General features: G+C 68.9%; 59 protein-coding genes and 1 tRNA gene (2 of these 60 only partly in view). 23 read left to right on the plus strand and 37 right to left on the minus strand.

Annotated features, from left to right (window positions below; translation table 11 throughout):
• A protein-coding gene (locus ACFOWZ_RS35890) for a TetR/AcrR family transcriptional regulator (protein ID WP_382378393.1) crosses the window boundary here: on the plus strand, positions 1-201 show its 3' portion. It extends 438 nt beyond the left edge of the window; 201 of the gene's 639 nt are visible here — the last part of the coding sequence; its start codon lies off the left edge, out of view; the stop codon is at positions 199-201.
• Here ACFOWZ_RS35890 and ACFOWZ_RS35895 read toward each other — a convergent pair.
• Both ACFOWZ_RS35895 and ACFOWZ_RS35900 read right to left on the minus strand, forming a co-directional pair.
• Positions 170-1777: a serine/threonine-protein kinase gene (locus ACFOWZ_RS35895; protein ID WP_382378394.1), complete on the minus strand. Its 1608-nt coding sequence runs from the start codon at positions 1775-1777 to the stop codon at positions 170-172. The genes ACFOWZ_RS35890 and ACFOWZ_RS35895 overlap by 32 nt on opposite strands.
• A complete protein-coding gene (locus ACFOWZ_RS35900) occupies positions 1774-2487 on the minus strand; it encodes a hypothetical protein (protein ID WP_382378395.1) in 714 nt (237 codons plus the stop codon). Before ACFOWZ_RS35900 ends, ACFOWZ_RS35895 begins: the two co-directional genes overlap by 4 nt.
• Before the next feature lie 127 nt (positions 2488-2614).
• Here ACFOWZ_RS35900 and ACFOWZ_RS35905 point away from each other — a divergent pair, with 127 nt between their 5' ends.
• The gene (locus ACFOWZ_RS35905; RefSeq protein WP_382378396.1) at positions 2615-3463 is read left to right on the plus strand and encodes a hypothetical protein; all 849 of its coding nucleotides are present in this window, start codon (positions 2615-2617) and stop codon (positions 3461-3463) included.
• Between the two features lie 202 nt (positions 3464-3665).
• Here the strand turns inward: ACFOWZ_RS35905 and ACFOWZ_RS35910 are convergent, their stop codons facing one another.
• The 10 genes from ACFOWZ_RS35910 to ACFOWZ_RS35955 all read right to left on the minus strand — a co-directional run bounded on the left by ACFOWZ_RS35910 (position 3666) and on the right by ACFOWZ_RS35955 (position 13663).
• On the minus strand, positions 3666-4010 hold the full coding sequence (locus ACFOWZ_RS35910; RefSeq protein WP_030470277.1) for an RNA polymerase-binding protein RbpA: 345 nt from the start codon (positions 4008-4010) through the stop codon (positions 3666-3668).
• A gap of 66 nt (positions 4011-4076) precedes the next feature.
• Positions 4077-4322: a preprotein translocase subunit SecG gene (secG, locus tag ACFOWZ_RS35915; protein ID WP_030470276.1), complete on the minus strand. Its 246-nt coding sequence runs from the start codon at positions 4320-4322 to the stop codon at positions 4077-4079.
• 95 nt (positions 4323-4417) lie between these two features.
• The gene (gene tpiA, locus ACFOWZ_RS35920) at positions 4418-5206 is read right to left on the minus strand and encodes a triose-phosphate isomerase (RefSeq protein WP_382378397.1); all 789 of its coding nucleotides are present in this window, start codon (positions 5204-5206) and stop codon (positions 4418-4420) included.
• A 1-nt stretch (position 5207) separates the two neighbouring features.
• On the minus strand, positions 5208-6401 hold the full coding sequence (locus ACFOWZ_RS35925) for a phosphoglycerate kinase (protein WP_382378398.1): 1194 nt from the start codon (positions 6399-6401) through the stop codon (positions 5208-5210).
• Positions 6402-6421: 20 nt separating this feature from the next.
• Positions 6422-7426 carry a type I glyceraldehyde-3-phosphate dehydrogenase gene (gap, locus tag ACFOWZ_RS35930; protein WP_030470273.1) on the minus strand — a complete coding sequence of 335 codons (1005 nt, stop codon included), beginning with the start codon at positions 7424-7426 and terminating at the stop codon, positions 6422-6424.
• 191 nt (positions 7427-7617) lie between these two features.
• Complete coding sequence (gene whiA / locus ACFOWZ_RS35935; protein WP_030470272.1) at positions 7618-8604, minus strand: DNA-binding protein WhiA; 987 nt, start codon at positions 8602-8604, stop codon at positions 7618-7620.
• The gene (locus ACFOWZ_RS35940; RefSeq protein ID WP_382378534.1) at positions 8595-9563 is read right to left on the minus strand and encodes a gluconeogenesis factor YvcK family protein; all 969 of its coding nucleotides are present in this window, start codon (positions 9561-9563) and stop codon (positions 8595-8597) included. Before ACFOWZ_RS35940 ends, whiA begins: the two co-directional genes overlap by 10 nt.
• Before the next feature lie 5 nt (positions 9564-9568).
• Complete coding sequence (rapZ, locus tag ACFOWZ_RS35945; RefSeq protein WP_051784155.1) at positions 9569-10426, minus strand: RNase adapter RapZ; 858 nt, start codon at positions 10424-10426, stop codon at positions 9569-9571.
• Positions 10427-11254: 828 nt separating this feature from the next.
• Positions 11255-13156, minus strand: coding sequence for an excinuclease ABC subunit UvrC (uvrC, locus tag ACFOWZ_RS35950; RefSeq protein WP_382378399.1), 1902 nt, complete (start codon positions 13154-13156; stop codon positions 11255-11257).
• Positions 13157-13198: 42 nt separating this feature from the next.
• Complete coding sequence (locus ACFOWZ_RS35955; RefSeq protein WP_382378400.1) at positions 13199-13663, minus strand: Rieske (2Fe-2S) protein; 465 nt, start codon at positions 13661-13663, stop codon at positions 13199-13201.
• Between the two features lie 116 nt (positions 13664-13779).
• On the opposite strand from ACFOWZ_RS35955, the gene ACFOWZ_RS35960 reads away from it, so the two are divergent.
• Entirely contained in the window at positions 13780-13917 is a 138-nt protein-coding gene (locus tag ACFOWZ_RS35960; RefSeq protein WP_382378401.1) for a hypothetical protein, read from the plus strand.
• Positions 13918-13942: 25 nt separating this feature from the next.
• On the opposite strand, the gene ACFOWZ_RS35965 is transcribed toward ACFOWZ_RS35960, so the two are convergent.
• Positions 13943-14230 (minus strand): Rieske (2Fe-2S) protein, encoded by a 288-nt coding sequence (locus ACFOWZ_RS35965; protein WP_382378402.1) that lies wholly within the window; start codon positions 14228-14230, stop codon positions 13943-13945.
• A 123-nt stretch (positions 14231-14353) separates the two neighbouring features.
• A complete protein-coding gene (locus ACFOWZ_RS35970; protein WP_030470265.1) occupies positions 14354-14848 on the minus strand; it encodes a hypothetical protein in 495 nt (164 codons plus the stop codon).
• Between the two features lie 457 nt (positions 14849-15305).
• On the opposite strand from ACFOWZ_RS35970, the gene ACFOWZ_RS35975 reads away from it, so the two are divergent.
• The 4 genes from ACFOWZ_RS35975 (at position 15306) to ACFOWZ_RS35990 (ending at position 18561) form a co-directional block, all read left to right on the plus strand.
• Positions 15306-16664, plus strand: coding sequence for a helix-turn-helix domain-containing protein (locus ACFOWZ_RS35975; protein WP_236704024.1), 1359 nt, complete (start codon positions 15306-15308; stop codon positions 16662-16664).
• A complete protein-coding gene (locus ACFOWZ_RS35980) occupies positions 16664-17140 on the plus strand; it encodes a hypothetical protein (RefSeq protein ID WP_382378403.1) in 477 nt (158 codons plus the stop codon). Before ACFOWZ_RS35975 ends, ACFOWZ_RS35980 begins: the two co-directional genes overlap by 1 nt.
• A gap of 102 nt (positions 17141-17242) precedes the next feature.
• A complete protein-coding gene (locus ACFOWZ_RS35985) occupies positions 17243-17704 on the plus strand; it encodes a hypothetical protein (RefSeq protein ID WP_382378404.1) in 462 nt (153 codons plus the stop codon).
• Positions 17701-18561 (plus strand): hypothetical protein, encoded by an 861-nt coding sequence (locus tag ACFOWZ_RS35990; protein ID WP_382378405.1) that lies wholly within the window; start codon positions 17701-17703, stop codon positions 18559-18561. The genes ACFOWZ_RS35985 and ACFOWZ_RS35990 overlap by 4 nt, the downstream gene beginning before the upstream one ends.
• Before the next feature lie 53 nt (positions 18562-18614).
• Here ACFOWZ_RS35990 and ACFOWZ_RS35995 read toward each other — a convergent pair whose 3' ends face one another.
• On the minus strand, positions 18615-18806 hold the full coding sequence (locus ACFOWZ_RS35995) for a S1 RNA-binding domain-containing protein (RefSeq protein WP_382378406.1): 192 nt from the start codon (positions 18804-18806) through the stop codon (positions 18615-18617).
• A 184-nt stretch (positions 18807-18990) separates the two neighbouring features.
• Between ACFOWZ_RS35995 and ACFOWZ_RS36000 the strand changes: the two genes are divergently transcribed.
• Positions 18991-19953: a helix-turn-helix transcriptional regulator gene (locus tag ACFOWZ_RS36000; protein ID WP_382378407.1), complete on the plus strand. Its 963-nt coding sequence runs from the start codon at positions 18991-18993 to the stop codon at positions 19951-19953.
• Positions 19950-20870 carry a sigma-70 family RNA polymerase sigma factor gene (locus tag ACFOWZ_RS36005; RefSeq protein WP_382378408.1) on the plus strand — a complete coding sequence of 307 codons (921 nt, stop codon included), beginning with the start codon at positions 19950-19952 and terminating at the stop codon, positions 20868-20870. The genes ACFOWZ_RS36000 and ACFOWZ_RS36005 overlap by 4 nt, the downstream gene beginning before the upstream one ends.
• On the opposite strand, the gene ACFOWZ_RS36010 is transcribed toward ACFOWZ_RS36005, so the two are convergent.
• A complete protein-coding gene (locus tag ACFOWZ_RS36010) occupies positions 20830-22596 on the minus strand; it encodes a LamG-like jellyroll fold domain-containing protein (protein WP_382378409.1) in 1767 nt (588 codons plus the stop codon). The two genes, ACFOWZ_RS36005 and ACFOWZ_RS36010, sit on opposite strands and share 41 nt — an antisense overlap.
• A gap of 217 nt (positions 22597-22813) precedes the next feature.
• Between ACFOWZ_RS36010 and ACFOWZ_RS36015 the strand changes: the two genes are divergently transcribed.
• Positions 22814-23533, plus strand: coding sequence for a sulfite exporter TauE/SafE family protein (locus ACFOWZ_RS36015; RefSeq protein ID WP_382378410.1), 720 nt, complete (start codon positions 22814-22816; stop codon positions 23531-23533).
• 21 nt (positions 23534-23554) lie between these two features.
• On the opposite strand, the gene ACFOWZ_RS36020 is transcribed toward ACFOWZ_RS36015, so the two are convergent.
• The gene (locus ACFOWZ_RS36020) at positions 23555-25153 is read right to left on the minus strand and encodes an alpha/beta hydrolase (protein WP_382378411.1); all 1599 of its coding nucleotides are present in this window, start codon (positions 25151-25153) and stop codon (positions 23555-23557) included.
• Between the two features lie 128 nt (positions 25154-25281).
• Between ACFOWZ_RS36020 and ACFOWZ_RS36025 the strand changes: the two genes are divergently transcribed.
• Positions 25282-25851 (plus strand): class I SAM-dependent methyltransferase, encoded by a 570-nt coding sequence (locus ACFOWZ_RS36025; RefSeq protein WP_382378535.1) that lies wholly within the window; start codon positions 25282-25284, stop codon positions 25849-25851.
• A gap of 84 nt (positions 25852-25935) precedes the next feature.
• On the opposite strand, the gene ACFOWZ_RS36030 is transcribed toward ACFOWZ_RS36025, so the two are convergent.
• The 3 genes from ACFOWZ_RS36030 to ACFOWZ_RS36040 form a co-directional block, all read right to left on the minus strand.
• A complete protein-coding gene (locus ACFOWZ_RS36030) occupies positions 25936-26613 on the minus strand; it encodes a hypothetical protein (RefSeq protein ID WP_382378412.1) in 678 nt (225 codons plus the stop codon).
• Between the two features lie 68 nt (positions 26614-26681).
• The gene (locus ACFOWZ_RS36035; protein ID WP_382378413.1) at positions 26682-28322 is read right to left on the minus strand and encodes an NPCBM/NEW2 domain-containing protein; all 1641 of its coding nucleotides are present in this window, start codon (positions 28320-28322) and stop codon (positions 26682-26684) included.
• A gap of 20 nt (positions 28323-28342) precedes the next feature.
• Positions 28343-30613, minus strand: coding sequence for a glycosyl hydrolase family 95 catalytic domain-containing protein (locus tag ACFOWZ_RS36040; protein ID WP_382378414.1), 2271 nt, complete (start codon positions 30611-30613; stop codon positions 28343-28345).
• A gap of 239 nt (positions 30614-30852) precedes the next feature.
• On the opposite strand from ACFOWZ_RS36040, the gene ACFOWZ_RS36045 reads away from it, so the two are divergent.
• Entirely contained in the window at positions 30853-31467 is a 615-nt protein-coding gene (locus tag ACFOWZ_RS36045; RefSeq protein WP_236703953.1) for a TetR/AcrR family transcriptional regulator, read from the plus strand.
• Here the strand turns inward: ACFOWZ_RS36045 and ACFOWZ_RS36050 are convergent.
• Positions 31464-31685: a DUF3618 domain-containing protein gene (locus ACFOWZ_RS36050; RefSeq protein WP_030469566.1), complete on the minus strand. Its 222-nt coding sequence runs from the start codon at positions 31683-31685 to the stop codon at positions 31464-31466. The genes ACFOWZ_RS36045 and ACFOWZ_RS36050 overlap by 4 nt on opposite strands.
• 120 nt (positions 31686-31805) lie before the next feature.
• On the opposite strand from ACFOWZ_RS36050, the gene ACFOWZ_RS36055 reads away from it, so the two are divergent.
• A tRNA-Leu gene (locus ACFOWZ_RS36055) sits at positions 31806-31879 on the plus strand.
• 228 nt (positions 31880-32107) lie between these two features.
• On the opposite strand, the gene ACFOWZ_RS36060 is transcribed toward ACFOWZ_RS36055, so the two are convergent.
• Positions 32108-33133 (minus strand): ATP-binding protein, encoded by a 1026-nt coding sequence (locus ACFOWZ_RS36060; protein ID WP_382378415.1) that lies wholly within the window; start codon positions 33131-33133, stop codon positions 32108-32110.
• Between the two features lie 241 nt (positions 33134-33374).
• On the opposite strand from ACFOWZ_RS36060, the gene ACFOWZ_RS36065 reads away from it, so the two are divergent.
• Together ACFOWZ_RS36065 and ACFOWZ_RS36070 are read left to right on the plus strand one after the other, a co-directional pair.
• Positions 33375-35870 (plus strand): glycoside hydrolase family 97 catalytic domain-containing protein, encoded by a 2496-nt coding sequence (locus ACFOWZ_RS36065; protein ID WP_382378416.1) that lies wholly within the window; start codon positions 33375-33377, stop codon positions 35868-35870.
• A 95-nt stretch (positions 35871-35965) separates the two neighbouring features.
• On the plus strand, positions 35966-36589 hold the full coding sequence (locus tag ACFOWZ_RS36070) for a DedA family protein (protein ID WP_382378417.1): 624 nt from the start codon (positions 35966-35968) through the stop codon (positions 36587-36589).
• 25 nt (positions 36590-36614) lie between these two features.
• Here the strand turns inward: ACFOWZ_RS36070 and ACFOWZ_RS36075 are convergent, their stop codons facing one another.
• Together ACFOWZ_RS36075 and ACFOWZ_RS36080 are read right to left on the minus strand one after the other, a co-directional pair.
• Positions 36615-38897, minus strand: a complete 2283-nt coding sequence (locus ACFOWZ_RS36075) for an ATP-binding cassette domain-containing protein (RefSeq protein ID WP_382378418.1) — start codon at positions 38895-38897, stop codon at positions 36615-36617.
• A 30-nt stretch (positions 38898-38927) separates the two neighbouring features.
• Positions 38928-39974 (minus strand): NAD(P)-binding domain-containing protein, encoded by a 1047-nt coding sequence (locus ACFOWZ_RS36080; protein ID WP_382378419.1) that lies wholly within the window; start codon positions 39972-39974, stop codon positions 38928-38930.
• A gap of 95 nt (positions 39975-40069) precedes the next feature.
• Between ACFOWZ_RS36080 and ACFOWZ_RS36085 the strand changes: the two genes are divergently transcribed.
• The 5 genes from ACFOWZ_RS36085 (at position 40070) to ACFOWZ_RS36105 (ending at position 45941) form a co-directional block, all read left to right on the plus strand.
• A complete protein-coding gene (locus ACFOWZ_RS36085; RefSeq protein WP_382378420.1) occupies positions 40070-41098 on the plus strand; it encodes an LLM class flavin-dependent oxidoreductase in 1029 nt (342 codons plus the stop codon).
• A gap of 337 nt (positions 41099-41435) precedes the next feature.
• Positions 41436-41963 carry a hypothetical protein gene (locus ACFOWZ_RS36090; protein WP_382378421.1) on the plus strand — a complete coding sequence of 176 codons (528 nt, stop codon included), beginning with the start codon at positions 41436-41438 and terminating at the stop codon, positions 41961-41963.
• A 10-nt stretch (positions 41964-41973) separates the two neighbouring features.
• Positions 41974-42441, plus strand: a complete 468-nt coding sequence (bcp, locus tag ACFOWZ_RS36095; RefSeq protein ID WP_112228528.1) for a thioredoxin-dependent thiol peroxidase — start codon at positions 41974-41976, stop codon at positions 42439-42441.
• A 274-nt stretch (positions 42442-42715) separates the two neighbouring features.
• Positions 42716-43057 carry a DMT family transporter gene (locus ACFOWZ_RS36100; RefSeq protein ID WP_030469575.1) on the plus strand — a complete coding sequence of 114 codons (342 nt, stop codon included), beginning with the start codon at positions 42716-42718 and terminating at the stop codon, positions 43055-43057.
• Positions 43058-43067: 10 nt separating this feature from the next.
• Positions 43068-45941 (plus strand): NACHT domain-containing protein, encoded by a 2874-nt coding sequence (locus tag ACFOWZ_RS36105; protein WP_382378422.1) that lies wholly within the window; start codon positions 43068-43070, stop codon positions 45939-45941.
• Here ACFOWZ_RS36105 and rdgB read toward each other — a convergent pair.
• Together rdgB and rph are read right to left on the minus strand one after the other, a co-directional pair.
• Positions 45938-46537, minus strand: coding sequence for an RdgB/HAM1 family non-canonical purine NTP pyrophosphatase (gene rdgB, locus ACFOWZ_RS36110; protein WP_382378423.1), 600 nt, complete (start codon positions 46535-46537; stop codon positions 45938-45940). The genes ACFOWZ_RS36105 and rdgB overlap by 4 nt on opposite strands.
• Positions 46534-47298, minus strand: coding sequence for a ribonuclease PH (gene rph / locus ACFOWZ_RS36115; protein WP_382378424.1), 765 nt, complete (start codon positions 47296-47298; stop codon positions 46534-46536). The genes rdgB and rph overlap by 4 nt, the downstream gene beginning before the upstream one ends.
• A 49-nt stretch (positions 47299-47347) precedes the next feature.
• Between rph and ACFOWZ_RS36120 the strand changes: the two genes are divergently transcribed.
• A complete protein-coding gene (locus ACFOWZ_RS36120) occupies positions 47348-47842 on the plus strand; it encodes a DUF2231 domain-containing protein (RefSeq protein WP_382378425.1) in 495 nt (164 codons plus the stop codon).
• On the opposite strand, the gene ACFOWZ_RS36125 is transcribed toward ACFOWZ_RS36120, so the two are convergent.
• Genes ACFOWZ_RS36125 through ACFOWZ_RS36140 form a run of 4 tightly spaced genes read right to left on the minus strand, consistent with a single transcriptional unit; the run spans position 47800 to position 50354 of the window.
• Positions 47800-48216, minus strand: a complete 417-nt coding sequence (locus tag ACFOWZ_RS36125; RefSeq protein ID WP_382378426.1) for an OsmC family protein — start codon at positions 48214-48216, stop codon at positions 47800-47802. The two genes, ACFOWZ_RS36120 and ACFOWZ_RS36125, sit on opposite strands and share 43 nt — an antisense overlap.
• The gene (locus tag ACFOWZ_RS36130) at positions 48213-48980 is read right to left on the minus strand and encodes an MBL fold metallo-hydrolase (protein ID WP_382378427.1); all 768 of its coding nucleotides are present in this window, start codon (positions 48978-48980) and stop codon (positions 48213-48215) included. Before ACFOWZ_RS36130 ends, ACFOWZ_RS36125 begins: the two co-directional genes overlap by 4 nt.
• 1 nt (position 48981) lies before the next feature.
• Positions 48982-49731 (minus strand): glutamate racemase, encoded by a 750-nt coding sequence (murI, locus tag ACFOWZ_RS36135; RefSeq protein WP_382378536.1) that lies wholly within the window; start codon positions 49729-49731, stop codon positions 48982-48984.
• 11 nt (positions 49732-49742) lie between these two features.
• Entirely contained in the window at positions 49743-50354 is a 612-nt protein-coding gene (locus tag ACFOWZ_RS36140) for a rhomboid family intramembrane serine protease (RefSeq protein WP_382378428.1), read from the minus strand.
• A gap of 32 nt (positions 50355-50386) precedes the next feature.
• Here ACFOWZ_RS36140 and ACFOWZ_RS36145 point away from each other — a divergent pair, with 32 nt between their 5' ends.
• Positions 50387-51247: an SMP-30/gluconolactonase/LRE family protein gene (locus ACFOWZ_RS36145; RefSeq protein ID WP_382378429.1), complete on the plus strand. Its 861-nt coding sequence runs from the start codon at positions 50387-50389 to the stop codon at positions 51245-51247.
• A 170-nt stretch (positions 51248-51417) separates the two neighbouring features.
• On the opposite strand, the gene ACFOWZ_RS36150 is transcribed toward ACFOWZ_RS36145, so the two are convergent.
• From ACFOWZ_RS36150 to clpS, 7 genes are all read right to left on the minus strand, one after another.
• Positions 51418-52368: a PLP-dependent cysteine synthase family protein gene (locus ACFOWZ_RS36150; RefSeq protein WP_030469585.1), complete on the minus strand. Its 951-nt coding sequence runs from the start codon at positions 52366-52368 to the stop codon at positions 51418-51420.
• Between the two features lie 7 nt (positions 52369-52375).
• Positions 52376-52648 (minus strand): MoaD/ThiS family protein, encoded by a 273-nt coding sequence (locus ACFOWZ_RS36155; protein WP_030469586.1) that lies wholly within the window; start codon positions 52646-52648, stop codon positions 52376-52378.
• Between the two features lie 27 nt (positions 52649-52675).
• Complete coding sequence (locus ACFOWZ_RS36160; RefSeq protein WP_382378430.1) at positions 52676-53086, minus strand: Mov34/MPN/PAD-1 family protein; 411 nt, start codon at positions 53084-53086, stop codon at positions 52676-52678.
• Positions 53087-53161: 75 nt separating this feature from the next.
• On the minus strand, positions 53162-53413 hold the full coding sequence (locus ACFOWZ_RS36165) for a hypothetical protein (RefSeq protein ID WP_382378431.1): 252 nt from the start codon (positions 53411-53413) through the stop codon (positions 53162-53164).
• Between the two features lie 19 nt (positions 53414-53432).
• Complete coding sequence (locus ACFOWZ_RS36170; protein WP_382378432.1) at positions 53433-54344, minus strand: P1 family peptidase; 912 nt, start codon at positions 54342-54344, stop codon at positions 53433-53435.
• A complete protein-coding gene (locus ACFOWZ_RS36175; protein WP_030469590.1) occupies positions 54341-54898 on the minus strand; it encodes a DUF2017 domain-containing protein in 558 nt (185 codons plus the stop codon). The genes ACFOWZ_RS36170 and ACFOWZ_RS36175 overlap by 4 nt, the downstream gene beginning before the upstream one ends.
• Positions 54895-55194 carry an ATP-dependent Clp protease adapter ClpS gene (gene clpS / locus ACFOWZ_RS36180; protein ID WP_030469591.1) on the minus strand — a complete coding sequence of 100 codons (300 nt, stop codon included), beginning with the start codon at positions 55192-55194 and terminating at the stop codon, positions 54895-54897. Before clpS ends, ACFOWZ_RS36175 begins: the two co-directional genes overlap by 4 nt.
• 79 nt (positions 55195-55273) lie before the next feature.
• Here clpS and ACFOWZ_RS36185 point away from each other — a divergent pair, with 79 nt between their 5' ends.
• Positions 55274-55520, plus strand: partial view of a nicotinate phosphoribosyltransferase gene (locus ACFOWZ_RS36185; protein ID WP_382378433.1) — the start only. 1043 nt of this gene lie beyond the right edge of the window; 247 of the gene's 1290 nt are visible here — the first part of the coding sequence; it begins with the start codon at positions 55274-55276; its stop codon lies off the right edge, out of view.

Consider the following 55520-nt stretch of genomic DNA (forward strand, 5'->3'; position numbering starts at 1 on the left):
ATGTTCCGCGAGGGCCAGGAGTCCGGTGAGCTGCGGGAGTTCGCGCCGCGCGTGATGGCGGTGTCGGTGATGGCCGCGATGGAGGCGGCGCCGGCCGAGCTGATGGCCCGGCCGGACACCGACGTCTCCCGGTACGCGAAGGAGCTCGCGGACCTGTTCGAGCTGGCGGTCAGGGACGCTTCGAGGCCAGGGACGCGCTGAGGGCCGCCGCCGCGCCGAGCACACCGCACGTCAACGCGATCGACATCGTCGGCTCGTGCTTCAGCACCACGGACACGAGCAGCCACACGGCCACGCCCAGCCCGAGCCCGAGCGGCACGGACGCGATCACCGCGGCCATCCCGGTCTGCCGCCGCCGCAACGCCCGCAGGTTGGATTCCAGGTACGCCAGCGTGAAGAGGAGCAGTAGCGCCGAGCCCGTGCCCATGAGGCTCAGCCACGGTGTCTGGCTGGACTCCAGCAGGAACGGCGGCTGGTCGTCGACCTTCGCCGTCACGACCCCGCCGATGATCCACCGCGCCGCACCCGGCAGCACGAACCCGTCCGGTCCGCGCTGCGGCACGTCCGCGAGCGGAATCCCGGCGAGCGTCACGACGAGGTGACTGCCCTCGGCCTTCACGGGGTCGGCCAGGTCCTGCGTGACGGTGACGTCCGGTGGGTTCCCGGTGGCCACGAACGGCACGATCGCCAGTGCCACCAACGAGATCGCCGCCACCAGCCACAGCAACCACGGCGACGACGGCGGTTTGATCACGTCGGAGGCCGGTACCAGCGTGCTGCTGCCGCTGAGCCGCGCGGCGGGCACCGGGTCCACGAGCGTGGCGCGGATCGGCTGCTGCGTGAGCGAGACCGTGGTGCGGTCGACCGGCCGCAGCGACGGGCGCGTGGACGACGCCGACACCTGGGGTGCGAGGTGCACGGGCATTCCCAGGCGCATCAGCCAGTCGGACCCGAACAGGTGACCCGCCGCCCCGGCCAGGTCGATCGCGAACGTCTCGGCGTTGCGGTAGCGCGCGTTCGGGTCCCGCGCGATGCTGCGCATCACCACGCCCGCAAGGGGTTCCGGCACGTTCGGCAACGGCCGCGGGTCCTGGTAGACCCGCTTCTGGATCATCGCCAGCGGTCCGCCACCGCGTTCGAACGGCAGGTCGCCGCACAACAGCTCGTACAGCATCGTGCCGGTCGCGTAGACGTCCGCCGCGGGCGACAACGGGTTGCCCATCGCCTGTTCCGGCGCGATGTACGCGGGCGTGCCGAGCACCGCGCCGGCGTGCGTCACGAGCGTCGCACCCTCCGACACGACCTGGGAGATGCCGAAGTCCGCCACCTTCACCACGCCGTTCGAGGTGAAGAGCAGGTTCTTGGGCTTCACGTCGAGGTGCAGCACGCCCGCTTCGTGCGCCGCGTGCAGGCCCGACAACGCGGCCAGCACGATCCCGCACGACTGCTGCGCGGTCAGCCCGTCGCCGGAGAACCGCGACCAGACCGTGCCGCCGTCGAGGCGTTCCATCACCAGCAGGTGCTCGCCCTGCTGCCGGACGTAGTCGTACACCGGCACGATGTGCGGGTGGTCGAGCCGCGCCAGCAACCGCGCCTCGTGCTCGAAGCGCTCGCTCATCCGCGGGTCCTCGGCCACCGCGTGCGGCAACCGTTTGATCGCAACAGGCCTGCCGAGCTGACGGTGCACGCCGCCGTAGACGACGCCCATCCCGCCTTCGCCGATCTGCTCACCGACCGCATAGCCCGGCAGAGCGGCGACCACACTGGACACAGTCACCGTTGAATCCTCACGGTATCCACTTCGGACGGTTGCTGCCCACCCGGATGCGGTGTCACATAGCCAAGAATGAACGCGGCGGCCGCGGCCCCGACGATGAACGGGATCTCGGCCGTGGGCGACGGCGCCACCAGGCGCAGCACCGACAACGAGATCACCGCGATCAGCCCGGTCCCGAACCCGGCGGGCAGGAACCGCATCGCCCGCTGCCACCGGTTCGCGGGCAGCCGACGCCGAGCCAGAGCGATGAGCGCCCCCGCCCACGACAGCCCCGTCAGCACGAGCACGCCCAAGCCGAACGCCCCGTACACGGACCACAACGACCCGCGCACGTCCCCGGTCGTCTCGACCTCGGCGATCGTTTGCCGTTGCACGTCTATGACCTCGACCGTGACCGGAAGGAGACCAATGGCCTGCGAACCGAGGTCCGTGGGCTCGAGCGGGAACGACCGCGTCTCGGAGGACTTCGGCGCGACGTCGAACGGAACCGTTGTGTCGTAGGCGAAGAAGGTCAACGCCAGCGCCGTCCCGCTGATCCGCACGGTCTTCACGCGCTGCACGGTGTCCGTGTTGTTGCGGACCGTGACCGAAACCTTGGTGGTGGCCGACGGGTCGAGCACCAGGTTCCCTACTCCAACCGGTCTACCGTCCACATCGGCCTCGAGCAGAACCGACCCGTCCTGCGCGAGGGCCGTTGACGGGAGCAGCATAATTCCGCACCACAGCAGTAAACCTGCACCGGCCAAGCGACGTCTCACTAGCGCACCTTAGGTTCTGATCCGGGGAGAGGGAATGCGGTCTTTAGGCTTACTCGTGGCTTGCACAGCCGGTGTTACGGTGCTGGTCGCCACACCGGCGGCCGCGCAGACGACCACGCCTGCGCCCCCTCCCGTGCTGACGGCGGCGCCGCAGCCTGCCACAGCGGGCGGCAACATCACCATCTCCTGGAGCGGTTTCGTGACGTGTCGCGCCGTCACGATCAGCTTCGCCCTCGACGGCACCCAGATCGCCACCGCAACGTCCTCCGCAAGCGGCTCGGTAGGCGCCACCGTCCCAGCAGCCACCACAGCGGGTAGCCACAAGCTCACCGCAACGTCGTCGAACACGAAGTGCGGCACCGCAGGCACCGCCCTGCGCGTGGTAGTCCCGCCCCCACCCACCACGACGACCACCAAGCCGCCCGTGACGGTCCCGCCGGTGACCAACCCGCCAGTGACGCGTCCCCCGGTCGTCACGACGACGACCACCACCACTCCCCCGACCACCACCACGACGACGACCACGGACACGACCTCGTCGACAACTTCGTCCTCGAGCCAGCCGTCCGACCCCGGCACGGGCGTCCTGATCCTGGACAAGGAGAACATCCAGCCAGGCGAGGACCTGACCGCAACCGGCACGGGCTGCCCCAAGGGTGCCCCCGTGACCCTGAAGTCGCTGGGCCAAGACGTGGGCCAGACCGTCGCCGACGAAAACGGCCAGTTCAAGTCGCCAGTGAAGTTCGCAAGCATCGAACCGGGCCGCCACAAGGTCCGCGCGGAGTGCGGCATCGTCCTGGTGGGCAACGTGGACGTGACCTTGTCGAGCTCGTCGGGCGGCACCACCAGCACGTTGGTGGTCCTGCTGTTCTTCCTGCTGGTAGGAGCAGCAATGCTCCGCCGCCAGTTCTCGGGCTTGCGCGGCTAGCCGCACGCGGGGCCCTCTCGTACTCCAGGAGAGTACGAAAGCTCCCCGCGTACTCCGCCGCTGACGACACGCGGGGCCCTCTCGTGCGCTCCAAGCGAACGAAAGTCCCCGCGTGCACTAAAACCGCCGCCCGCAACCATCCAGAAGTACGCGAAAGGCCCCCGGATCCCGGGGGCCTTTCGCGTAATTCTGCGAGCCTGGCTTACGGCTCTTCGCGCTGACGGCGCAGCTTGGCGAGAGCCTCTTCGAGGATCGCCTCGCCGTCCGCGTCGGAGCGCCGCTCCTTCACGTACGCAAGGTGCGTCTTGTACGGCTCGTTGCGCGGAGGCGCGGGTGGCGTCTGCTCGTCCCGCCCTGCCGGCAGGCCGCAACGCGGGCAGTCCCAGTTTTCCGGCACCTCAGCGTCGACCGCAAAGGACGGCCGGGACTCGTGACCGTTCGCGCACCAGTACGACACCCGACGACGAGGCGCGGACTCGCCGCGCTCCGACTCTCCCATCGGGCCTGCGCCGACGCGGGTACCGCGAATCGCGTTACCACCGGACATCGACCGTTACACCCCCACCAAGTGGTTACCCCAAGCCCCTGAGGGCTTCTGCCGCTGAACGGTTGATCAGCTGCCCGCGCCGGGCAGCTTGATCAGCAGTCCGATGCCCACGATCGCGATGATCCAGACCGCGCCGACGAACAGCGTCAGGCGGTCGAGGTTCTTCTCGACAACGGAGGAACCGGACAGACTCGACTGCATACCGCCGCCGAACAGCGAGGACAGGCCGCCACCTCGGCCGCGGTGCAGCAGCACGAGCAGCACCAGCAGCACGCTGGAGACGATCAACAGGATCTGCAGGAACAGGATCATTTCTTCCTCGCTGTCAGGCAGCCGACGCCACAGAGTACCTGTTCGACTGCCGAACGTGTGCAACCAGTTGGGGTTAGTGGTTTATCCAGATCAACTTAGGGTAGAGGGCCGCCGGCGGCCAGAGCGCACAGCTTGGTGAATTCGTCCGCCTGAAGGCTCGCACCGCCGACGAGTGCACCGTCGATGTCCTTCTGCTGAATGAGCTCACCGATGTTCGACGACTTCACGGAACCGCCGTAAAGCACGCGAACCACGGCCGCGGTCTCCTCGCCGTACTTCTCCGCCACGAACGAGCGGACCAGCGAGCACACCTCCTGCGCGTCGGCCGAGGACGCCGTGCGGCCGGTGCCGATCGCCCAGACCGGCTCGTAGGCGAACACGATCTTGGCGACCTGCTCGGCCGTGAAGCCCTTGAGCCCGTCCTCCAGCTGCTGGCGGACCAGCTCCAGGTGACCGGAGGCCTCGCGGGTCTCGAGCTTCTCGCCGAAGCAGAAGATCGGGGTGACCTCGACCTTCAGCGCCGCCTTGATCTTGGCGTTGACCAGCGCGTCCGTCTCGCCGTGGTACTCGCGGCGTTCGGAGTGGCCCACGACCACGTAGTGGCAGCCCAGCTTCGCGAGCATCGGGCCCGACACCTCACCGGTGTAGGCGCCGGAGTCGTGCTGCGAGATGTCCTGCGCGCCGTACTTGATCAGCAGCTTGTCGCCGTCGACCAGCGTCTGGATGCTGCGGATGTCGACGAACGGCGGGAGAACGGCCACCTCGACCTTGGCGAAGTACTTCTCCGGCAGGGAGAAGGCGATCTTCTGCACGAGGCCGATCGCTTCGAGGTGGTTGAGGTTCATCTTCCAGTTGCCCGCGATGAGCGGGGTACGCGCTGCCATCTCAGGCCTCCAGAACGCTGATGCCGGGGAGTTCCTTGCCCTCGAGGAACTCCAGGGACGCACCACCGCCGGTGGAGATGTGCGAGAAGCCGTCCTCGGGCAGACCCAGGGCACGCACGGCGGCCGCGGAGTCACCACCGCCGACGACGGTGAACGCCTCGGACTTGACCAGGGCCTCCGCGACGGCACGGGTGCCGCCGGCGTAGGTCTCGATCTCGAAGACGCCCATCGGACCGTTCCAGAACACGGTGCGGGCGTCGGCGAGCTTCGACGCGAACAGCTCGCGCGACTGCGGGCCGATGTCGAGGCCCATCTTGTCGGCGGGGATCGAGTCGGTCGCGACGACCTCGTGCTCGACGTTGCCGAACTCGGCCGTGACCAGCACGTCGACCGGCAGCACGAGCTCGACGCCGCGCTTCTCGGCCTCCGCGAGGAAGCCCTTGACCTGGTCGAGCTGGTCTTCCTGCAGCAGCGACGTGCCGACCTCGTGGCCCTGGGCCTTGAGGAACGTGTACGCCATGCCGCCGCCGATCAGCAGCCGGTCGACCTTGGTCAGCAGGTTCGCGATGACGCCGAGCTTGTCGGACACCTTCGCGCCGCCGAGCACCACGACGTACGGGCGCTCCAGGTCGTCGGTGAGCTTGCGCAGCACGCCCAGCTCGGTCTCGACGAGGCCGCCGACGTACGCGGGCAGCTTCTTCGCGACGTCGTAGACGGAGGCCTGCTTGCGGTGCACGACACCGAAACCGTCGGACACGAACGCGTCCGCGAACGCCGCGAGCTCGTCGGCGAGTGCCGCGCGCTCCGCGTCGTCCTTCGAGGTCTCGCGGGCGTCGAAGCGGACGTTCTCCAGCATCACGACGCCACCGTCGGTCAGCGCACCGACCACGGACGTGGCGGACGGGCCGACGAGGTCGTTCGCGAGCGCGACCTCGGCACCGAGCAGCTCACCGAGACGAGCGGCGGCCGGGGCGAGGGAGAACTTGGGGTCCGGCTCGCCCTTGGGGCGGCCGAGGTGAGCGGTGACGATCACGCGGGCACCCGCGTCGGCGAGCGCCTTGATCGTCGGCACCGACGCGCGCACGCGGCCGTCGTCGGTGATCTTGTCTCCGTCGAGGGGGACGTTCAGGTCGGCGCGCACCAGGACGCGCCGACCTGCGACACCCTCGGCGAGCAGGTCGCTGAGAGTCTTCACTGACTGTCCGTTCCCGCTGCTCAGATCTTGGACGCGACGAGCTTGACCAGGTCCGCGAGGCGGTTGGAGTAGCCCCACTCGTTGTCGTACCAGCCGACGACCTTGACCTGGTTGCCGATGACCTTGGTCAGCGGCGCGTCGTAGATGCACGAGTGCGGGTCGGTGACGATGTCGGCCGACACGATCGGGTCCGTCGAGTACTTGAGGATGCCGGCCAGCGGGCCCTCGGCGGCGGCCTTGTACGCGGCGTTGACCTCGTCCACGGTGACCTCGCGCTTGAGCGTGACGGTCAGGTCGGTGGCCGAGCCGGTGGGGATCGGCACGCGCAGCGCGTAGCCGTCGAGCTTGCCCTGCAGCTCCGGCAGCACCAGGCCGATGGCCTTCGCGGCACCCGTGGAGGTCGGGACGATGTTCAGCGCGGCGGCGCGGGCACGGCGGAGGTCGCTGTGCGGCGCGTCCTGCAGGTTCTGGTCCTGCGTGTACGCGTGGATCGTGGTCATGAGGCCCTGCTCGATGCCGAAGCTGTCGTGCAGCACCTTGGCCAGCGGCGCGAGGCAGTTCGTGGTGCAGGACGCGTTCGAGATGATCGTCTGCGAACCGTCGAACTTCTCCTCGTTCGCGCCGATGACGACGGTGAGGTCCTCGTTCTTGGCCGGCGCGGAGATGATGACCTTCTTGGCGCCGCCCTCGTCCACGTGCGCGCGGGCCTTGGTGGCGTCGGTGAAGAAGCCGGTCGACTCGACCACGACATCGACGCCGAGGTCCTTCCAGGGCAGAGCGCCCGGGTTGCGCTCGGCGAGGGCCTTGATGACCTTGCCGTCGACGGAGATGCCCTCGTCGGTGACCTGCACGTCGGCGTCCAGACGACCGAGAATGCTGTCGTACTTCAGCAGGTGGGCCATCGTGGCGACGTCACCGAGGTCGTTGAACGCGACGATCTCGATGTCGTGGCCGGCGGCCCTCACGGCGCGGAAGAAGTTGCGCCCGATCCGGCCGAAACCGTTGACACCTACACGAACCGTCACGACTGACTCCTTGCGTTCAGCTTGGTAGGAACAAGCCCACCCTATCTGCCGAACTGCGCCGCTGGTCACACGGATAGTGCGTATCTCTTGATCGAACCAGAAAAAGGTGCCCTGACTAGGCCGTTCGGCGGTGCGGGGTGCGGAGCGTTCGGGCGCACGCGCTCAGCTGCACCGCAGCCCCCGCAACACCTCTAGACCTCTGCTTCGAGCATCTCCGCGGTGACCGCGGACTCCGTGTCCGGCAGCCCGAGGTCCTTCGCCCGCTTGTCGGCCATCGCCAGCAGCCGCCTTATGCGGCCCGCGACGGCGTCCTTGGTCATCTGCGGGTCCGACAGCTGCCCCAGCTCCTCCAGGGACGCCTGCCGGTGCGCCAGCCGCAGCTGCCCCGCCGCGGCGAGGTGGTCCGGCGCCTCCGGCCCGAGGATCTCCAACGCGCGCGCGACCCTCGCCGCCGCCGCGACGGCCGCCCGCGCGGACCGGCGCAGGTTCGCGTCGTCGAAGTTCGCGAGCCTGTTGGCGGTGGCGCGGACCTCGCGCCGCATCCGGCGCTCCTCCCAGGCCATCACGCTGTCGTGCGCGCCGAGCTTGGTGAGCATGGCGCCGATCGCGTCGCCGTCCCTTATGACCACGCGCTCGGCCCCGCGCACCTCGCGGGACTTCGACGCGATGCCCATCCGGCGTGCCGCGCCGACCAGTGCCAGCGCCGCCTCCGGACCGGGGCAGGTGATCTCCAGCGACGAGCTGCGACCGGGTTCGGTCAGCGAGCCGTGCGCCAGGAAAGCACCGCGCCACGCGGCTTCCGCGTCGCACACGCCACCCGACACGACCGGAGCGGGCAGGCCGCGCACCGGACGTCCGCGCGGGTCGAGCAGACCGGTCTGGCGGGCGAGCCCCTCGCCGTCCTTGACCACGCGCACCACGTAGCGGGTGCCCTTGCGCAGGCCGTTCGACTGGATCGTGAACACCTCGGCGTGGTGGCCGTAGAGGGCCTGGATCTCCTTGAGCAGCCTGCGGGCCGCCGACCCGAGGTCGAGCTCGGCCTCGACGACGACCCGGCCGGACACGATGTGCAGTCCACCGGCGAACCTGAGCAGGGAGGACACCTCCGCGCGGCGGCAACAGGTCTTGGATACCGCGAGCCTGCTCAGCTCGTCCTTGACCGCCGACGTCATCGCCACGGGCCAGTCCCTCCCACTCCGGTCTGTCCGACCACTTGCCTCAGGCAACCGGCAAGCGCCTCCGGATCATGCCGTTCAGCGGCGTCCGGTGCGGCGATCTTCGCCAGATGCGTTCGCGCCCCCAGCGCCGAGGCGGCTCGCGTCAGCCGGTCCGGGGTGGGGACCGAGTCGACGTCGGCGATCACCGCGTCCACCTTCAGCTCGGGTGCGTGTTCGCAGACTACGTCCAAATGGCGCTCCGGAGAGAAACCGGCGGTTTCCCCCGGTTGGGGGACAAGATTGAGCACGAGCACCTTCTTGGCACGCGTGCGCACGAGCGCGTCGTGCAGCTCGGGCACCAGCAGATGCGGCAACACGCTGGTGAACCACGATCCGGGCCCGAGTAGCACGAGATCGGCGTCAAGTACAGCTTGTACCGCTTCCGGACAGCCGACAGGTCGCCCGTTCGGGGCAGTCAACCGGATGCGTTGCACGAGCCCCGGCGTGGTCGCGATGGCGACCTGCCCCCGGATGCGCCGCACGACCTTCTCGTCCTCGTCCAGCCCCACGACGTCGGCCTCGATGTCGAGCGGCTCGTTGGACATGGGCAGCACCCGCCCCTGCACACCGAGCAGCCTGCACGCCGTCTCGAGGACCTTGACGGGATCCCCGAGCTGCTCGAGTAGCCCGGCGATCACGAGGTTGCCGACCGCGTGGCCCGCGAGCGCCCCCGTGCCACCGAACCGGTGCTTGAACAGCGACGTCCAGAGCCGGCTCGACTCGTCGTCCCCCGCCAGCGCCGCCATGGCCTTGCGCAGGTCACCGGGCGGCAACAGGTCGGACAGCTCCCTCCGGAGACGCCCCGACGACCCGCCGTCGTCCGCGACGGTCACCACGGCCGTCACGTCGCCGGTGACCTTCTTGAGCGCGCTCAGCGTCGCGTGCAGCCCGTGCCCACCACCAAGAGCAACAGCTTTCAACGTCGTCACTCGCGTCCCAGATCCCTGTGCACGACCTTGACCGCCATGCCGTCCTCGCTGGCGAGCCGAGCCGCCAGCTCCTCGCTGAGGGCCACACTCCGGTGCTTGCCCCCGGTGCACCCGATCGCGAGCGTCAGGTACCGCTTGCCCTCCCGGCGATAACCGGCGCCGATGAGCCTGAGGAGCTCGTGGTACCGATCGAGGAACTCGTCGGCCCCCTCCTGGCTCAGCACGTAGTTGCGCACCTCGCCGTCGAGCCCCGTCTGCTCCCGCAGCTCCGGGATCCAGAAGGGGTTGGGCAGGAACCGCACGTCCATGACGAGGTCGGCGTCCATCGGCAGCCCGTACTTGTACCCGAAGCTCAGCACGGTGACCCGCGTCCGCGTGGCGGCCTCGGTGCCGAAGGTGTCCTCGATCTTGGCCCGCAGCTGGTGCACCGACAGCGCTGACGTGTCGAGCACCAGGTCGGCTTCCTGCTTGAGCGGCGTGAGCAGAATCCGCTCGGCCTCGATGCCGTCCTGCAACCGCCCGTCCCCCTGCATGGGGTGACCGCGCCGCACGGCCTCGAACCGGCGGATGAGCACCGCGTCCGTGGCCTCGAGGAAGAGCACGCGAGGCTTGTACCCGCGAGCGTCGAGGTCCTTGATGATGGCGGCCAGGTCCTCGGTGAACGCACGACTGCGCACGTCCATGACGACAGCGACCCTGGTGATAGCCCCACGCGCCTGAGCGCCGAGCTCGACCATGGTGGCGATGAGTTCCGGGGGCAGGTTGTCCACGACGAACCAGCCGAGGTCCTCCAGGCACTTGGCCGCGGTGCTGCGGCCCGCACCGGACAGCCCGGTCACCACGGCGACTTCGATGCCGGACTTCTCCGCGTTCACGACTACGACTCCGTTACCTGTTGAGTGGCGCTGTTGATGGCGCTGTTGTTTGGCTGATGCTGTTGGTTGGGCGAGCTCGTTTGGGGCCCGGTGTTGGGCCTTGGCCCCAGGGTTGGGGCCTGGGCCGGTGTTGGCCGAGCTTGGTGTTGCGGTCTGGCTTGGTGTTGCGGTCTGGCTTGGTGTTGCGGTCTGGCTTGGTGTTGCGGGCTAGCTTGGTGTTGCGGGCTAGCTTGGTGTTGCGGGCTAGCTTGGTGTTGCGGGCTAGCTTGGTGTTGCGGGCTAGCTTGGTGTTGCTGTCAGGTTCAGGTGTTGCGGCCGAGCCCAGGTGTTCACCGAGCCCGGCATTGCTGCCAAACCTGGGTGTTGCGGCCGAGCCCGGTGTTGGCGGCCACGCCACGCCCCGGCGCGCCCCACCTGAGTCTCCACTGGAACGGCTCTCGCGCGCGGCAGGTTCGACAGTTGAGACGCTACGTGCCTGGGCGATCCTCGCCACTCGGACGAGTGAACCTGGTCCCGATCCACGCCTGGGGCCGTCTGTTAGACGTCCGGAAATCATGGTCATCTTCGCCGCGACAGAAGGAAGGAGCGGGCCGGCGGAGTAATCATCGGGACGTGCTCCGGGGCACGATCAGGGGCGCCGCCGCCTCACTGCTGTGGCTGGACGACTCGGGTGCGGGAACCGGTTCGCGCCCGGCGGCGGAAGGCACCGCTGCGGCGATCGGCGCCCCAGCCGCCGTCACGCCTTGCCCCGGAACGACATCAGGGCCGGCACGCTCGCGGCCCACGAGCCGGACGGCGCGGGCGACGTCACGCCTTGTCTCCGGAGGACGCCAGGGTTGCCACCACCGCCTCTGCCGTGCGGCGGCCCACTCCTGGCACGACGCTGATCTCGTCCACTGTGGCCTGTCGGAGTTTGCGGACCGAGCCGAAGTGCTTGAGCAGGGCGGCTTTGCGGGTTTCGCCGAGGCCTGGGACGTCGTCGAGTTCGGAAGCGATCATGCGCTTCGAGCGTTTTTGGCGGTGGTAGGCGATGGCGAAGCGGTGGGCCTCGTCGCGCACTCGTTGAAGGAGGTACAGGGCGTCGCTGGTGCGCGGGAGGATCAGCGGGTCTTGCTCGCCTGGGACCCAGACCTCTTCCAGGCGCTTGGCGAGGCCTACCACTGCCACGTCGGTGATGCCCAGTTCGGCGAGGACGTCGGCTGCGGCTGCGGCTTGGGGGGCGGCGCCGTCGACCACCAGGAGGTTGGGTGGGTAGGCGAACTTGCGGGGTTTGCCGGTGTCCGGGTCTATGCCCGGGTTGGGGCCGCCGGATGCGGTTTCGCGGAGCATGGCTTGGAAGCGGCGGCGGACCACTTCGGCGATGGAGGCCACGTCGCCTTCGGTGGCTGCTTCGCGGAGGGCGAAGCGGCGGTACTCGGACTTGCGGGCCAGGCCGTCTTCGAAGACGACCAGGGAGGCCACCACGTCGGTGCCCTGGACGTGGCTGATGTCGATGCACTCGATGCGCAGCGGAGCCGTGTCCAGCATCAGGGCGTCCTGCAGTTCGCCCAACGCCGCCGAGCGGGCTGTCAGGTCGCCGGCGCGGCGGAGTTTGTGCTGGGCGAACGCTTCCGCGGCGTTGCGGGCCACGGTTTCCATCAGCGCTCGCTTGTCGCCGCGCTGTGGGACGCGCAGCACCACGCGGGAGCCGCGTTGTTCGGAGAGCAGGTCTTCCAGAGCCACAGCGTCGTCCGGCAGCACGGGGACGAGGACCTCGCGCGGGGTGCTCTCGGTGTTGTCGCCGTAGAACTGCATGATGAACTGGTCGACCAACGCCGCGTCGTCGACGGCCTCGACCTTGTCCAGCACCCAGCCCCGCTGGCCGCGCACCCGGCCGCCGCGCACGTGGAAGACCTGGACCGAGACCTCGAGCTCGTCCTGCGCGAACGCCATCACGTCCGCGTCCGTGCCGTCGCCCAGCACGACGGCCTGCTTCTCCATCGCACGGCGCAACGCGCCCAGGTCGTCTCGCAGGCGGGCCGCGCGCTCGAACTCGAGAGCGTCCGAAGCGGCCGACATCTCGCGTTCCAGGCGGCGGATCATGTGGTCCGTCTTGCCCGCCAGGAAGTCGCAGAAGTCCTCGACGATCTCGCGGTGTTCGGAAGCGGAAACCTTGCCCACACAAGGAGCAGAGCACTTGTCGATGTAGCCGAGCAGGCACGGGCGCCCGATCTGCCCGTGGCGCTTGAAAACGCCGGCGGAACAGGTGCGCGCCGGGAACACGCGCAGCAACAGGTCGAGCGTCTCGCGGATGGCCCACGCGTGCGCGAACGGGCCGAAGTAGCGCACGCCCTTCTTGCGCGGGCCGCGGTACACGTGCAGCCGCGGATAGTCCTCGTGCAGCGTCACCGCCAGCACCGGATACGACTTGTCGTCGCGGTAGCGGACGTTGAAGCGCGGGTCGAACTCCTTGATCCAGTTGTACTCGAGCTGCAGCGCCTCGACCTCGGTGGTGACCACCGTCCACTCGACGGAGGCCGCCGTCGTCACCATCTGGCGCGTGCGCGGGTGCAGCCCGGCCAGGTCCGCGAAGTACGAGTTCAGCCTGCTGCGCAAGCTCTTCGCCTTGCCGACGTACACGACCCGGCCACCGGCGTCGCGGAACTTGTAGACGCCGGGAGCCTCAGGAATCGTGCCCACCGCGGGGCGGTACGTCGAGGGATCTGCCACGCCGTCAAGACTATCGACGTGGTCTGACAAAAACAGAAAGGGTCAGGCCAGGACCACTTGGTCGCCCTGAACGCGCACCGCGACCGCACGCAGACCGGTCGTCGCCGGCCCCTTCTTCACCGAGCCGTCGGCGGGCGAGAACTGACTGCCGTGCGACTGGCACGTGATGGTGCCACCGGACGGCTCCGCGACCGTCGAACCCTGGTGCGTGCACGTCGCGTCGTAGGCCTTCACCTCGGTCGCGGAGATCCGCGCCACGACGATCTTCTTGCCGCCAGGGCCGTCGACCACGGCGCCGCCGCCTTCAGGCACGTCGGCCAGCGCGACGAGCGCGCCACCGGAGGACGCCGACGTCGGCGTGGAGCCGTTCTGCTTGGGGGTCGAACCTGAGCCGGTGCCCGAAGGAGCCGGCGAGCCGCACGCGGTCACGAGTCCACTCGGCACCGCGAGGGCGACCACGATTCCGCACAGCGCCGCCCGCCTGCTGACCGGGCTTTCGGTGTTCACGACCGTTCCTCCGTGGTGGTGGGTGTCCGGGTTCACACCACAGCATTACGCGAGGAGATCGCGCAGCGTTCAGCCAGAAGCCCGATGCACAGCAAATGCACAGGTAGATTTCGACCGTGCGCAAGGATCTTCTGGCCATCGCCGACGCGCTCCTCCCAGGCACACGGCTGGATGACGCCTATGCAGCGCCCGACGGCAACATCCGCGAGGTGCTCCTGATCCCCGGCAAGGCCGCAGCCCGGACGGCTTCGTGAAAGCGATCGTCTCCTGGCTGGAAGCTCAGGAGAGCAGCAGGTCCTGACCCGAAACCGAGATGGCGACCTGGGTCAGCCCCGACGTGGCGGGCCCCTTGCGCACAGCACCGGAGGACGGGTCGAAAGCGCTCCCGTGCAACGGGCAGGTGATGACACCACCGGCGGGAGGGTTGACCAACGAGCCCACGTGCGGGCAGGCCGGGTTGAACGCGCGGAATTCACCCGATTGAGGCTGCACGACCAGGAGCTGGGCGTTGCCGGGCATGTCCACCAGCACGCCACTGCCCACCGGCACCGAAGCAGCGGAGGTCACGCGGTCACCCGGCCGGGCGGTCCCCACGCCGCCCGTCTTGCGAGGAGCGGGCTCGCCACAGGCGCCCAAGGCGGCAGCGAGCCCACACAACAACAGCACTGAACGACGATCCACGAGCACCGATTATCGGCGCTGGTCCTCCGCGGCGGCCGTCCGGGCCAGTGCCAGCACGGCGGTGAACGGCGGGAACCAGTGCCGGGAGTGCGACGGCGGGTTCGCCCAGCGCAGCGATCCGTACCTGGTCATCGTGGGTGGGAGGGCGATCCGGTGCGGTGAGCGCACGAACTGGACCTCTGGCGGCGCCTTCAGGTGCGTCGGGAGCAACGCGACCAGTTCGGCGAGGAAGATCCAGTGTTCGCGGGGGCCGGGGATGACGGTGACCGGGCCGGCGAGCATGCGCGACTTGAGGTCGGCCAGCACGCGCGACCCGATTCGCGCGGGCATGGCCAGTGCTGTGGTGGCGGGGCCGAGGGGCAGGAACACGCCTTGCTCGGTGACCGTCACCTGCCAGCCGAGCAGCCGGTAACCGGCGACGGCCTCGCCGATCATCCGGTCGTGTCCCCTGTTCTGTGGGATCCCGGCACTACCGTGGCCGGTCTCCGCGGTCGTGAGACTCATCGGCGGTTGTCCTCCCCGTAGGTGGGTCAGGCACTGGTCGAACCACGGGGATCGACCCGCGACCCGACGATGTGCAGGGTGCGTCGCACTTCCCGCCAACACCACTCGCCCGGTGCATGAGCGTCATGCACCGGGCGTATGAAGCTCATCCGCCGCACGGAGGTACGAGCACTGCGACACGCGAATCCATTACGTCTTATGCATGAGATGGATGGACTGACGATCACGGCTCCGTACACTTGGTGAACGCTCAGTGACGGGGGCGAGGCCGATGGATACCGCGAGACCCAAATCCAGGCGCGCTTGCCCGTGTGGAGCGTTCATCGCCGCCGACAACACCGATCGCCTTTGTCACCGGTGCCGGCGCAACGCCCGTTCGGACGTCCACGGCCCCCCTGCCGTCCCGGACGACTTCTGGGACAACCCCGCGATCACGGCCGCCTTCGCGGACCGCGACATGGGTGCACTGATCTCCGCTTACCGGCACCACCCGCAGCACCTGAGCCGGGTCAGCCAGGACCGCATGGCGGGCTGGCTCGGCATCAGCCAGGCGCAGCTCTCGCGGTACGAGTCGGGCGAGAACCAGATCGACCGCCTCGACCGGCTGCGCCACTTCGCGCTCGTGCTCGGTGTACCGGGCGAACGACTGTGGTTCGACCGAGTCGTCATCCCAGCTCAGGCAGGCTCACTCGACACGAGCCCGCCAGACGTGCTCGCCGCCCCCTGGGAGGCGACGAGCATTGCCCGTTCGGTCGAGGAGACGGCGAGGAGCGACTTGGCGATCAGCAGACGAGCGGCGCTCACCGGAGCGGCCGCGGTGACGGTGGGATCCGCACTGGTCGAGCCGCTGCAGCGGTGGTTGCACCCGCTGCAGAACCTGTCGAAGTGGTCGTCGCACTCGGCGATCAGTGAGGAGGAGCTCGCAGCCCTGCAGCGCGTGGCCGACGGCCTGCGCGGCTGGGGCGGCAGGGGCGGCTACGGACTGGCGCGCAAGGCGGTGCTGGGGCAGCTCGACGAGCTGGCCGAACGCCTCCAGCGCGCGCCGGCGGGCCCGACGACAGAACGCGCGTTCTTCATCGGCGCGGAACTGTCCAAGGTGGCAGCGAGCATGTCGTTCGACGCCGGCCTGCACAACGCGGCCCAGCGCTACTACGTGCTGGCGGTCCGCATGGCCAAGGCAGGCCACAACGACGGCTTCGCGGCCCTCTGCCTGGCCGCCATGGCACGGCAGATGTTCGACCTGGGCCGCCCGGAGGACGGCCTGGAACTCGTCCAGCTCGGCCAGTACGGCACCCGCCGGACCGGCACGCCGACCCTGAAGGCCCTGCTGCTGACCCGCGAGGCCTGGGCCTACGCCCAGATGGGCAAGACCCGCGAGTTCCACCAGGCCGTGGGCATGGCGCAGGACAGCTTCGCCCAGCGCGAGGCGGACAGCGAACCGCGCTACCTGCACAGCTTCGACGAGGCGGAGCTCGAAGGCGTGATCGGGGCACGGTGCCGCGACCTCGCCAAACACGACCCGGCTCAGGCCGTGTTCGCCGAACAGCACATCCGGCGGGCCCTGGAACTGCGAGACCCGTCGAAGGTGCGCAACCGCGCTTTCGACGTGATCGGACTGGCGCGCACCAAGATGGTCGCGGGAGACCCGGAGGCAGCGTGCGGGTTGATCAACGAGGTTCTGCCGACAGCGGCGAAGCTCTCCTCGGGACGGGTGCTCCGCAAACTGGAGGACTTCGCCAAGGAAGCGGCTACGCACCGCCACATCCGCGCCGTTCAGGAGACACGCGACGCGATCAGAGCGATCCGGACGGCTTGATGCGGGTAGGCATCACCGGCCACAGCAACCTGGTCCCCGAGTGCGTTCCGGCCGTGCAGGCAGCCCTGACCGAGGTCCTCCAGGACCTCGATCGTCCCCTGGTCGGCGTCACGTGCCTGGCACCGGGCGCCGACCAGGTCTTCGCCAGAGCCGTCCTGGCTCTCGGCGGGCAGGTCGAGGTGGTCCTCCCGGCGCTGGACTACCGGGACCGCCTGAAACCGCACCAGGTGGCCGACTACGACGAACTGCGCGCCGCCGCCACGGTGGTCAGCGTCCTGCCGCACATGTCGAGCGGGCGCCAGGCCTACGTGGCGGCGAACGAACGCATGCTCGCCTCGGTGGAGATGCTGATCGCCGTGTGGGACGGCGTGCCGGCGCAGGGCAAGGGCGGCACGGCGGACGTGGTGGAGCAGGCGCGGGCGTCCGGCGTCCCGATCGAGGTGGTGTGGCCACCGGAGGCGCGCAGGAAGTCCTGACGCCGGGACCACTACTCCACCAGAGGGAAGTTCGTCGGCAACCGGACCAACTCGGCCCGCCGGTCTACCCCCGGCCCTCGACGTTGATCACGATTTCAGGGCATGGCAGCCGATCCGTTCGCTCGCCTGGCCGACCGCCAGCACGCACTGCGAACAGCCCTGCGAGCCCTCCAGGCCGCAGGCCCGGGCAGCCCTGACTTCCCCTCCTTGGTCGCGGAGACCGACAAGGAGGTCACCGCGGTGATGGAAGCGCGCAGGGACGTGGAAGCGGCCAGGCTGGCCACCCCGAACCGCGCCATCGCCGCCGCGACGACCACGGCGGCGCTGATCGTCGCCGTGGGCTGGTTCGACGCCTGGTCCCTGCTCTCCCTCCTCCTCGCCACCGCCACCGCGGCAGCGGTCCTCGTGGACCCCACGGGCCGCCACCTCTGGGAGCCGAGGGCCAGGACCACGGCCATCACGGCCGCCCTGACCGCCACCATCGCCACCCCGCTGGCACACGGCTGGGCAACAGCAATCACCGCCGCAGGCATCGCGTGGTGGGCCTGGAGGACGCTCAAATGATCAACATCGATCCGGTCAAGGCCCTGGACGACAAGGTCGAGCGCCTCAAGAAGGACCTCAAGTCCCTGACCGCCCGCATCGACAACACCCAGACCGACGCGGCCCAGCAACAGCTCAGCACCACCAACCAGCTGCGCGACACCAACCGCAAGCTCACCAAGACCAACGACCGCATCACCGAGCTCGCCGAGAGCGTGCACCGCCTCGAACGCCTCCTGGTGGCCCTCAACCGCAAGGTGCGGGCAGGCGAGACCCAGAAGGCGGACTTCGACGACTGGCCGGAGATCACCAAGGCCGAGATCGCCAAGATCCTCGCGGGCCAGGAAGCCTACGCCCGCAAGACGTTCACGCAGCAGGAAGCCAAGAACACCCGCAAGGCCATCGCCGAGTACGACAGGGCGGCCCACATCGCGATCGACGCCGCCGAAGCGCTCACCACCCTCCCGCCGAACGCGGAGTCGTTGTGGCGCAAGAAGTACGACCAGTGGCGAACGATCACGCAGCGAACCCGCCCCGAAGCACCGGACGACAACACGCACGCCAGTGACACCGTCGCCAAGTCAGCGGGCAACGAAGCGATAGCGCAGGCACGCCAAAAGATCCGCGCTCGCATCGAGGACGCGGTCACACGGGACCTGCTGTTCCCCGCGTGGTTCGAGAACATGCTCGGCCCGGCCGCGCCACCCGGCAAGGCGGACGATTGGCTTTACACCGCAACGGATGTCGTGTTGTACCGGCTGCTGCACGACGTGACGAGCCCAGCGGACGCACTGGGTTCACCACCTCAGGAACAAGGGCATCGCAGAACGCTCCACGACCGCTTGGTCGTGGAGTGCGCGGACTACCGCAGGCCGTAGGAACTCGAGCAGGTACACCGGACAGGGCGCCTCTGTCCGGTGTACTCAGGTGTCTACGCCAGCTCCAGGCTGAAACGCTGCTGCTCGGCGTCCACCGCGAGCACCTTCACCTGCACCGAGGACCCCACCTCGGCCTGGTGGCCGTGCAGAAGCCCGTGTGCACCAGCGGGGTGCTCGACGAACGAACCGAAGGGAACGGTCGAGACGACCTTCCCCGAAAAGACATCACCAACGTTGGGAAGCATTGCGCATCACCTCCTCTCCCGTGCGCACATCCCGAAGAACGGATGAACGCGGGGGCTGGAGGGGCCCTGATCAAGTCAGGGCCGGGCAACCGTTCCGCTCACGGCACAAGGCCGACCCGGCAGTCATACCCGCAACCCTAGCCAGCACAAGCCGGTGTCCGCAATGGAATCTAGAATCCGTCACATGCTGGAGACGTCCGCACGGCTGCTGAAACTGCTGTCCCTGTTGCAGGTGCGGCGCGACTGGACGGGCCCCGAGCTCGCGGACAGGCTCAGCGTCGACGTGCGCACGATTCGCCGCGACGTCGACAAGCTCCGCAGCCTCGGCTACCCCGTCACCTCGCTGCCCGGCGCGACCGGCGGCTACCAGCTCGGCGCCGGCGCGGAACTGCCGCCGTTGCTGCTCGACGACGACGAGGCCGTCGCCGTCGCGGTCGGGCTCAGGACCGCCGCCAACGGCACGATCGCGGGCATCGAGGAGACCTCGGTCCGCGCGCTCACGAAGCTCGAGCAGATCCTGCCGACGAGGCTGCGCAGGCGGGTGCAGGCGCTCCAGATGCACACGACTCCCCTCACGGCGGCGGGACCGACCGTCGACGCGGAGACGCTCACGATCATCGCGGCGGCCTGTCGCGACCACCAGCAGCTGCGGTTCACCTACGCCCCGACGCAGGGCGAGCCCTCCAAGCGCCTGGTCGAACCCCAGGGTCTCGTGCACACCGGGAGACGGTGGTACCTGGTGGCGTGGGACGTGTCCAAAGAGGACTGGCGGACGTTCAGGGTCGACCGCATCACCACCGAACCCACCCTCGCCGCCCGCTTCACGCCGCGCGAACCACCCGCGGAGAGCCTGGGCGACTTCGTGTCCCGGCAGGTCGCCTCCAACGTCTACACCTACCAGGCCGTGCTCACGATCCACGCCCCGCTCGAAGCCGTCGCGGAACGCACGTCGCCGGTGTCCGTCTCACTCGAACGGATCGACGACAACTCGTGTCTCATGCGCACGGGAGCCGACTCGCTCGACCGGATCGTGTTCCACCTGCTGTTCCTCGGCTTCGAGTTCGAGGTGCACGAACCGGCGCAGCTCGCCGAGCACGTCGCGACCCTCATCACCCGTCTGCAAAAAGCGATTACAGTGCAAGGGTGACAGTGGACTTCGCGACCGCCGCGGACCCGTTCAGACGGGAACTGCTCGCGCACTGCTACCGGATGCTCGGCTCGCTGCACGACGCCGAGGACCTGGTGCAGGAGACGTACCTGCGCGCGTGGAAGGCGTACGGGCAGTTCGAGGGCCGCTCGTCGGTGCGCACCTGGCTGTACCGGATCGCCACGAACGTCTGCCTCACCGCGCTCGAGGGCCGCACCAGGCGACCGCTGCCGTTCGGGCTCGGGACGCAGAGCGCGACCGAGCAGGACCCGCTGACCCAGGACCACGAGATCCCGTGGCTGGAGCCGTTCCCGACCGATCCCGCCGCCATCGTCACCGAACGCGAGTCCACCCGCCTGGCGTTCGTCGCGGCGCTCCAGCACCTGCCGCCGAGGCAACGCGCGGTGCTGATCCTGCGCGACGTCCTCAGGATGAGCGCCGCCGAGACCGCCGACGAGCTGGAGATGACGGTCGCGGCCGTCAACAGCGCCCTGCAACGGGCCCACGCGCAGCTCAAGGACCTCTCCGAGGACGAGGTCACCGAACCCGCGGACGCCAAGCCGTTGCTCGACCGGTGGGTGAAAGCCTTCGAGGCCAAGGACATCCCGGCGATCATCGGAATGTTCGCCGAGGACGTCGTCTGGGAGATGCCGCCGTTCCCGCAGTGGTACCGCGGTCCGGACGCGGTCGCGTGGCACCTCGCGAACCAGTGCCCGGCCGTGCCGCACGGCGCCAGGATGATCGCCACCGAGGCGAACGGCCAGCCCGCGTACGGCCTGTACCTGCGCGAGGAGGACGGCGTGTTCCGGCCGTTCAACCTCCAGGTGCTGGACCTGAAGGACGACCGGATCACGCACGTCCTGTCGTTCTTCGACCTCAGTCTGTTCCCGAAGTTCGGGCTGCCCGGGACCGCATGAACTCGGAGCGGTCGAGCGGCCGGTTCACGACCCGCACGTCGCCGATCCAGCCGTACAACGACTTCTCGACGACCTTGTTGTACGCGTAGGCACCGACGAGCCACGGACCGCTGGCCGCCGAGATGCCGCGCGCGGGCGTGGACGGGTTGCGCAGCAAGGGAGATCCGTCGACGTACAGCGTCGTGTGCACGCCGTCGTTGACCACCGCGACGTGCCACCACGTCTCGTAGGGCATCTCGTGCCCCCAGTTGGTCGAGATTCCCGCCTGGTTGCGCGGGAACACGGCCCACTGCAACCCGCCGCCGCCCGCGAGGTTCAGCGTGGCGATCGGCTCGCTCGGGTCGTCACCGGTCCTGCCGGCCGCGGAGCCGGGCGCGAGCTTGGTGAACAGGCCGCACCACGGGTGGTCGAAGTCCTTGGGCAGCTTGTGGAACAGCTCGATGGTGTACCCGCGCTCGAACGTCTCCCGGTTGATCGGCGCACCTTCCACAGTGGACAGGTAGCCGTTCTTGCCGAAGTACAGCGAACGGTGTGACGGCGCGAACCGGTGGTGGTCATCCGAAGCCGTCAGCGTGCCGGTTTGGGTGAGATCGTTGCCGTTGCCCGACAGGTCCTTCAGGCCCTCGCCGAGCCGCCAGTACGCGACCGTGCCGCGCACCAGCACGTCCCGCACGGGCTGAGCTGCGGGCAGCACCGGCGGGTCGAACCGGGCGAACCGCTGCTCGAAGTCGATCGGCACGCTGAACCGGTCGGCAGGTCCGGTCAGCTCGATCTCCTTGCGCTCCAACGGGTTGAGCGTCTTCTTTCCGAGCAGCCACGGCGAGAGCGTGCGCACGTCGATGGTCTTGCGGTCCAGGTCGAAGTGGTACAGCCGGATCATCGCGCCGCCGCCGTAGTAGCGGTCCTGGTAGTTCGTGATGTGCACGTGCACGTCGTTGCCGGACGCGTTCCGGAACGTCGCCCGCGCCGGCGGCCAGAAGTGTCCGTTGAGCGACAGGAAGATCTGGTCGTTGTCCTTGATCAGCTCGTCCCACAGCTTGCGGCCGTAGTCGGACATCACCGCGACGCCGTCACCCCCGTCCTGGACCACCTCGTGCGTGGTGAGGACGACCGGCAGCTTCGGGTGCTGCTTCAGCACGTTCCGCGCCCACTCGAAACCCTTGGCGGACATGCGCCAGTCCAGCGCGAGGACCAGCCATTCCTTCCCGGCCGCGCGGAACACGTGACAGCTGTTGTAGCCGTCCGCGCTCGCACCGCGGAACGTCGGCGAGTGCCGGAACCGCTGCGGCCCGAACGCGTCCAGGTACGGCGTGCGGCCGCGCTGGTCGTCGGTGCGCGAGTCCGGCAGGTCGTGGTTGCCCGCGAGCACGCTGTACCCGACGCGACGCCGGTCGAGCACCTCGAACCGCGCGCTGATGTCGTCGATCTCGCTCTTGCGGCCGTTCTCGACGAGGTCGCCGAGGTGGCTGACGAAGACGATGTTCTCGGACTTCTGGTGGTCGACCAGGTACTGCAAGGTCGCCTTCATCGGCGCCGAGTCACCGCGGTCGAGGTCGAACATGTACTGCGTGTCCGGGATCACCGCGAGCGTGAACCGCCGCGACTCGGGGTCGGGCCGGCCGCCGCCGACAACGATGTCAGCGGCTGCGGAACCGGGCGTGACCAGGGCGGCAGCGGCGGCGGTCGCACCGGTGCCGAGCAGGAAGGAGCGGCGGGACGCGGTCATGGCGCGGAGCGTAGGTGCGCTGGGCCAACGCCAGGCGAACGCAAGGCGAAGCCTCTGCCGCAAGTGCACGCGGGGAGCTTTCGTTCGCTACGACGACACGCAAGGGCCCCGCGTGCGGCCCAGCAAGGAGGCGTGCGTGCTTTTGAGGAACGCGGGGGCCCTGCGTTTCCTCCAGGGAAACGCGGGGCCCCCGCGTGACTCGATAGCATGGCTAACTATGTCCTGGGGGTTGCTGGCGGTGGCGGGTGTGGTGGTTGCGGCGGGAGGGCTGCTGCAGGGGTTGATCGGGTTCGGACTGGCGCTGGTGGCGGTGCCGCTGCTCGCGTTGCTCGACCCGGCGCTCGTGCCGGTTCCGGTGCTGGTCATCGCCAGCGCGCACGCGATGATGTCGCTGGCCAGGGAGTTCACCCACGTCGACTGGCGCGGCGTGGGCTGGGCGATGCTGGGGCGCCTGCCGGGCACGATCGTCGGCATCTGGATCGTCGACTCGCTCGACCCGAAGAGTTTCGGCGTCGTGGTCGGCGCCGCGGTCCTCGTGTGCGTGCTGCTCTCGCTGATCTCGTGGCGGCCGCAACCGACGCCGGGGTCGCTGGTCACCGCGGGCGTGGCGAGCGGGTCGTTCGGCACGGCCACGTCGATCGGCGGGCCGATGGTCGCGCTGCTCTACCAGAACCAGGCGGGGCCGCAGGTCAGGGCGACGCTGGCGGCGTTCTTCACGCTCGGCTCCGTCACCTCGATCATCGGGCTGACGAGCACGGGGAACGTCACCGTGCACCAGTTGTGGAGCGGGGTGCTGCTGATCCCGTTCCTGGTGGCCGGGTTCCTGCTGTCCGGGCCGCTGCGCAAGCGGTTCGACGCCAAGGGGATCCGCACGCCGACGTTGATCGTCTCGGGGGTGAGCGCCGTGGTGCTGATCGTGCGGAGCGCACTCCTGTAGAGAGCGCGCTCCGCGACCAGATCAGGCGAACGGCTGCACGTTCGGCTGGAACACCTGGCCCTCAGCCGGAGCGACCAGATCCACCAGGTACTTCGCCACGACGGCGTCCGCGCCGGCCGAGCGGCCCAGGATGCAGTGGCCGAACGAGTCGACGCTGATCAGGCGCGCGTTGCCGAGCTGCTTGGCCATGCGCTGCGAGAACAGGTACTGCGTCGCGGGGTCGTAGTAGTTGCCCACCACGACGACCGGGTTCGCGGTCTTGCGGTTCCACGGCCCGATCCAGCGGTCCGGGTTGCGGGTCGGCCACGTCGGGCACGCCAGCAGGTCCGAGGCGGCCTGGTAGCGGCCGAACGTCGGCGACTCCTTCTCCCACTTGGTCGCCGTCTGCTCCCAGAAGCGGTTGGTGCGGGCGAACGGCTTGTCCGTGCAGTTGACCGCGAAGTACGAGTCGTCAGCGGTGTACGGGGTGTCGGCCAGCGGGTCGACGTCCATGCGGCCACCGCCGTTGTTCAACGGCGCCGGAAGGTCCACAACGGACTGAACGCTGAAGGCGGCAGCGGTCGGGTTCAGCGCGGCGTGCACGCTCTGCAGCCACGGCACCAGGGTGTTGATGCGCGCCACCGTGTACAGGTCACCGGCCACGCGGCCGATCACGTCGGCCAGCGTCACCTTGGTGCCGTTCGGCAACGTGACCGGGCCCTTGGCCAGGGCCTTCTTCATGTCCTCGAACTTCTGGCGGGCGTTGCCGGCGAACGCGCACTTCGCCGGACCCGCGCTGTCGCAGCGCTTCAGCATCGCGTCCAGCGCGATCTCGAAGCCCTGGGTGCGCTGACGGTCGTACTCCGCACCGTTGGTCAGGCGCAGCCGCGGGTCGACGTTGCCGTCGATCACGATCGCGCGCGACTTCTGCGGGAAGATGTTCACGTACGTCGAGCCGATCAGCGTGCCGTACGAGAAGCCGACGAAGTTCAGCTGCTTGTCGCCGACGGCCTCACGCATCATGTCGAGATCGCGCACGACGGCCTCTGTCGACATGAAGTTCAGCAGCGGACCGGCGTTGATCTTGCAGTAGTCCGTGTAGGCCTTGGCCGAACGGATGGTGTTGCCGATCTCCTCCTTGGTGATGGGCAGGCTGGACCAGCCCGCGTTCACCGCGTCGGACTCCTCCTGCGTGCGGAAGCAGCGCAGCGGCGCGCTGCGGGCCACACCGCGCGGGTCGAAGCCGATGACGTCGAACCGGTCGAGCACCGACGCCCCGAAGTAGTTCTTCGACACGGCGCCGCGCAGCAGGCCGGAACCACCGGGACCACCGGGGTTGAGGAAGATCGAGCCGATCTTGCGCGACGGGTCGTTCGCCGGGCGCTTCATCATCGCGATGCCGGTCTTCTCACCGCGCGGCCGCGAGTGGTCGATCGGCACTTCCTGGACGGCACACGTGAGCCGCGCACGCTCCTCGGGCGTGACGCTGGCGGGAAGACCGGCGAGAACGTCTGCCGCGCACTGCCCCCAGGCAGCGGGCTTGACGGAGGAGGACTCCGTCTGGGCTGATGCCGTGCCCAGGCCGGAAACAACGGTGCCGAGCACGAGCGCACTCACGAGCGCCGCGCGCTTGACACGCACAGATGCAGAAGATGACTTCACGGATGCACCCCACCACCGACGGTGCATCGTTTGTACCCGCCTATCGTCGGGTTGTTGGCCGTGGGTGGCGGCACTTGGCGTCTGCAAGTACCACCAACAGCGAGTTGGTGGTACTTGCAGACGCCATCAGCCCAAGGCGGATCCTGGAGATCGGCCCGGGCACCGGCCAGGCCACGCTGCCGCTGACTCACCTCGGCGACATGACGGCGGTGGAGCTCAGCCCGGAACTGGCCGCCGTCGCCCGTTCGCACGCACCCGCGGCGCAGGTGGTCGTCGCAGACTTCGACGAGTGGCCGCTGCCCGCCGAACGGTTCGACCTCGTGGTGTCCGCGACGGCGTTCCACTGGCTCGACCCTGCCACCCGGATGGCCCGGTGCGCCGCGGCACTGCGGCCCGGTGGCGCGCTGGCCGTGATCTCCACCCACCACGTCGCCGGTGGCACCGAACAGTTCTTCGTGGACGTTCAGGAGATCTACGAGCGCTGGGACCCGGCCACTCCGCCCGGCCTGAGGCTCTCCCCCACTGCCGAGATCCCGCGCGAGTTCGACGAGAGCGACCTCTTCGGCGAACCGGACTTCACCGGTACGAGTGGGAGCAGGCCTACGACACCGAGGCGTACGCGGACCTGCTCCTCACGTACTCGAACCACATCGCGCTGCCGGCCCGCGACCAGCTGATCGCGGACATCCGACAGCTCGTCGACACGCGATACGGCGGCCGGGTCACCAAGGGGTACATGACCCAGCTCGCCGTCGCTCGCGTCAGGACTTCCGGGTCCGCCGCGCCATGAGAACGGTCGCGCCGCCCGCACCGAGCAGGGCGAGACCACCGAGGCCGAGCGGCAGCACGTCGAAGCCGGTGAACGCCAGCTCGTCAGCGGAGGCCGCCTGCGCCTCAGGCGCCTGAGGTGCGCCTCCACCAGGTGGCGGCGGAACCTCGGTCCTGGTCGACGGAGGGTTCTTCGGCGGGGTGCTGGGCGGGGTCGACGGCGGCGTGGTCGGCGGCGTCGTCTCACCGGGCTTGCACCCCGTGTGCGCCGGGTTCGAGCGGCCGATGCCGTGGTTGGCGTCGCACTCGTAGCCCTTGTTCGCGTCCGAGCCGCCCGGCATCTGGCCCTGCGGGTTCTTGTTGTCCGCCTTGCCCACGCAGCCCGCGCACGGCTTGCCGACGGCCTCACCGCCGCCGTTGCCGTTCAGCGACGGCGACCCGTCGCGCGTCGAGTCGTACGGGCCGCTGACGTTCGCCCCGTTGCCGCTGAAGTCCGCGTTGGACGGTGGCTGCGGCACGGAAGTGTCCTGGGTGGACTGCGCCGGTGGGACCTGTGGGTTGTTCGTTATCCCGTTCCCCTTGCCGTTGCCGGGATCGGCGAGCCCCAGACCGGGGGCCAGCACCAACGCGGCGGCTGCGGCGAGGGCAGGAAGGAGCCGGGTTGCTTTCATGCCCGAGATATAGGACGGCCTGTGAGCTGCGTTACACCGCTTACCCACAGACCGCCTCGAAAAACGCGTCACGAACAGGTGATCCGCGGAGACGCCCAGTCACCGTGGTCGGAATTGATGCCGTCACCGGCGTCGGTGATGACCAACCGCAGGTTCTCGGCTCCGCTCAGTGACGCGGTCAGCTTCTTCGCGGGATCGGTTCCGGTCAGCCGTCCGGAATCCGCGACCTTCGTCTCGTCCGCGAACACCTGGAAGACCACCGATCCTCTGCCCGCGGCCACCTCGTCGTCGACGCCGGTGTCCACAGTGAACGAGGAGCACTTCCTGCCGAGGTAGAACTCGATGGTCGAGGCCGCGTGCGCGCCGAAACCCTTCTGGTGCGTGGTGCCGTTGATCGTCAGGGTCTTGCCGTCACCCGCCGCCTGGCTGCCGACGGATTTGTCGATCTCGACGGGTCCCCAGCCGTTCGTGGACGACGTGGCCTCGAACGCGGACAGGTCGGTCGTGCCGGCGGGCGGGGTCGGCCGCGGGCCACCGTCCCCCTTGGACACCCGGTAGATCACGGTCGCGAGCGACGGGACGGACGCCGAGATCGCGCCGGTCGTGGTGCGCGTGGACTTGGTCCACAGGTCCTTCAGCGTGGCCGGTCCGGACATGCCGATCTCCGAGAGCGAGGTCGAGATCGTCTGCGTGGAGCCGGACTTGTTGAACAGCGCCACGGCCTTGTCACCGTTCGCCAGCGGCTTCACGATCACGTCGACGCCGGTCTTGCCGGTGGTCCTGATGCGCTTGCCCTGCTTGCCGAGCTTGTCCTGGTCGATCGCGATGACGTCTTTGTTCTCCAGGATCGTGAACGTGTCCTGGCTGACCTTGCGCAGGTCGGAGCCGATCAGCAGCGGTGCGGCCATGATCGCCCACAGCGAGAAGTGGCTGCGGTACTGGGTCGCGGACATCTTGCCGTTGCCGACCTCGAGCATGTCGGGGTCGTTCCAGTGACCAGGACCGGCGTAGGCGTCCAGGACGACGTTCTTCTCGTAGATGTCCATCGTGCGCGGCCACGTGTCGTTGATGTCACCGGTGGTGCGCCAGAGGTGCCCGGTGTCGGAAGCCCACTCCCACGGCTTGTTCTGGCCCCACTCGCACAACGAGAAGACGATCGGACGGCCGGTCTTCTTCAACGCGTCGCGCATCTTGCGGTAGCGCTGCTTGGCGTCGACGCCCTGGTTGTTGCAGTTGTCGTACTTCAGGTAGTCGACACCCCACGACGCGAACTGCTGGGCGTCGGACTCCTCGTGGTCCAGGCCGCCGGGAAAACCGTTGTCCTTGTTGCAGGTCTTGGTGCCGGCGCTGGTGTAGATGCCGAACTTCAGGCCCTTGGAGTGCACGTAGTCCGCGACGGCCTTGATGCCGTTCGGGAATCTGGTCTTGTTGGGGACGAGTTTGCCGTTGGCGTCACGGGACTTCTCGGCCCAGCAGTCGTCGATGTTGACGTACTCGTAGCCCGCGTCCTTGAGTCCGCGGTTCACGAAGATGTCGGCGATGCCCTTGACCATCGCCTCGTTGAAGTCGGCACGGCAGTGGGTGGCGTTCCAGTTGTTGAAGCCCATCGGTGGAGTGAGGGCCAGGCCGTCCGGTAACGCCTGTGCGGCAGGCACGACCAGGACAGAACTGACCACTGTGGACAGCACGGCCAGAGCGAGGGTGCGCATGGGGCTCTCCTTTCCGAACATCACGCGGGAAGACCCCACGGCTTGCCGGGGGTCGTGATGGCGACCGGCCGGACGGCCAGGTCGGGGCGGCGGCCCCTGGGGTGCACCAGGACTTCCTGCCCGCGGCGCAACGGGATCTCCAGCGTCCCGTCGCCGCGGTCGTGGTACCGGACCGGGCTCACCACGGACACCGGGCCCGTGATGCCGTGCCGCAGCACCAGCGGCTCCCCCGCGCGGCTGCGGACGAGCACGAACTCGGTCTTGCCCTTCGTGCGCTTCGCCGTGACGGAGAAGCCGCCTTCACAGGAGTGGTCGGCGATCATCACGTCGGGCCACGCGGAGGGCACGGCGGGGAACACGCGCACGATGCCGCCCCAGCTCTGGCAGACGAAGTCGTGGATCGTCTGCGCGCCGGACAGCGGAGTCTCCACGACCGGTCCGGCCTCGGTGTACATGGTGTTCTCGAGGACCGGGTAGCGCTTGGTCGTGTCGAACATCTTCACGAAGTAGCCGTAGGCCTCGTCGCCGCGGAACATGCGTGCGGCGATCGAACCGGACCCGGAGTAGCTGTAGCCGCGGTGCGCGGGCTCCAGCGACATCCAGTGGTGCAACGACTTCTCGATCAACGCGCGGTTCTCCTGCTGCTCCCAGTTGACCGTCATCAGCGGGAACGTCGCGAGCAGGTGCGAGAAGTGCCGGTGCGAGTTCACGAACGGCACACCGGCGCCGATCATGAACCCGTTCTCGTCGACCGGGTACGGCGTGAGGTCCCTCAACACCTCCTGCCACTTCGGTTCCAGCGGATCGTTGATCTTCAGCAGCTTCGCGGAGTCGACCAGCGTCTGGCAGCCCCACCGGATGAGCTGCAGGTCGTAGTTGCAGTCGGGGGCGTCGCCGTACTCGGGCGAGGTGGTGACGTCGAGGTGGAGCTTGCCGTCGTTGCCCTTCTTGAGGAAGTGCAGGTAGTAGTTGATCGACCGGCGCAGCAGCGGGAACACGACGTCGGAAAGGATCTTGGGATCCATGCTGTGCCGGTACGACAGCCAGACGTTGTGCAGGGCCCACGTGAGGTTGCCGAGCTCCTTCACGCCGGTGCCGCCGCTGCCCGGCTCGTACAACGTGCCGATGTTGGACGTGGTGCGGTCGGTGCTGCGGCCGACGCCCGCCGAGTCGTGGCGGTACTGCTCCTTGACGTTGCGGACGAGCTGGTCCTGGTTGTCCTTCAGGGTGCTGGTGATCGAGTCGAGTTCCAGGTGGTTCGAGCCGTGGATCAGCCAGTACTCGAGCTGCACGTTGAGGTTCCACCAGGCCGCGGCCCACGGCGTCTTCTCGAGCCACGGGCCGGTCGTCGCCATGACCGGGCTGCCGGCGCGGGAGCCGGACGCGACCTTGTAGAGCTGGATCCAGTAGAACGACTGGAGCCGCTGGTCGCCGAACGACAGGAAGCTCTTCCGGTAGAAGGCGTTCCACCACTTCCGGTGTGACCTGGTCAGCTGCGCGCCCGCGGCCTCGCGCACGGCGGTGAGAACGATCTTGTCCGCTGCGGCCTCGGGATAGGTGTGCGCGACCGAGAGCAGCAGCAGCTGGGTGCGGCCGGTCGTGGTGAGCCGGAAAGCGGTTGCCGTCTGGCCGCCCGCGTTCAGGGCCTGCGTCACCAGCGTCTCCCGGCCGTCGGCTTTCGTCACGGGATCCGGGTTGAGCACGTACCCGTCGGGCAGCGGGTTGAAGTCCGCGCGGGGCGGGATCGCCTTGGACGGCACGAACTCCAGCACCGGCTTCTCCGTGCCCGACGCGGTGACCTGCACCGACAGCACCGAGCGGGTGGAGTGGACGTAGGCGGCGAACGAGATGACGCCCAAGGTCGTGGTCACGGTTCCACGCAGCTCCGCGTTCCACAGGTCGAGGCGCCAGTCGACGGCCGTGACGGTGCCGGCGGCGGTCAGCTTGAGGTTGCCGACAGGCAGTCTGCACACGCCGTACTGGCTACCGCCGGTCGTGCGGTGATCTTGGACGTCGGCGTGCTGCACGGTGAACCTGACGGTGCTGCCCTCGGCGTACACGACGCTGCCGAGCCGTCCGTCACCGAGGAACGGAGCCTGCCCGTACTGGGTCGGAGGCCTCTGCCAAACGAGATCCTGCGCCCCGACGAAATCTTTCCACGCGTCTTCCGACATGCCGTCGCACGCGAAGACATCCGATGGCCCGGCCTCTTTCCCGGTCGCCACACCCGTCTGGGCGAGCAGCACCGCCGCCGTCGTCCCGCCGATGAAACCCCGTCTGCCAAAGACCATTTCCCGCTCCCCGTCCGCGCATGACGACAACTCACGTCCTGCTGCGCGGCGGTGCAGCTTGGTCCAGACAACTGGGAAAGGTAGGAGTTCTGGACCACATCGCGCAAGACCCAACCAACCGCAACACGAAGCAACAACCGGGTGCTGCTCACCCTGCGATGTGGGTAAGACGCCTAGGATGTCCCGCCAAAGGGGCGGGGAGACGACGCACGAGCCGTGCCCTTGTACGAGGAGGTGGCATGGCCGTGTCGACAACGGCGTTCAACGAGGGCAGGGTCCCCCAGCGGGGCCGTCCTCGCGACGCCAGCAGGGACGACGCATTACGTCAGGCAGCGCTCGAGGTGATGGCCGAGGTCGGGTACCGGGCCCTCACCATGGACGCCGTGGCGGCCCGCGCGAGGGCGGGCAAAGCAACGATCTACCGGCGCTGGGAGTCGAAGCTCGATCTGGTGATCGACACGTGCACCCAGCTCGCCACGCAGAACCTCGCGGCACCGGACACCGGCTCACTGGCCGGCGACCTCCGCGAGTTCCTCTCGTCGTTCGCCGCGTTCCTCTCAGGACCGATCGGCAAGGCGGCTCAGGCACTGGTGGGCGAGCTGCCGCACGAGCCGGAGCTGGCGGCGGCGTTCCGCGAGACGTTCCTGATCTCGCAACGCGACGTGCTCCGCGGCATCCTCGACCGCGCCGCCGAACGGGGCGAGCTGCGCGCCGACGCCCCGCGCGGCATGGCCGTCGAGATCGCGGGCGCGGCGCTGATCTACCGCCTGATGCTCACCGGCGACCCGCTCGACGAGCCGTTCGTGGAGAAGGTCGTCGAGCAGGTCCTGTTGCCGTTGGTGCAGGTGTCCTAGCGGAAGAGCTTGCGGACCAGCGCGAAGCCGACCACTGCGCCGACCGCGATCAGCGTGTACTTCACCTTGGGCTGGCTCAGCACGTCGAGCACGGACGACTTGCCCTGCTCGACGAGCTTCTGCGGGTTCGCGCGCTCGCTGAGCTCGTCCAGGGTGGCGGCCAGCGCGGTGCGAGCCTGTTCGATCTCGCGCTGGATGGTGTCGGGATCGCGAGCCACATGTCCTCCTAGCAGCGGTTCTGCCCGCAACCGTAGTGGACGGCCAGGTGTTCGGCTTCGAGCGACCCACGTGCGCCCCGAGAGAGCGAGTACATGATGGGCCGATAGGCTTCCACGCGAGGGGTCGTAGCCCAATTGGCAGAGGCACTGGGTTTAGGTCCCAGCCAGTGGGGGTTCGAGTCCCCCCGACCTCACTCGCGACTGGGCGGAGTGTGCTCATGGAGACCATTCGCCCAGGTCGCTCGTCGTGTCTTGTGGGGGGCGAAGCCCCCACACCCCACCCGGCGGGCTGCGCCCCCGGACCCCCGAGCCGGGCTTGCGTTCAGCGGTCCAGCACCACGACCCGGTCCTTCCACTCAGCCATCCACGCCACGACCCGGCCCTCCCACTCAGCCATCCACGCCACGACCCGGCCCTTCCACTCAGCCGCTCCCCTGCTCGGCGAGCCGTTCGCGACCGTAGAGCCGCACGGACTCCAGCTGCTCGAAGCTTCCGCCGGACGTCGTCAGCAGCGACTTGGTCACCAACGCCGACAGCACGGCCAGCACCCGGTCCGCCGGCAGGTCGCAGGCCGCCACCGCGAGGTCGAGCCCGAAGCTCGGGAACGCCGAGAGGCACCGGAAGACGTGCTGCTCGTCGGCGCTGAGGCGGTCGTAGCTCCAGCCGATCGCGGCGCGCAGGCTCCGGTGGCGTTCGGCGGCGGTGCGGTTGCCGCGGTTGAGCAGCTCCAGGCGGTCGTCCAGGCGGGCCAGCAGCTCCGCGACCGGCAGCACCGTCACGAGCCTGGCGGCGAGCTCGATCGCCAGCGGCAGCCGGTCCAGGCGCAGGCACAGCGCGGCGAGCACGTCCGGGTCGTCCAGGCGCAGGCCGAGCTGGTTGGCGCGGGCGCGGTCGGCGAACAGGTCCACGGCGTGTTCCAGGGGCAACGGCTGGACCGTGAACAACACCTCGCCCGGCACCCGCAGCGGCTCCCGGCTCGTCGCGATCACCCGGACGCCGGGACAGCCGAGCAGCAACGGCTCCAGCAGCGCCGCACAGTCCGCGGTGACGTGCTCGCAGTTGTCCAGCACCAGAACCGCCGTCCGGCCCGTCAGCGCGCGCACCAGGGCGCTCAACGCGGGGATCACGCCGAGCGCCGTCGCGCACGCCTGGACGACATCCGATTCCGGCGAGAGCTCGACCCGCACCGCCCCTGTCGCGAACTCCTTGGCCAGCCTGCTCTTCCCCACGCCGGCGGGCCCGACGAGCGTGAGCACGCGGGCGTCGCGGAGATTGCCGAGACGGTCCAGCTCGTCGTCACGGCCGATGAAACTGTCCAGTGCCGTAACGGGTTCACTCGCGCGTTGCCGGTAAGCGCGCTGACGGCAGGCGTTCGAGCAGTACCGCACTTGTCTGCGTCTGGAGGTCGCGACGCCGCAGGTCGCACACGTCCCCACCTGGTCGGCCATCGCACGGATCGTAGTCAAACGATTACACCTGCAGAAAGGCCTTTCCGATCACCTGTGGACCAAAGGCGCTCGAGCGCGTATACATCGGATGTGTCGCCGCCGCGACCGAGGTCTTGGAGGACTGGACATGCGGTTGTCCACCGTGCGGTGGCGCGCGTCGGGGTTGCTCGCCGTCGCACTGACGGCAGGCTTCACAATTCCCGTAGCAGCACAAGAAACTAGCGTAATACCCAAGGCCGTGGTGGCGGTCTCGAACGGCGTTCCGACGCTGTCGGTGACGCGGGGCGGCACCACGGTGCTGGAGCCGAGCCCGTTGGGCGTGGTGACGGAAAGAGCGGATCTTTCCACAGGTCTGCGCCTGACCGGGCGGACCGAGCGGCGTGTGGTCGAGCACTACACCGCGTCGTCGGGCAAGCAGCGGCAGCGGACAGTGGCCCACAAGGAGGAGCGCTACTCGTTCGCCGGTGCGGCCCGTCTGGACGTGGTCGTGCGCACGGCGACGGATGGTGTCGCGTACCGGTACGAGCTGCCTGCGGGCTTGGGCAACGTGCTGCGAGAGACGTCGGCGTTCGTCGTTCCGGCCGCTGCGACGGCGTGGATCGCGAAGTACCGGCGTGACTACGAGAACCCGTTCGTGCAGATGAACGCTCTCACGGCGGAGACGGCCGAGTACCTGCATCCGGCGCTGTTCGAGACTTCCAGCGGCGTGTACGCGCTGCTGACCGAGTCCGCTGTGGATGGTCGGCACTCGGGTGCGCGGCTCGTGCACACCGCCGGCTCACCGGCGTACGCGATCAAGTACTGGGACGAGCAGGTGGCCGTGGACGGCCCGTGGCAGTCACCGTGGCGCACAGCCGTCGTCGGCTCGTTGGCGGACGTCTCCACGTCGACCCTCGTGGACGACCTGGCGCCGCGTTCGAAGGTGCGCGACACGTCGTGGATCAAGCCCGGCAAGGTGTTCTGGAGCTGGCTCGCCGGTGGCCGCGAGGCAGGCCAGAGCCTCACGATGCAGAAGCGGTACGTGGACTACGCGGCGCAGCACGGCTGGCCGTACGCGCTGGTGGACGCCGGTTGGTACTTCGACCCGAACTGGGACTACGACCCGACGTGGGAGCAGACGTCGTGGGTTCCCCAGCTGGTGTCGTACGCGCGCGCTCGCGGCGTGAAGATCCATCTCTGGATCCACTACGACGAGCTCGACACTCCCGCGGAGAGCGCTACGCGGCTCGCGTTGTTCGAGAAGTGGGGCATCGCGGGCGTGAAGATCGACTTCATGGACTCCGACGGGCAGGACCGCTACCGCTGGTACGACCGCATCCTCGCGGAGACCGCCGCGCACAAGTTGTTGGTGAACTTCCACGGCTCGACGATCCCGCACGGCATTCACCGCACATGGCCACACGTCATGACGATGGAAGCCGTACATGGCGGTGAGAAGTCCTCTGGCCTGACAGGAACTCATCTGACCGCATTGCCGTTCACGCGCGGTGTCGTCGGAGGCATGGACTACACGCCGTTGGCCTGGCACCGCCCGTCACGCACCACCTCCGACGCGCACGAGCTCGCGCTGACCGTGATCTACGAGTCGGGTCTCGCGAACCTGGCCGGACGGCCGGAGGACTACGCCGCGCGTCCCGTCGCCGAACGCTTCATCGACCAGGTGCCGACCGCGTGGGACGAGACGCGCCTGTTGTCGGGCCGTCCGGCGGACCACTCGGTGTTCGCCCGGCGGTCGGGCGACCGGTGGTTCGTCGGCGGCGGGTACTCCGGTGCCGCGCGCACCGTGTCCGTGCCGTTCGACCTGCCTGCGGGCCGGTGGCGGGTGGAGATCACCAGGGACGGTCCCGCCGGGCTCGTGCGCGAGGTGCGCACCGTCCGGGCCGGGGACGCGCTGACGCTGGACGTGGCGGCCAACGGCGGTTTCGCGGCCATCGCCTGCCGTGGCTCGTCGTGCGAACGACCCGTGCGTGCGGTGCCTTCGACGTCGGTGACGGCTTCTGCGCGTGGGTTCTCGGTGACGGGGTTGTTCCAGGTCCGGGAGGACGTGCGGAACGTGACGCTGGCGCCACGCGTGCCGGCGGGCTGGTCGGTGTCCGGCGCTCCGGTCACGTCGCGTTCCGTGCGCCCCGGACAGGCGTTGTCGGGCACGTGGACCGTCGTCCCGCCTGCCGCGCCCACGTCCTACGGCTACTTCGACATCCCGGTCGTCGCGACGTTCAACGGTGGCGTGGAGTCGGAGCAGACCGCACGGGTGCACCTGGTCCGGCCGCTGTCCGACTCGTGGTCGTACCTGAGCGACCGGCCGTGGGTGTCCGCTGTCGGCGGTGACGGCCCGGTGGAGAAGGACATCTCGAACGGCGGCACCGCGGCGCTCGACGGCCGTGGCATAGCTCTGCGCCGCGTGACCTACGGCAAGGGCCTCGGCACACACGCCTCGTCCGAGATCACCTACGCACTGGACGCCCGCTGCACGGGTTTCGCCGCGTCGGTGGGCGTCGACGACGAGGCGGGCCTGGACGTGGCAAGGCAACGCGTGGGCGGCACGGTGGCGTTTCAGGTGCTCGGCGACGGCGTGGTGCTGGCGGACTCCGGGTTGCTCGGCGTGCGTGCGGCGGCGCGCGACCTGGCCGTGGACGTGACCGGCGTGAGGACTCTCACCCTGCGCGTCTCAGATGGCGGCGACGGTGTTCAGAACGACCACGCTTCTTGGGCCGACGCAAGGATTCGCTGTTCCTGATGGTTTTCTGGTGTGGCCGGGGTGGGGTTTTCCCCACCCCGGCTTTACGGCCCACACCACTGTCCTCTCAGTTCCCCATCCGTACCTTGGATCCCATGAACCTGGTCGACTGGGTAACCGACCTGATGCACGTGGCCGGCGCACCCGGAGCGGCGCTGGCGATCGCGCTGGAGAACCTCTTCCCACCGCTGCCGAGCGAGTTCTTCCTGCCCCTGGCCGGTTTCACCGCGGCCCAGGGCAAGATGTCGCTGCTGGACGCCATCCTCTGGACCACCGCGGGCTCAGTGGCGGGCGCACTGGTCCTGTACTGGATCGGCGCCGTGCTGGGCCGAGACCGAGTCCGCCGAATCGCCGCACGCATGCCCCTGGTCCGCCTGTCCGATGTGGACAAGACCGAGGCCTGGTTCCTGCGCAACGGCTACCGCGCGGTCTTCTTCGGCCGCATGATCCCGGTGTTCCGCAGCCTGATCTCGATCCCGGCCGGCATCGAGCGCATGCGAATGGCCCCGTTCCTCGCCTACACGGCAGCCGGCAGCCTGCTGTGGAACACGGCGCTGATCCTGGCGGGGTACTTGCTCGGGGACAACTGGCACCTGGTCGAGCAGTACGTCGGCATCGGCTCGAAGGTCGTGCTGGGCCTGGCAGCTGCGGCAGTGGTGTTCTTCGTGGTGTCACGTCTCTCGGCGGCGAGGAAGGCGGAAGCGGAGACCCGTTCCTGAGGGGCGCGGGCGCTTGGTTCTCAGCTCACCCCTTCACATACGTCCGCAAGTGCTGAGCCGTCACCGTCTCCCCAGACGCGATCAGATCCTGCGGCGTCCCCGTGAACACCACCCGTCCCCCGTCGTGCCCAGCCCCGGGCCCCATGTCGATGATCCAGTCGGCATGCGCCATCACGGCCTGGTGGTGCTCGATCACCACAACGGTGTTCCCGTTGTCCACCAACCGATCCAACAACCCCAGCAACTGGTCCACATCAGCCAGGTGCAACCCGGTCGTGGGTTCGTCGAGCACGTACACCGACCCCTTGTCGGTCATGTTGATCGCGAGCTTCAACCGCTGCCGCTCACCACCGGACAACGTGTTCAGCGGCTGCCCGAGCCCGAGATACCCCAGCCCCACGTCCACGAGCCGGTCCAGGATCACCTTCGTCGGCCCGTCGGAGAAGAACGAGGCCGCAGCAGCGATCGGCATCTCCAGCACCTCGGCGATGTTCTTGCCGTTGAGCTTGTACCCCAGCACCTTCTGCGTGTACCGCTTGCCGCCGCACTCCTCGCACACGGTGGCGACGCCCGCCATCATCGCGAGGTCGGTGTAGATCAGGCCGATGCCCTTGCAGTTCGGGCACGCGCCGTCGGAGTTGGCGCTGAACAGCGAGTCCTTGACGTTGTTGGCCTTGGCGAACGCCTTGCGGATGTGGTCGAGCATGCCCGTGTAGGTGGCGGGGTTCGAGCGCTTCGAGCCGCGGATGGGTGACTGGTCGACCTTCACGACGCCGGGAGCAGAACCGAGTGAGCCGTGGATCAGCGACGACTTGCCCGAGCCCGCCACGCCCGTCACGACGGTGAGCACGCCGAGCGGGATGTCCACGGAGACGTTCTTGAGGTTGTGCAGCTTCGCGCCCTTGACCGAGATCTTGTCCCCGAAAGAACGCACCTGGTCGCGCAGGCCCACCTTGTGGTCGAGGTGCGTGCCCGTCAACGTGCCGGACTTGCGCAGGCCCGCGAGGTCGCCGGTGTAGCAGAGCTCACCGCCGTGAACGCCGGCGCCGGGGCCGAGGTCGACGACGTGGTCCGCGATCGCGATGGCCTCGGGCTTGTGTTCCACGACGAGGACGGTGTTCCCCTTGTCCCGCAGGCGGAGCAGCAGGTCGTTCATCCGCTCGATGTCGTGCGGGTGCAGTCCGGTGGTGGGCTCGTCGAAGACGTACGTCACGTCGGTCAGCGCGGAGCCGAGGTGCCGCACCATCTTCACGCGCTGCGCCTCACCACCGGACAGCGTGCCGGACTCGCGGTCCAGCGACAGGTACCCCAGGCCGATCTCCACCAGCGAGTCCAACGTGTTCAACAGATTCGCCAGGAGGGGCGCCACCTCGGAGTCGTTGACCTTGCGCAGGAACGTGGCCAGGTCGCTGATCTGCATCGAGGACAGCTCGGCGATGTTCTTGCCCTTGATCTTGCAGCCGAGCGCGGCCTGGTTGAGCCTGGTGCCGTTGCAGGCGTTGCAGGTCGTGAACGTCATGGCGCGGTCCATCCACGCCCGCACGTGCGGCTGGACCGTGTCGCGTTCCTTGCCCGCGTAGATCCGGTCGAACTTGACCAGCAGGCCCTCGTAGTTGAAGTTGAACTTGTCCCGCTTGAGCTTCTGCGCCGGAGCGTGGAGGAAGAGCTCCCACTCCTTCTTCGTGAAGTTCTTGAGCTTCTTGTCCATGTCGAAGAACTCCGACATGTTGTAGGTCTGCCAGTACTGCGAGCGCGGGTGGAAGTTCGGGATCGTGATGGCGCCCTCGTTGAGGGACTTCTCGACGTCGTACATCTCGTTCATGTCCAGGCCGCGGGCGCTGCCGATGCCCTCGCACTCCGGGCACATGCCGTCGGTCGAGTTGAAGCTGAACGCGGTGGACGTGCCGATGTGCGGTTTGCCGAGCCGGCTGAACACGATGCGCAGCATGGTGTGCGCGTCGGTGGCGGTGCCGACCGTCGAGCGCGAGTTCGCGCCCATGCGTTCCTGGTCGACGATGATCGCGGCGCTGAGGTTGCGCAGCTCGTCGACGTCCGGGCGGCCCAGGTTCGGCATCATGGCCTGCAGGAACGCCGTGTAGGTCTCGTTGATGAGCCGCTGCGACTCGGCGGCGATCGTGCCGAACACGAGCGACGACTTCCCCGACCCGGACACACCTGTGAACACGGTGAGGCGGCGCTTGGGGATGTCCAGCGAGACGTTGCGCAGGTTGTTCTCCCGCGCCCCGCGCACCTCGATCACGTCGTGGCTGTCGGCGGCGATTGGTTCCTGTCCACGCTTGCGGCTCATCGCACGACGGTCCCGCGCGCCGGTCGATCGTCACTCGAGCCGGGCTGGGGTCTCCAGGTGACGCACCAGTTCGCGGACGGCGCTGCGGCCCGCTCGGTTGGCGCCGATCGTGCTCGCGGACGGGCCGTAGCCGACGAGGTGGATGCGCGGGTCGGCGACCACGCGCGTGCCGTCGACCCTGATGCCACCGCCCGCCGAACGCAGGTGCAGGGGCGCGAGGTGGTCGAGGTCGTGCCGGAATCCCGTGGCCCACAGGATGATGTCGGCGTCGAAGTGCTCGCCGGACGCCCACGCGACACCGTCCGGCGTGATGCGGTCGAACACCGGCTTGCGGTCGAGCACCCCGGACGCGATCGCGGCGCGCGTCTGGTCGTTGAGCGCCAGCCCGGTCACGCTCACGACGCTGCGCGGGATCAGGCCCTTGCGGACGCGTTCGTCGACCATGCCGACGACCCAGCGGCCGTAGTCCTCGGTGAACGGGCCTTCGCGCCACACCGGTTCGTGACGCGTGACCCACCGGGTCTCGAGAGCGACAGGGGCGAGCTCCATCAGCAGCTGCGTGGCCGACGCGCCACCACCCACGACGACGACGCGCTTGCCCGCGAACTCCTCGGGGCCCTGGTAGTCGGCGGTGTGCAACTGACGTCCCCGAAACGTCTCCTGGCCGGGGTAGTACGGCCAGAACGGGCGGCGCCACGTGCCGGTCGCGTTGATCAGGCCGCGCGTGGTCCACACGCCGTCGGAGGTCTCGACCTTCAGCAGCGAACCGTCGTTCACGACCTGCGTGACGGTCACCGGGCGCACCACCGGCAGGTCGAAGAGCTGTTCGTAGCGGGCGAAGTACGACGGGATCGCCTCGTTGGCGCGCTCGTCGGGCAACGGCTGCTCGAACGGCATGCCGGGCAGCTCGTGGATGCCGTGCACCGTGCGCATCCGCAGGCTCGGCCACCGGTGCAGCCACGCGCCGCCCGGAGCGTCGTTCGCGTCCAGCACCACGTGCTCCACGTCGCGCTTGCGCAGGAAGTAGGAGGCGGACAGGCCCGCCTGTCCCGCGCCGATCACCACCACGTCCGTCACACCACGGTCAACAGCACTCGGCCCCGCGGCCTTCTCAGCGAGACTAGTTACCCGCGTCACGGAAGAAGTCACGAAGTATCGGTGTTGATCGATGCATGAGCCGTCTGAGTGAGATCCCGCTGTCCGTTCTCGACCTCGCCCCGATCACGTCGGGATCGGATGCGACGACCGCGCTGCGGAACTCCCGGGAACTCGCTCAGCAGGCCGAACGACTCGGCTATCACCGCTACTGGTTCGCCGAGCACCACAACATGCCGGGCATCGCGTCGTCCGCGCCCGCCGTGCTGATCGGGCACATCGCGGACGCCACGTCCACGATCCGCGTCGGTTCGGGCGGCGTGATGCTGCCCAACCACGCGCCGCTCGTGGTCGCCGAGCAGTTCGGCATGCTCGAAGCCCTGCACCCCGGCCGGATCGACCTCGGCATCGGCCGCGCGCCCGGCACCGACCAGAAGACCGCCAGGGCGTTGCGGCGCACCGAAGCCGGTCTGTCCGCGGAGAACTTCCCGCAGGAGCTCACCGAGCTGATCAAGTACTTCGAGGGCACAGCGGAGCTCAACGCCGTGCCCGCCGCCGGCAACAAGCCGCCGATCTGGCTGCTCGGCTCGTCCGGTTACAGCGCGCAGGCCGCGGGTCTGCTGGGTCTGCCGTTCGCGTTCGCCCACCACTTCAGCGCGCAGAACACGCTGCCGGCGCTGGAGCTGTACCGGAAGCACTTCCGCCCGTCCGAGGTTTTGTCAGAGCCGTACGCCATGGTGTGCGCCTCGGTGATCGTCGCCGACACCGACGAGCACGCCCGGTGGATCGCAGGGCCGGGAGCGCTCTCGTTCGTGCGGCTGCGCCAGGGCCGCCCCGCCCCGCTGTCCACGCCGCAGGAGGCCGCGGACTACCCGTACACCGAGATCGACGAGCTGGTGATCGAAGATCGCATGGCCACCCAGATCATCGGGTCCCCCTCAACGGTCCGCGCAGGACTCGACGAGTTGATGGAGTCGACGGCCGCCGACGAGCTCATGGTGACGACCATCGTGCACGGGCACGAGGACCGTCTCCGTTCGTTCGAACTGCTCAGCGATGTGGCCGAACGGACGCCTTCACTGGGCCGTTCAGCCGCACATACGTGAGTCGGTCAGGCGTGAGCTTCACGTTTCGTACGACTGCCACTGCTCTGAACGGGTGATAAACGGCTCCCCTTGTAGCGCCAGACACACAGTGGGCGATGATCGGTGTGAGCGCGCACGCCCCCCGACGCGCTCCCTAGCATCACCAAGCGGTCTCGGCCGCAGGACGGCGTGGGGCAGGCGCACTCTGTGGCGCCGCCCACGTCGCCCATCACGAGTCGGCCACGGCCCGGCACCAGGTCCGCTTCAGAGGCCACTTTCGTTCGCCCCACCCTCTTCGGCACCGTCACAGTTGACGGGAGTCGTTCACACCCACCGCCGGGGTGGGAAAGGGGAGTTCGTGAAGTTCGCCAAATCGGCCGCGGGCCTGTGCCTGTTGCTGGCCGTGGCGGGATGTGCGGGCCCCGGTGTCGCCGTCACCCCCGACGAGAACCTGACAGTGGAACAGCGGGCTGAGACGCCGAGCGCGTCCGGTGCCGCCGCGTTCGGCACGCAGCGCGTGTGGGCCTCGGGCCTGTCCGTCGTGGTGTCCGCTCCCCGCTCCCTCGCGCCGTCCGCGACGGCGATCCCCCCGGCCAAGCGCACCGCGGTCTTCACGATCACCGTCTACAACGGCTCCAAGACCTCCTACCGCCCCTCCCAGCTCTCCGTGCGCGCCACGGCGGACGGCAACCCCGCCGCCGAGCTCGTGGACTCGGTGCAGGGCCTCAACGGCCTCGCCGCGGCCGTGGCGGAGCTGCCGCCGGGCCGCGACACCCAGATCCAGCTGGCGTTCGCGGTGTCCGAGCTGCCGGTGCACATCCAGCTGACCATCCAGCCGGGTGGGCAGGGCCAGGACGCGGCGACGGTGTTCGAGGGCCAGGCATAGGCTTTCGGGCATGACCAGTCGTCTCGAGCCCGGAGACACCGCGCCCGCGTTCACGCTGCCCGACAGCGAGGGCAAGCCGGTGTCCCTGTCCGACTACCTCGGCAAGTCCGTGGTCGTGTACTTCTACCCGGCGGCCAGCACGCCGGGCTGCACCAAGCAGGCGTGCGACTTCCGCGACAGCCTCGCCCAGCTGAACGACCTGGGTTACGCGGTCGTCGGCATCTCGCCGGACAAGCAGGAGAAGCTCGCCAAGTTCCGCGACGCCGAGGGCCTGACCTTCCCGCTGCTCGGCGACCCGGACAAGAAGGTCCTCGTCGAGTGGGGCGCGTTCGGCGAGAAGCAGAACTACGGCCGCACCGTCCAGGGCGTGATCCGCTCGACGTTCCTCGTCGGCCCCGACGGCAAGATCGTCAAGGCCATGTACAACGTCCGCGCCACCGGCCACGTCGCCAAGCTGCTGCGCGAACTCCCCGCGTGAATGCGAGGTCGCCGTCGCTTTCGTGGCGACGGCGACCCGTTCTTCCGGTATGGTCGGGGTGAGGGTGTGCAACAAATGCCGCCCCTGTTCCGGTGAGGGTGATACACCGTGTGTCGCTTGACGGCACCTCGCGGTCCCGACATCCCGTCTGATTTCGTTCTGCGTGTCCACTTCCCCACGCGTGGCGGTTGACCTGGGCGTTTGAGCCCACAGTCCATCGTTGTTCCGAACACGCACGCCTAGCGCTGCGTGCATTTCGTGCTGGGAAAATTCAATGTTGAAGTGGATGTTGCTCGCCGCCGCCGTCGGCGCGGAGGTTTTCGCGACCCTTTGTTTGAAGTACTCCGACGGCTTCACGAAACCCCTGCCCGTGGCCGGACTCGGCGCCGGCTTCCTCACCGCGCTGTACCTGGAGTCGCTGGTGATCCGGATGGGCGTGCCCGTCGCCATCACCTACGCGATCTGGGCGGGCGCGGGCATAGCGCTGGTGGCGATCACCAGCCGCGTGCTGTTCTCCGACCCGCTCAACCTCGCGATGCTGGGCGGCATGGCGCTGATCGCGGCAGGCGTGTGCGTTGTGTCCGTTGCGTCCCACGCGCAGGCGGCCGCCGTCTAACCTCGTTTGGGTGGGATTGGAAATCGTCGCTGTCTCCAAGCTCGGCCAGTCGGTGGCGATGCGCGCCGCAACGGAGTGGCTCGCCCGCCACGCCGAGCAGGACGCGCGAACGCTGTCGCTGACCGACCTCGCCGCGGCGGAGCTCGACCGGCCCACCCAACGAGCCAAGCTCGACACCCTGGTCCAGCACATCGGCCACCAGGTGACCGAGCAGCTGGAGCCCGTCCTCGAACGCTTCGCCGCCGACGACGTCACAGCCTCCGTGGCCGCGGTCGAGGCAGCGCTGTCGTCCGTCGATCTGTCCGACGAGGCCCTGCTCGCCGACGACACCGACCCGGAGGTCCTGGCCCAGCGCATCCGCCGCTCGGTGCCGCGTCAGGACCTGGGCCGGTGCTACGAGATCGCGCTCGACCAGTCGTGCCGCTACCTCGTGCAGATCATCAGGCACCTGCCGTCGTTCCAGCCGCGCGCCCTGGCCGAGGTGCTGTCCCGCGCCACCGCCCAGGCAGCGTTGCTGGAGGACGTGCTGGCCCGCCTGCCCCGGACGTCGTTGTACGCGCCTGCCGGGACGGACAACGACGACGAGTTCCGTGACGAGTACCTGCGCTACATCGCGGCGAACCTCGACCGCCTGGAGCTGCTCGGGTTGTCCATGAAGGACAAGCCCAGGCTGGCGCTGAGCGTCGCGTACCTGAGTCTCACGGTGTCGGGCCAGCAACGGCAGCAGCGCGAGTGGTTCGGCGAGACCGACCAGGCGCGGTCCGGCGTCCGCGTCGAGTCCGCGCTGAGCGCCCGCACCTTCGTGCGCGGTGAAGCGGGCTCGGGCAAGACGACGCTGCTCGACTGGCTGGCGGTCACCGCCGCGCGCGGTGGGTTCGTCGACGACCTGTGCCGGTGGAACGGCCTGGTCCCGTTCCCCATCAGGCTGCGCTCCTACGCCGACTCCCCGCTGCCGCAGCCCGAGGAGTTCCTGACCGGGCCACTCGCCGGCCTCATGCCGCTGGGCTGGGCCCACCGCGTGCTGCGCGAAGGCCGAGGTCTGGTGCTCGTCGACGGCGTCGACGAGGTGCCGCCGCAGAAGCGCCGCAACGTCCGCGAGTGGCTGCGCGAACTCGTGAACGCCTTCCCCGACTCGCAGTTCGTCGTGACGGCCCGTCCTGCTGCCGCCGACGAGAAGTGGCTGGACGAGCAGGCGTTCTCTTCGGTGTTGCTCGAACAGATGAGTTCCGCCGACGTGAAGGCGTTCGTCCAACGCTGGCACGAAGCCGCCAAGGCACCCGACGAGGCGCAACGACGGCTCGTCAGCCAGCTCGACAGCCGGGAACACCTGCGCGCCTTGGCTTCCTCGCCGTTGCTGTGCGCGATGTTGTGCGCGCTGAACCTCGAACGCGTCTCCGAACTGCCGCACAACCGGATGGAGCTGTACGCGGCGGCGCTGACCATGTTGCTGGACCTGCGCGACGCCGAACGGGGCATCGCCCGGATCCTCACCACGTCCGACAAGACTGTCCTGTTGCGGGACTTGGCCTGGCGACTGACTCTTGGCGGCCGCAGCCAGCTCTCGACGGACAAGGTCCGCGACCACGTGGCGCGCAAGGTCCGAGCGATGCCCAACGTCGACGAGCAGCCGGACGTCATCGTCACGCACCTGCTGGAACGCAGCGGCGTAATTCGGGAACCCGTGATGGGGCGGGTGGACTTCGTTCATCGGACGTTCCAGGAGTACCTCGCCGGGGAGGAGGCGATGGAGGACGACCAGATCGACACGTTGGTGTCCCACGCGCATCTCGACTCGTGGGCGGAGACGATCGTGCTCGCGTGCGGGCATGGGCGACGGGCTGATGTGAGCGACCTGCTGACCAAGGTGCTCGACCGCGCTGATCGCGAACCACGCCGGAGACGACGGTTGCGGCTGCTCGCCGCCGCGTGCTTGGAGACCGTTAAGGACGTCGACCCGGAGGTGCACGACCGGGTCGACTCGATGATCAGGGACACCTTGGTTCCGCCGCGCAGCATCAAGGAAACGTTGTCCCTGGCAACCATCGGTCATCGCGTGCTGCGCTACCTCCCGACCGACCTGAACGAACTGTCCGAGGCAGCCGCAACTGCGACGGTACGCAGCGCGGCCATGGTCGGATCACCCGAGGCGATGGCCCGCCTGGCCGGCTACGCCCACGACGGCCGGGCCGGTGTGCAGGAGGAACTACTGGAAGCGTGGCAGCACTTCGACCCCCGGCGTTACGCGGAGGAGGTTCTGGCGGAGGCCCCACTCGACGGCGGCTACGCGCGAGTGCGGTCCGCCCGGCTGATTCCTCATCTGCACTGCCTGCGTCAGCTGCTCGGTGCCGACATCGAGCTACCGTTCCACGAGTTGCAGCGGAACCTCGGCTTCGTCGAACACGTCACCGGCCTCAGGAGACTCGAGGCGGGGACGTCGGGCGAGATCGATCTCAGCCCGCTCGGCCGGACCACGCCACACGTGATCCGCCTGTATTCGGCCCAGCGGTTCACGAACCTCGGCCAACTGCCGCTCGTCCGTTCCTCGCTCAGCCTGCTCCAGCGCGAACCGTGGAGCAGCCTGGAATTCCTGCGCGGAAGAGCGCTGCGGAACCTTCATTTCAGTGCGGTCGCGTCCGACTGCGATCTGAGCCCGCTCGCAGAAGTAAAGGGTCTGCGTACCCTCGTCTGCACCAACTGGCCGAACCTCGGCGCTCTTCCCGCCCTGCCGCAACTGGATTACGTGTCTTTGGGAAGCCTCAGGGGCGCCCCGATCGATGTTCGGCCGCTCAAAGAGCGAGCCCTACGCCTCCGGCTGCACCGGCACAACACGCACATCGGGGTCGATGAACTCGGCCCCGATGTGAAAGTAGCCTGGGTCGGTTAGACCAGCTTGCGCAGGTGCGGGACCAGCAGCTTGAGCGCCCGCCCCCGGTGCGACTCCGCGTCCTTCTCCTCCGCCGTCATCTCCGCAGAGGTGATCTCGTACCCCTCAGGCACGAAGATCGGGTCGTACCCGAACCCGTTGGTCCCGCGCCGCTCCCGCAGCAACGTCCCGCGCCACTCCCCGCGAACGACGACCTCCTCGCCACCGGGCACAACCATCGCCACAACCGACACGAACGCCGCACCACGACGCTCGTCCGGCACGTCGCCGAGCTGCCCCAAAACGAGGTCCAGGTTGGCCTCGTCGTCGCCGTGACGACCGGACCACCGGGCGGACAGCACGCCGGGCATGCCGTTCAGCTCGTCCACCGCGAGCCCCGAGTCGTCCGCGACGGACACCAGGCCCGTGGCCGCGGCGGCGTCACGGGCCTTGGCCAGCGCGTTGCCCTCGAAGTCCGGCGCGGTCTCCGGCGCCTCGGGAAACGAAGGCACGTCCGACAACGACAGCACCTCGATGCCCGTGAGGCCCTCCGAGGCCACGATGCGCTGCAGCTCGCGCAGCTTCTTCGCGTTGCGCGAGGCCAGGAGCAGCTTCATCGCCTGCTCGCCTTGGGCTCGGGCAGCACGCCGGGGTACGGCTCGGCCAGCGCGGCGGCCTGGATGCGGTTCAGCTCGGCGCAGCCCAGCAGTGCCACGTCCAGCATGCGGTCCAAAGTGGACCGGGCGAACGTCGCGCCCTCGCCGGTGCCCTGGACCTCGATCAACGTGCCCGCGTCGGTGGCGACGACGTTCATGTCGACCTCGGCCCGTGAGTCCTCCTCGTAGGGCAGGTCGAGGCGCACGCGGCCGTCCACGACGCCGACCGACACCGCGGACACCGCGCAGGACAGCGGCGACGGGTCGGCCAGGCGACCGGCCGCGCCCAGGTACGTCACCGCGTCGGCCAGCGCCACGTACGCGCCGGTGATGGCCGCGGTGCGGGTGCCGCCGTCGGCCTGGATGACGTCGCAGTCGATGACGATGGTGTTCTCGCCGAGCGCCGCCAGGTCGATGCAGGCACGCAGCGAACGGCCGATCAGGCGCGAGATCTCGTGCGTGCGGCCACCGATGCGGCCCTTCACGGACTCGCGGTCGCTGCGACTGTGCGTCGCGGACGGCAGCATCGCGTACTCGGCGGTCACCCAGCCGAGGCCGGAGCCCGAACGCCAGCGAGGGACGCCTTCGGTCACACTCGCGGCGCACAGCACGCGGGTGTTCCCGAACTCGACCAGGACCGAGCCCGCGGGCCAGGTCTGATATCCACGCGTGATCCGGATGTCACGCAACACGTCGTCGTTCCTACCGTCGCTTCGCACCACGCGGCCTACCCTAATGAACCCTGCGGAGCGCGATGGCGTAGGGAGAGACATGCTGACGATCGACGGTATTCCGCTTCACCCGTTGTTCGTGCACGCCGTGGTCGTGCTGTTGCCACTCGCGGCGCTGAGCTCGGTCGCGATCGCGCTGGTACCGAGCTGGCGGCGCAGGTACGCGTGGCCCGTCCTCGGCGTCACCCTCGCCGGTGTCGCCGCGGTCCCGGTGGCCGAACAGGCGGGCGAGGACCTCCAGGCCTCCCTCGAGCAGAGGGTCGGCCCCAACCCGGCCATCCAGGCCCACGCCGCGCTCGGCGACACGTTGCTGCCCCTCGCGCTCGGCTTCGGCGTCGCGGTGATCGCGTTGCTCGTCGCCGGCAGGCTCGCCGACCGTGAACGCGCGGCCGAGGCGCCCACCACGAAGACGTGGCGGGTGATCTCAGTCGTGGTGAGCGTGCTGGTCGTGCTGCTCGCGATCGGCACCACCGTGCAGACGGTCCGCACCGGTCACAGCGGGTCCTCGGCGGTCTGGAGCGGCATCGGCAGCTGAAGGGGCGCCGTCGCCGACTGCTTCAACGTCCGCGTGACCGTGCAGAACTGCTCCACGGCGCGACGGACGACGGTTTCGAGCGCCTCCGGGTCGTCCACGGAGGACAGGTCGTACGAGAGCGTCACCGGGATGGAGATCACCTCGTTGCCGCTCTCGGACTGCACCGCGTCCGCGACGGCCGACAGCTCCTCGCCGCCGGTGCGGCGCAGGATCAGGGTCTCCGACGTCACCACCGCACAGCCCGCCGCTGCCGCCACCAGCAGTTCGACGGGGCTGAACGAGCCCTCCTGGCCCTTGCGGCCGATCCGCACCGTGGCGCCGCGTTCGTTGGAGGCGACGAACTCGTGGTCGCCCACCCGCTCGATCTCGATCATGGCTGCTCCCCCACCTCGTACCGGCCGCCCTGCACGACCAGCTCACACGGCCCGTCGAACACCGATCGGGCCTCCTCCAGCACGTCCTCGCGCGACGTCCACGGCGGCACGTGCGTGATCAGCAACCGTCCTGCCCCCGCCCTCGCCGCGAGCTCACCCGCCTCGCGCCCGGACAGGTGCAGGTCCGGCTGGCGGTCCGGGGCGTGCGTCCAGCTCGCCTCGCTCAGCAGCACGTCGACGCCCGCCGCCAGCGAGTCCAGCGCGGCGCACGGCCCGCTGTCCCCGGTGTAGGCCAGGGTCACGTCACCGTAGGAGATCCGGAACCCGTAAGCCTCGCAAGGATGTGCCACCACGGCGGAGTCCACAGTGAACGGTCCGATCCGGACCGGCGAACCCAGGCGGTGGAACGAGAAGACGTCGCTGAAGTCCAACGACGCCCGCTCGGCCGCGTTCGGCGCGTAGGCGGCGACGAACCGCGAGGGCGCTTCCGCGGGCGCGTAGACCGGCAACGCCCCCGCTGGCGGCGACGGGTGGTACTTCCGCGCCACGTACAGCGAGGACACGTCGACGCAGTGGTCGGGGTGCAGGTGCGACAGCACCAGGGCGTCCATCGAGAACAGCGGGCGCTCCTCCTGGAACCGCGACAGCACACCGTTGCCGAACTCGAGCGCCAGCGTGAAGCCCTCGGCTTCCAGCAGGTAGCCCGACGCGGCCGCGCCCGGTCCAGGAATGCTGCCGGAGCAGCCGAGCACGGTCAGCAGCACGTCATCCCCATTGTTCGAAGGTAGGGAGGAACCGGGCCGCGAGTTTCGCGAACCGCTCGGGCGGACCAGTGCACGTCACCCGGTGGACGGGTGGCTCGGAGGCGAACTCGTCGCGCTCGGTGAGCAGCCGCACGACGTCCTTCACCGTTTCCTCCGCACTCGACACCAGCGTCACGGCTTCGCCCATGACGATCTGGATCACGCCGGTCAGCAACGGGTAGTGCGTGCAGCCCAGGACCACCGTGTCGACCTGGGCGCGCTGCAACGGTTCCAGGTAGGCCTGCGCCAGCCCGAGCACCTGCCGGCCGGACGTGACGCCGCGCTCGACGAAGTCGACGAACCGGGGACACGCCGCCGCCGTCACGGTCACGTCGCGCGCGGCCTGGAACGCGTCCTGGTAGGCGTGGGAGTTGATCGTGCCGACGGTGGCGATCACGCCGACCCTGTTGTTGCGGGTCGTCATCACCGCTCGCCGCACGGCAGGCAGGATCACCTCGACCACCGGCACGTCGTAGCGCTCACGGGCGTCGCGGAAGCACGCGGCGGACGCGGTGTTGCACGCGATCACGAGCATCTTCGCGCCCTCGTCGACCAGCCGGTCGCAGATCTCCAGCGCGTGCTTGCGCGCCTGCGCGATCGGAAGCGGCCCGTAGGGACCGTTCGCCGTGTCGCCGATGTAGTGGATCGACTCGCCGGGCAGCTGGTCCATGATCGCTCGGGCGACCGTCAGGCCACCGACGCCCGAGTCCATGATCCCGATCGTCACGCCGAGAATGTAGCTGGTGTTGTGCTGCGCCGGTTGTCACGAGACACACCCCACGCCGCCAGCACGCCACCGATTGCGCCGAACAGGTGGCCTTCCCACGACACACCCGGCTGACCGGGCAGCACACCCCAGAGCGCGGCGCCGTACACGGCGAACACACCGACCGCGATCACCATCTGCAGCCACGACCGCGCGAAGAGCCCGCGCACGAGCAGGAACGCCAGGAACCCGAACACCAGTCCGGACGCACCGATGTGGCTGCCGGGGCTGCCGAACACCCACACGCCCAACGCACTCGTCAGCCAGATGACCGCGGTGACCTGGAAGAAGTGCTTCAACCCGCCCGAGGTGGCGAGGAAACCGAGCAGCAGCAACGGAACCGCGTTGCCGGTGAGGTGGCTCCAGTCACCGTGGATCAACGGCATCCACAGCAGGTTGTCCCACTCGCCGAAGTCGCGCGGCCGCACGCCGTCGCCTTCCAGGGAACCGCCGGTCGCGACATCGAACGCCTCGACCACGTAGAGGAAGCCGACGAACCCGGCGACGACGAGGAACGACAGCACGGGGTGCGGCGGGATGACTCGTTTCGCCAAGGCGGTGCGGTCCACATCACCAGCGTACGTGCCAATACAGTGATCGGGTGTCGATCGAAGTAGCGGTGCGCGCGTCCGCCCAGCTCGGTGAGGGCCCGACGTGGGACCACGGCAGCTCCACGTTGCTGTGGGTGGACATCCTGGCCTCGGAGGTGCACCGCTACGCCCCCGCGCGGGACGACGACGCCGTGCTCGTGCTCCCCCAGCACGTCGGCGCCGCGAAACCGCGCGCGCAGGGCGGCATCGTCTGCAACCTGCGCGACGGCATCGCGCTGATCGACCGCGACGGCACCAAGAGCTGGCTCGTCTACTGGGCCCGCGAGGGTGTGCGCGGCAACGACGCGGGCGTCGATCCGTCGGGGCGGCTGTGGGCCGGCACGATGCGCTACGACCAGGCCGCCGACGAGGGCTGGCTCGCCAGGATCACCGGCGAGGGCACCGCGAAGGTCATGGTCGACAAGGTGAACACGAGCAACGGCGTCGGCTGGAGCCCCGACGGGAAGCTCATGTACTACGTCGACACCCCGACCCGGCGGATCGACGTCTTCGACTTCGACAACGCCGCCGGCACCGTCTCGAACCGCCGCCCGCTCACCCACGTCGGCCACACCGAGGGCTGGCCGGACGGCCTCACCGTGGATGCCGACGGGTGCGTGTGGGTCGCGCTGTGGGGTGGGCACGCGGTGCGGCGCTACACACCGCAGGGCGAGCTGGACCGCGAGATCGCGGTGCCGGTGGACAACCCCACCGCCTGCTGCTTCGGCGGAGCCGACTTCACCGACCTCTACGTCACGTCCGCCCGCGTCGGGTTGCCGGACCAGGCGTTGATGGACCGCCAGCTGAACGGGTCGGTGCTGGTGCTGCCGGGCATCGGCCAGGGCGTTCCGGGCGTCGCGTTCAACGGCTAAGGCAACCAGTCGCGCTCATCAGACGTGCATCACACGTGCATCACCATGTGGTTTATACGGATGTGCGCCGACCGGCCGGTGAACTACAAAAGAGCAGTACACCGGCCCGCACTAGCATCTCTGGGGGGATGCGATGAAGGACGACCACGCCTGGAAGGGCGCCTGACCGATCACGCCCAGAGGTGGCCGTCGAGTCTGGCGGCCGCCTCGTCCAGCGTTCCGGCGTAGGCGCCGGTGGACAGGTACTTCCACCCCGCGTCCGCCACCACGAAGACGATGTCCGCGGCCTTGCCCGCCACCTCGGCCTTCTGCGCCACGGCCAGCGCCGCGTGCAGGATCGCGCCCGTCGAGATGCCGGCGAAGATGCCCTCGGTCTCCAGCAGCTGCCGCGTGCGGCGCAACGCGTCGTAGGAGCCGACCGAGTACCGCCCGGTCAGCACCGACTCGTCGTACAGCTCCGGCACGAAGCCCTCGTCGAGGTTGCGCAGGCCGTAGACCAGCTCGCCGTACCGCGGTTCGGCGGCGATGATCTGCACGTCCGGCTTGGCCTCGCGCAGGAACCGCCCGACGCCGACCAGCGTGCCCGTCGTGCCCAGACCGGCCACGAAGTGCGTGATCTCCGGCAGGTCCTTGAGGATCTCCGGACCCGTGCCGCGGAAGTGCGCGTCCGCGTTCGCCGGGTTTCCGTACTGGTAGAGCATGATCCAGTCCGGGTTCTGCTTGGCGAGCTCCTTGGCCGTGGCGACGGCCTGGTTCGACCCGCCCGCGGCGGGCGAGAACACGATGCGCGCGCCGTAGGCCTGCAGCAGCTGACGGCGTTCGGTCGAGGTGTTCTCCGGCATCACGCACACCAGGCCGTAGCCCTTGAGCTTCGCGGCCATGGCGAGCGAGATGCCGGTGTTGCCGGACGTCGGCTCCAGGATCGTCGCACCGGGACGCAGCACGCCGTCCCGCTCCGCCGCCTCGATCATGGCCAGCGCGGGCCGGTCCTTGATCGAGCCGGTCGGGTTGCGGTCCTCGAGCTTCGCCCAGATGCGCACGTTCTCGGACGGCGACAGGCGCGGCAGGCCCACCAACGGCGTCCCGCCGAGCGCGTCCAGGAGCGAGTCGTAGCGGGCCATTTGTGGATCAGCCGCCCGCGACGGCCGGGAGGATGGTGACGTTGTCCCCGTCCTTCACCGCGGCCTCGAGGCCACCGGCGAAGCGCACGTCCTCGTCGTTGACGTAGACGTTGACGAAGCGGTGCAGCGCACCCTCCTTGACCAGGCGGGCCTTGAGGCCACCGTGGTTGTTCTCCAGGTCGTCGATGACCTCGGCGAGCGTCGTACCGGCAGCGGACACCGACTTCTCGCCCCCGGTGTGGGTGCGCAGGATGGTCGGGATCGACACGGTGACGGCCATGATGGTTCTACCTCCGGGGAATGTGGCTCAGGACTCGATGATCTTGACCGGTTCCTCGGTCACGACACCGTCGACGATGCGGTACGACCGCACCTCGTGCTCGATCGGGTCACGCGTGGAGACCAGGACGTAGTGCGCCTCCGGCTCGCCGGCGAACGAGATGTCGGTGCGGGACGGGTACGCCTCGGTCGCGGTGTGCGAGTGGTAGATGACCACCGGCACCTCGTCGTTCGCGTCCATCTCGCGCCACACCCGCAGCTGTTCGGCGGCGTCGAACCGGTAGAACGTCGGCGACCGCTCCGCGTTCTCCATCTCGATGAAGCGCTCAGGCCGATCAGACCCGTACGGCCCTGCGATCACCCCGCACGCCTCGTCGGGATGGTCGCGGCGCGCGTGGGCCACCATCGCGTCCACCAGGTCACGGCGAATCACCAGCACGCGTTCAATCCTACGGGCTGGCGGGAGTTGTCTCGGTATGCGAGATATTGCACTACACAGGGGGTCTGACCTGCGTCATCGGCACCGCAGCGCCTTGACGAGGCACCAGGTCGCCGCCGCGAGCGCCCCGAGCCGGAACACACCGCCACGCCGTTCCTGCTCGGAGAGCGTGGCCCACTCGGCGAGCTCGACCGCCGTGGCGGCCGTGGTGGCGCCGATGGCCACGCGGAGCAGCGCTGTGTTGCGGCCGTGCAGCGGATGACGGCGGACGGGCGGCGGCACGAGCTCGGACACGACCCCGGCGGCCTGGTCGATCACATCGGTCATGCCAGGTGGGTTACCCACCTCAGAGGTCGCGGAACGCCTTGACCTCACCGAGCGTCGTCGCCTCCCGCGCACCGGACACCACGGCGTCCGCGAACATCTCCGCAGCCGCCGCGCACAGGGCGTCGAGGGCGAACGGGCGCGGCTCCGCGAGCGGCACGGCACCCGTGGCCAGCGCGAACACCGTGTCGCCGTCGAACATCGAATGCGCCGGTCGCACGGCTCGGGCCAGGCCGTCCTGCGCCGCCATCGCGAGCCGCTGACACTCCGCTTTGGACAGATCCGCGTCCACCGCGACGACGCCGATCGTCGTGTTGAGGCCCTGCGGCTTGTGCTCGGGCAGCACGACCGGCGTGGTGCCGAGCGACGGCAGCCACGGCAGGCCCGTTGCCCTGTCGACGACTTCACCGGCCGCGTTCACCACCGCCAGCGCGCCGACGTGGTGCTCGCCGACCTTCGTGGCCGCCGTGCCGACGCCGCCCTTCAACGACCCGACGCGCGCACCGGCACCCGCGCCGACGCAGCCGAGAGCGAACTCCGCGGAGGCGTTCGAGCAGGCCTCGTAGCCGAACGACGCGTCCGGCCGGTTGCCCCACTCCGACATCGGCAGGTCGAAGATCACCGCACCCGGCACGATCGGCACGACGTGGTGCGGCTGAGAGCCCACCTGGAAGCCGATCGACCGTTCCGAGAGCCACCGCATGACGCCGTCCGCCGCCGCGAGCCCGTACGCCGAGCCGCCGGACAGGCAGATCGCGTGCACCTGCTGGACCAGGTTCGCCGGGTCCAGCAGGTCGGTCTCACGGGTGCCCGGCGCGCCACCGCGCCCGTCGACGGCACCGACCGCGCCCTCGGGCACGAGCACCACGGTGGTGCCGGTGGCCCAGCCCGGTTCGACGCGGTGGTGGTGGCCGACGAGAACGCCGGGAATCACGGCATCATCGCCTCGACCAGGGTGTCCTGCACCCAGGTCAGCCAGTGGTAGACGCCGAGGTGCGGCGATCTCGGGTCTTCCGGGGGCAGCTCCTCCGGCATGTCCTCGGTGACGTCGAGCGCGGTTCCCAGCGCCAGGCGCACGTCGTTCAGCGACGCGAGCCAGGCCTCCGCCTCACCGATCGACAGCCGGATCTCGCCGCCGTCGGGCGAGCACGTCTGGAGCACGACCTCGGCCGCGCCCGTCTTGTGGTCCAGCAGCTCCGGCTCGTGCAGCGACCGCAACGCCGCCGCCGAGTTGACCTCGTCGGGGTCCGGCGCGTCGTCGTCCAGGCGGTGGAAGTCGGGCAGCAGCCGGCCGAGGATCGGGTCGTCGGGTGCCTCCGACGAGCCCGTTCTGATGCCGGTGAGCTCCGCGAGCTCGTCCTGCGGCGCTTCTTCGGCGCGGGCCAGCAGCATGTCCTGGATCTGGCTGACCAGACCGCGCACGACCGCGGCCTCCTGCCGGTCCAGCCGCCCGATGACGACGTCGCCGTCGCGGATCCACCGCTTCACGAGGCCCGCTGCATGGTCGCCCAGAGGCCTGCCGCGTGGAGCTTCGCCACGTCGGCCTCCACCTTGTCCTTGGTGCCCGAGGTCACGATCGCCTTGCCCTTGTGGTGCACGTCGAGCATCAGCTTGGTCGCCTTGTCCCTGCTGAAGCCGAACAACTTCTGGAACACGTACGTCACGTAAGACATGAGGTTGACCGGGTCGTTCCAGACCACGGTCTGCCACGGTCGGTCCTCGGCGGCGATCTCCGCGCCGACGGCCTCCGGCTGCGTCCGTTCCTGTTCGACGGGCGTGGTCATACCGCCAATGGTGTCATGTTCGCCGCAGTGGCGGAGACCGCATGCGGCTAAACCGGAGGCGACCTTAGGGTTGGCGACCATGAACTCGACGGCGTTGCTGACCGACCACTACGAGCTGACCATGCTCGCGGCCGCGCTGCGTGACGGGACCGGTGACCGTCCGTGCGTGTTCGAGGTCTTCGCCCGCAGGCTGCCCGACGGTCGTCGCTACGGCGTCGTCGCGGGGGTGAACAGGCTGCTCGATGCGATCGGGGACTTCCGCTTCGGCGAGGAGGAGATCGACCAGCTGCGCCGCAACGCGGTGGTCGACGATTCGACTTTGGAAT

This window comes from Lentzea rhizosphaerae, from assembly GCF_042649515.1.
Lineage (GTDB): Bacteria > Actinomycetota > Actinomycetes > Mycobacteriales > Pseudonocardiaceae > Lentzea > Lentzea aerocolonigenes.

Coding starts and splice junctions, on each gene's coding strand:
- ACFOWZ_RS35900 (WP_382378395.1), bottom strand. CDS start 2,487: ATGCTGCTCCCGTCAACGGCCCTCGCGCAGGACGGGTCGGTTCTGCTC.
- ACFOWZ_RS35910 (WP_030470277.1), bottom strand. CDS start 4,010: ATGTCCGGTGGTAACGCGATTCGCGGTACCCGCGTCGGCGCAGGCCCG.
- secG (WP_030470276.1), bottom strand. CDS start 4,322: ATGATCCTGTTCCTGCAGATCCTGTTGATCGTCTCCAGCGTGCTGCTG.
- tpiA (WP_382378397.1), bottom strand. CDS start 5,206: ATGGCAGCGCGTACCCCGCTCATCGCGGGCAACTGGAAGATGAACCTC.
- ACFOWZ_RS35970 (WP_030470265.1), bottom strand. CDS start 14,848: ATGAGTCTCACGACCGCGGAGACCGGCCACGGTAGTGCCGGGATCCCA.
- ACFOWZ_RS35975 (WP_236704024.1), top strand. CDS start 15,306: ATGGGTGCACTGATCTCCGCTTACCGGCACCACCCGCAGCACCTGAGC.
- ACFOWZ_RS35980 (WP_382378403.1), top strand. CDS start 16,664: ATGCGGGTAGGCATCACCGGCCACAGCAACCTGGTCCCCGAGTGCGTT.
- ACFOWZ_RS35985 (WP_382378404.1), top strand. CDS start 17,243: ATGGCAGCCGATCCGTTCGCTCGCCTGGCCGACCGCCAGCACGCACTG.
- ACFOWZ_RS35990 (WP_382378405.1), top strand. CDS start 17,701: ATGATCAACATCGATCCGGTCAAGGCCCTGGACGACAAGGTCGAGCGC.
- ACFOWZ_RS35995 (WP_382378406.1), bottom strand. CDS start 18,806: ATGCTTCCCAACGTTGGTGATGTCTTTTCGGGGAAGGTCGTCTCGACC.
- ACFOWZ_RS36000 (WP_382378407.1), top strand. CDS start 18,991: ATGCTGGAGACGTCCGCACGGCTGCTGAAACTGCTGTCCCTGTTGCAG.
- ACFOWZ_RS36010 (WP_382378409.1), bottom strand. CDS start 22,596: ATGACCGCGTCCCGCCGCTCCTTCCTGCTCGGCACCGGTGCGACCGCC.
- ACFOWZ_RS36015 (WP_382378410.1), top strand. CDS start 22,814: ATGTCCTGGGGGTTGCTGGCGGTGGCGGGTGTGGTGGTTGCGGCGGGA.
- ACFOWZ_RS36030 (WP_382378412.1), bottom strand. CDS start 26,613: ATGAAAGCAACCCGGCTCCTTCCTGCCCTCGCCGCAGCCGCCGCGTTG.
- ACFOWZ_RS36035 (WP_382378413.1), bottom strand. CDS start 28,322: ATGCGCACCCTCGCTCTGGCCGTGCTGTCCACAGTGGTCAGTTCTGTC.
- ACFOWZ_RS36040 (WP_382378414.1), bottom strand. CDS start 30,613: ATGGTCTTTGGCAGACGGGGTTTCATCGGCGGGACGACGGCGGCGGTG.
- ACFOWZ_RS36045 (WP_236703953.1), top strand. CDS start 30,853: ATGGCCGTGTCGACAACGGCGTTCAACGAGGGCAGGGTCCCCCAGCGG.
- ACFOWZ_RS36060 (WP_382378415.1), bottom strand. CDS start 33,133: ATGGCCGACCAGGTGGGGACGTGTGCGACCTGCGGCGTCGCGACCTCC.
- ACFOWZ_RS36070 (WP_382378417.1), top strand. CDS start 35,966: ATGAACCTGGTCGACTGGGTAACCGACCTGATGCACGTGGCCGGCGCA.
- ACFOWZ_RS36075 (WP_382378418.1), bottom strand. CDS start 38,897: ATGAGCCGCAAGCGTGGACAGGAACCAATCGCCGCCGACAGCCACGAC.
- ACFOWZ_RS36085 (WP_382378420.1), top strand. CDS start 40,070: ATGAGCCGTCTGAGTGAGATCCCGCTGTCCGTTCTCGACCTCGCCCCG.
- bcp (WP_112228528.1), top strand. CDS start 41,974: ATGACCAGTCGTCTCGAGCCCGGAGACACCGCGCCCGCGTTCACGCTG.
- ACFOWZ_RS36100 (WP_030469575.1), top strand. CDS start 42,716: ATGTTGAAGTGGATGTTGCTCGCCGCCGCCGTCGGCGCGGAGGTTTTC.
- rdgB (WP_382378423.1), bottom strand. CDS start 46,537: ATGAAGCTGCTCCTGGCCTCGCGCAACGCGAAGAAGCTGCGCGAGCTG.
- ACFOWZ_RS36120 (WP_382378425.1), top strand. CDS start 47,348: ATGCTGACGATCGACGGTATTCCGCTTCACCCGTTGTTCGTGCACGCC.
- ACFOWZ_RS36125 (WP_382378426.1), bottom strand. CDS start 48,216: ATGATCGAGATCGAGCGGGTGGGCGACCACGAGTTCGTCGCCTCCAAC.
- murI (WP_382378536.1), bottom strand. CDS start 49,731: ATGGACTCGGGCGTCGGTGGCCTGACGGTCGCCCGAGCGATCATGGAC.
- ACFOWZ_RS36150 (WP_030469585.1), bottom strand. CDS start 52,368: ATGGCCCGCTACGACTCGCTCCTGGACGCGCTCGGCGGGACGCCGTTG.
- ACFOWZ_RS36155 (WP_030469586.1), bottom strand. CDS start 52,648: ATGGCCGTCACCGTGTCGATCCCGACCATCCTGCGCACCCACACCGGG.
- ACFOWZ_RS36165 (WP_382378431.1), bottom strand. CDS start 53,413: ATGACCGATGTGATCGACCAGGCCGCCGGGGTCGTGTCCGAGCTCGTG.
- clpS (WP_030469591.1), bottom strand. CDS start 55,194: ATGACCACGCCCGTCGAACAGGAACGGACGCAGCCGGAGGCCGTCGGC.